Genomic DNA, 57671 nt, shown 5'->3' on the forward strand with positions numbered 1-57671 from the left:
AACTGTCGGCAAGCCGCTGTACAGTTTGAATGGCAGCGGAGCATCGTCCCAGTCCACTTCCAGATCAGGCTGCCTGACTTTCTCGGTGGCAAAATGCAGGTCGTGCAGGAAACGTTCAAGACTCATGGCTCTCCCCCCTTTGGGGCGCGGTTTTTACGGAAACGGATGCGGATGCGGATTCAGCTGCGTATAAGTGAGCGGCTGTTTGGCGTAGCCGAGCTTGACCGGGACGTGCAGAACGCGCTCCAGATTGGTCAGGCGGGTCAGATGGTGACCAAACGTCATCGGGAGCATTCCCGGAATCAGCACCCGCACGCAGGACAGCCCAAGGCGACTAACCTCTGGCGTCGTCTGATCGACGACAATCACGTCAAGCTGCAAGCGGCGGAATGCGTCCAGCAGCTCCTTCAGGTCGTCGGTCAAATCCGCATGTCTGCCCGGCTCCCCAAACGCCTCGGCAAAAGACTGCTTTCGCCCGTTGTTTTCGAGCAAAAAGCCAAGCCTGTCTTCTGCTTCCGGCAAGCCGTAGAGCATAGCGTGATCGTCCATTTTTTTCACGAGCGAGGCGTCGTGGTACATGCGCAAATAGTGATCGCGATTGGCTTCGAACTTGTCATGCAGGTTGTGCAGCATCGCTGCGATTTCGTGCAGTCCGCTTTTGACAGCCCGTACCGGGTCGGGATGGGCCCCGCCAGCGCAGACGAGATTCAGCCCTGTCTTTTTGCGTTTTTTCGCAATCATCCAGACGCTCGGGATGCCGTTTTCCATCGTCGCATTAAACATGTGCAGTTCGTAGTCGGTGACGGACTCAAGACGCGCGATCATCAAGTCCAGCTCGCGGTCGCCGGACGATGCCGGATCGAGCCTTGGCAGCGGCAGTTGGGCGTACCAGGTGAGCAAAAAGGCATCCCGCTCCACCACTTCCAGCATGCCGTAAAAAATCGCTTCCTCCAGACTGCCTCCAACCGCACAGCCATTGGACGTCTCAAAGACGAACCCGTCTCCAAAGCCCAGACTGTAGTAAGCCATCCGCTCGGGCACGAGGATCGGTCGCTCCTGCATGCAGGAATAGCCCCATACCCAGTTCATCGGTCGCTTCGCGTCAAACGGTTGAAAAGGAAAGTCGGGCAAAGCGTACTGCTCCCTGGAATGAACGCCGCACGTCAGAGGATCGAGCGCGTCTTCCGCCAGATTCGCGTAGCAGTCGTACACAACCGTTTTTTTGCCGCGCGGCGTCAAGCCGCAATAGCGCTCCAGCCCTTCCAGAATGGCCGTCCACTCGCTGTCGGCGTAGGAATTCGACCTCCCTGCCGTCGCTTCGTCGTGGGGAAACAGCGGAAGATTGACGCTCACATCCGAGTAAACCGAGACGAGATCGCGCATTTTTCCGTTCAAAAAGCCTGTCCTCGCATCCACATATTCCGTGCGCAGCGCAGGCTGCAAATCATCCATTGACTTTACACGATAGCTGTGCGGATTTCGCTTTGGATTCGGTTTCCAGGCAAAAGTCGCTCCCTCTGGCGTGTCCTCGGCCAACTGCCCGCAAACGCCGCAGTGCGGATCGGCGAGAAAAAAGTGGCGGGAACTCGCCAGCGTTTGCAAGTCAATCAACTGGAGATGGTCGCGCAGCCGGGCTTGTTTTCCCGCCGCGACCCGCTGGACTTCTGCCGCCACATAATGGCTCACCTGCAAAAGTCCCGAGCGCGAAGCCCAGGCATCTGTCGCCACCCCTCCCTCTTCTGTAAGCTGGAACTGATGCTCCCACATTTCCTTGCGATCACGGCCCGCCATGAGCCGCCGCATGTCCGCACATTGTGAGCAGCCCGGAACCCCCGGCTGCACGTACGGCCCAACCACTGCTTCGCCGAAGGAGACAAACGCCCGAAGCCACGGGATGCCGGATGCCTGAAACCACTTTTCCGCTTCCAGATGCTCATGGGGCCGCCAACCGTCTTGCAGCACTAGCGCCATGTCGGCACGTGCAGTTACACGTTCGACCGTCCGCTGTCTCGTCAGGCGAAAATCCGCATGCAACTGCGAGTAAACCAGATCAGCCAACAGCCCTTCGCCCACGATCAGAATCTCCTTACCCATGCGCTTCCTCCTCTCGCAGCGACAGAGCGATAACTCCCCCCAAATCTTCCTGTAAAAATGGCTCTACAGCGGCATCCAGCAACACTGGAACAAGTCGATTAAGGGCGAGCACGTCACGGGCCTGCCGCCAAAGCTCTATCTCGCTTTCCGGGCAAGGGCGAATCTGCACTTCTTTGGGATGGTCGGGCTGATCCAGCAAAACGGCCGATACCCTGACGATGGGAGCGAGCTGCTCATCCGGTATGCCCTGCTGTTTTTGCAGCGCCACTTGCAGCGCTTTTCGCAGTGCCGCCGCTTCATGCAAACCGACACTGCCAAACCAGTCTGGGCCAATCCCTACCCAATACACTGGGAAACCGCAAACATCCGCACCTTGGGCGATGCGAGGCTGCGCTTTCCCGATGGCCAGCGCGCGCAAGTAAAAACGACTCGGCTCATCTTGCAGCTCTGGCAGCTTCACGCAAGTTACCACAGGCGGCTGCAACTGCACCTGTTCAGCCAGCCTGGCTTGCAGGTAATGATGCAACGCGCGGCACAGCGCCTCCGCTTTCGACTCACCTGCGCCTATGCCCCAGGCGTTCTCCTGTGTCCGGTCAGGCTCGCCGCCAAACAGATGGGCATGAGCCGTCCGGATGCCACCCGCGCTGACAAGGCGGGACACGTACATTTCCGCCCCCAGCAAGCCCGCTTCCCTACGCGCTTCTTCATGGGTATACCCCGGACATATGCAGGCAGGCAGCAGCTCCGCTGGCCCGTCAGCTACAGGATCGACTGCCTGCACCTGACACTCTGCAAGCGGCAACTGCACCAGCTCCCCTTCGTCCCAGATGTGGAAAATGCCGATGTCAGGTGAAGTCCACGCCTGAAAGGAAGCAAACAGATCCTTCCTTGGCGGCACGGCTTCCGCAAGCAACTCCTGTTCCTCTACTGCGACGGGAGGCAGACTTCCTGTAACGAGCGGATGCGCCATCGTCATTTGCCAGCTTCCCGAAAGCGTCTCCAGATCGAGCATGAACAGCTTGCTGTCCGGCTCCGTTTCTGCTATTCCGGTCACATGCTTGAACCATTCAAAGACAGCGACATTTGCCAGCAGGGCGGCAGTTGTAGCCGTAAACGGATGGTCACGCGGGTCTTCGTTCAAGGAAACGCGGTGCAAGCGGCGCAGAGCCGACTCCAGACACACTTGCGAGCCCGGGTGAACCAGCGGGCCAGCGAATCCCTTTTGCAGCAGCCCAAAGGCGGGAACGAACGTTTTTCCCATCTCCCGGCAGAGGGAATGCACGAGCTGCAGCTCGCTTTGCTCCAACTGATCCGCGACGTACAATACCGCCGAAAACGGTGCAAGCACCTGCTCCCAGCCCGCTTTTCCCTGCTGCTTCCGCGAGATTTCCGTCAGTGTTGCCTCCGCATCCTTTTTCCTGGCATGTTCGTACAGCTCTGCCAGACGGCTGCGATTCACGTTCGCAGGATTGGTCAGCACGTAATGAACATGCGGGCAGCCCGACTCCCACAACGCGTGAATCAAGGCCAGTAAAAAAGGGCCTGCCCCTACGGCGAGCGGTTTTTGCTGCCGATACAGCTGAAAGGCATAACCGCCTGAGCCTGCCAGATGCTCGACCAAGCCGATCTGCGCGGAAAATTGCTCCACAACTTCAGCCGACAACTGGTGAGGCTTGCGCGCGCTGACGTCGCGGGCAAATCCGTTTTGCAGCAGACTGTTGGCGATTCGATAAATCTGGGTCTGGTATTCCTCCGGCAAGTCAGCGGTGATCTCAGCCAGCGTATATTCCCCGTTGAAGATCGGCAACAGCTTCTGGACCCATTGATCGATCATTTCTCCTTCCATGCGAAACGTCCCGACGTTATTGCGAAAGTACACGCTGCCGTCGGGACTCGGCAAAAAAAACGTATCCCGGTTCACTGCCAGACGCATCGATGGATTCAGTTTGACCATGCTCCTCCTCCTTGCTTGGCTGTAGTCGCCACTTCGCACTATGAGGGTGTCACGGTCATTTTATGTCGAACGATTTGTCCGAAATGCCCGCGGGAAAAAGCCGAAAAGCTCCTGCCAGGTCACAGCCTGACGGGAGCTTTTGTTGTGAACGGCTAGAAGCAACGGGCGCACGACGTGCAAGGGAAAAAGCACGGAAAGAAGCAGGTGCCAATACAACTGCAAAAGCAACTGCACGAACAACTGCATCGTGCGCATCGGGCACAGCGGCCGCAACGGCCACATCGGCTGCGAACCAGCATCGCTTCCTGTTCTTGTTCTTTATGCCAAGGAGTCACTTTCTCCGCCTTGAACTCCGAAGTCTTCAGCTTTCTGAGCTCTTTTTTAAAATCATCCATCTGATCTTCACCTCCGCCACTGCATGTAGCTACTCTACATGTATGAAGCAGCGATAGGTATTCGTTCCGGCTGCAAACGCCCATTTTTGGCGGGACAACACCGGAAGCGCTCCGCCGCCGCTTGCGTCAAGAAACGGACAAAGCGCGTAAAATCCGGGCTAGTGGCTATCATATGGTTGATCGCGCTATGCTCGTACGATAAAATGAAGCGTTGCAGGGATTGTCAGAGAGGATGAGCGCGTCCGCATGAAAAAATGGGTTCTGTTGTTCGGCTATGCCTTCGTCTTTTTGATCGGTTTTTGGCAAAAAGAGATGTTTTTGGACTGGATTGAAAGCGATTCCATTCAGCTTCTGCCGCTGATGTTTTTGGCGTCTGTTTTTCTTGGTTTGTTTCCGGTCATTCCGTTCGGCTTGTTCGCCGGAATGATGGGCGCGAAGTTCGGGCCGATTTGGGGTGCCTTCATCAACTGGACAGGCTCTGTCGGCTCCGCGTGGCTGTTTTTCCTGTTTGTGCGCTACGGGTATCAACAAACCGGACGCCATTACCTGGCAAAATACCCGCGCCTGGCGCTGTTGACCCGTGCCTTCGAGCAAAACGCCTTCGTGGCTGTCCTGTTCGCCCGCCTCATCCCGTTCATCCCTTCGCCCGTCATCAACATTTACGCGGCGATCAGCGCGGTTCGCTTCCCGACTTTCGCGCTCGCGACCGCAATCGGAAAAATCCCGACCATGCTGGTGTTTGCCCTTTTGGGCGATCAACTGTTCCACAATGCCCAGCGTTCCCTGCTCACGCTCCTGGCTTATGCAGGCTTTCTCGGCATCGCCATCCTGCTCTACCGCAGATGGCAGACCCGCGGCAAGGCGAAGACGTCCTCGTAGCTCGCTCTCGCTGCTTATGCCGGACTGTAGAAAAACCCATACGGTTTATTTTTCCGGGACTGCCCTGCACGAAAACAACTGGGCTGCGCCGCAATCGCTGGTACCAAAACCAATGCAGCAGACCGCGCTATTGGGAGTCCGTCCCGCGCGCAAAAGACAGCCCTTTCGCCGCCAAAGCATCCCGGAGCTGCTCCACCGCTTTCGGCCCCATGCCGTGTAGCTTGAGAAGCTCCGTCTCACTGACAGCCGTGAGCTGTTCCAGCCGCTCATACCCGGCCTGGGCAAGCGCCCGCAGCGCCGGCTTTGCCAGCTTGGGAAAATCAGTAGCCGTTTCGTTTTGCTTCCGATTCGTCAAGTCTGTCCCTCCTTCTGCTTTTTCGCCGTATTTGCCTGTCAACTCCGCCAAATACCTTTTCATGCTCGCCAAAAGCTCTGGTGAGCACAGCACTGTCACTTCCAGCCCCAACCCTATGAAGTATTTGGCAAAATAATCGAGGTCTCCCTCCGCGATGCTGCCTGCAAGCCAGCCCGTCCCATCCGGCCTTGTATGCAGGAGAGAAGCGGCCCACGCCTCCACTTCGCACATCTGCACCCCTGCCCTTGTCAGCTCTGCGTATACAGGGCTTCCCTCCTGCTCTGCGATCACGCGCTGCGACTTACGATTGGCCAGATGAACATCCCGCAAATCGAGCGGCTCCCACTCCGCCCCGGCAAACGCCGCAGCATGAATCCGGTCGCAACGGAATACACGATAATCTTCGTTTTGCCAGCAATAGGCCGGGCAGTACCACAGCCCGTTGCGCGTATAAATGCCGATCGGCTGAATGTGGCGGCTGGAGCGCCTTTCTCGTGATTCGTACTCGATGACCAGCACCTTCTGCTCAACGGCTGCTTCGAGCAGGATGGACAAATACGGCGATTCCGCCTGCCTTTTCGGCGTGACAAAATCTACCCGGTTCCTCATCTGGTCGATCCGCTCGCGCACGTCCGGCGGCATGCAGGCGTAAAATTTGCTCACGGCCGAAGCCGCTTCTGCCGCAAAGGGCAGCGAAGAATAATGGCGCAGCGCATGAATCGCAAAAAAGATGGCAACCGCTTCTTCTTCGGAAAAAGCAATCGGCGGGAGGATGCGCTCCTTCAGCACGCGGTAGCCGCCATGAGGCCCTACCTCGGAGTAGAGCGGCACTCCCCACTCGCTCAGTTCCTGCAAATCGCGCAGCATCGTCCGCTGCGAGACGCCAAACTCACGAGCCAGCTCTCCGACGGTAAACGAACGCTTGCGATTGACAGCCATCAGCAGTTCGAGCAGGCGTTGTGATTTGGACATTTGTCTCATTCCTTCTAACCATGACATGTTTTGTCACTATTATCTGCTACCATCAAGGTAAAGTCCAGTGAGGAGGAATGAACATGTCCCATGAACAACAGCCACAAACCCCAACGCGAAAATTTTTCCGCTCCGGCGAGATGCGCCTCTCGTATCTCGACTATGGCGGCGACAGCGAAAACGTACTGTTGCTGCTGCACGGGCATATGAACGATGCGCGAGTCTTCAGCACCTTTGCCGGACAGCTCACAGGCTGGCGTGTGCTCGCCCTGGACCAGCGCGGCCACGGCTGGAGCGATCATTCGCCGGAAAAAGATTACTCGCGAGCAGCCTATCTGCAAGACATCCTGGCTTTTGTCCAGTCCGAGCTTGGCGGACAGCCGGTCGTCATCCTCGGTCATTCTTTGGGCGGGCTCAATGCTTACCAGTTTGCCGCCCGCTATCCGCAATACGTGCGGGCTGCCATCATCGAAGACATCGGCGCCGAAATCCAGGCAGACTTGTCTTTTGCCGAACGGCTCCCCGAACGCTCCGCTTCGCTTGCCCAATTGAAAGAAGCATTGAGGCAGGTCGGTGTGCGCGCCGTGGACTACTTTGCGGAAAGTGTGTTTGAGGATGAACGCGGCTTTGGCTTTCGTTCGGATTGCCCGGGAATGCGCATCTCGCAAGAGCACTGCAACGGAGCGTGGTGGGAAGACTGGCTGTCCTCGACTTGTCCCGTGCTGCTGATTCACGGCAAGCACAGCTTCGTCATGGACGAAGCACATGCCCGGCTAATGGCCGCGCGCAGACCAAACACTGAGCTTGCCGTATTTGCCGAGTGCGGACACGATATTCATTCTGCGGACCCGGACGGCTTTTTTCAGGTCGTCAGCAAATTTCTCAAGACGGTGGATAGCTGTTTAGCGACAGATGAGAGGACCTAAAAAATTCCAGACCCTAAACCAGATCGAACTGCAAATCTGCGCGGTGGCAAGGGCGGGGAATATTAGATTGTTAACAGAATATTATTATGGTAAACAAACGCAACTGCAAATGGGAAGACATTGTTGCCAGACTGTGTGATTCCCCCGTATAGACAAGCCTTTCCTTTGCGAAACAGGCATGCTGTAACATTTTCACCGACAAAAAAGGCAGTGGCCTGCCTGGAGCGTGCTGCATCGCATGCATGCGGCATACGGCACACTACTCCTGGCCGACCACTGCCCTTTTGTTTTGGAGCCTGAAAAGAATGTTCGCCACCCGCTACCTGCCTCGCCTGACAAGCGTACTGCCCTTCCAGTCGAAGACGAGCGGTGCGCCTTTTGCTTCCGGCTCCCAGCCTTGCGCCACCGCTTCCGTGATGATCGCCTCCACATCAGATGGCTTGATGGCCCGGCGTTCGCGCGTTGGCAGGAAGCCGTCTGCACCTGCCAATCTCGCGTCATGCACGTCTGCCTTGGCATAGACGCGAATCAACTGTCCCGTTCCTTCCGCATGCTGAATCGTGGCGACAATCATCCCGTCCGCAGCGGGGCTGACCACCCAGCGATAATCGGTTTGCCCTACGGTCATTTTCCTCGTGCCTTTTTTGCTTAACGCCATGCCTTCCCCCTGTTTTTCCCTTTCTCTCACTTTTGTCGTTGTTCATGGTGCATCGGTTCGGCAGACCGCTCGTCTGACTCGGACGGCGCAAAGCTCATCGCCTGAAACCAGACAAACACAGCGAGCAGCAGCAAAGCCCCGACGACGGGATGCCGCAGCACAAGCAACGTTGCGGACGGTTCCGCCTTCTTCTGTTCAAGCAGTTGCCACCGCTCCATCAACAAAAGACACGCCGTGTACAGCATCACCAGAAAAAACAAAAGCGGTTCCGCCTGCTCCAACGTTATCATTTCCCCAAGCATGGCCCCCATCATGCCTGCCATCAGCCCGGACAACGTGCCTTCGATCACGGTCAGCGCCGATAAAGGCAAGCCCACGAAAAAGCCTGCCACTGCACCAGCCGACATCCCCCACAATGTGGAACGGGACAGACTCCCCTGAAAGGCAAGTCCAAACAGCATGCCCGCGATCAGCCCGATCAGCATCCCGACCGCCATGGCGCTTACCATCCCGTGCATTTGCTGTATATGCCCTCTCCTGCGCCAAACCAGCCAGGCAAACCAGACGTAGGCGATGATGACAAACACAAAAATCTGGGAAACGGCGCTCATGAAATCACCTCTGCCTATGAGTCCCTCTTTACACCGTATGAACGGACGGAGAAAAACAGGACAAGAACAGACGGCGGCTCCCTGGCGCTTGCGTGTTCTGCGCAGACGGTTGCATTGCTCTGGCTTTCGTCCCAGCCAGCATCCATGACCGAAGCGACCTCACGAGTGCAATCGAACAGCCAATGCCATCGTGATGCGAGCTGCCGTAACCAGCTTCCTGCTTACAGCTCGATAACCTTCGTCGCGATATTTTTGCAAAACTCGCTGTCATGCTCGACAAACAAAATCGTCGGTGCATGCTGCAAAAGCAGTTCCTCGATCTGCATGCGCGAAATGACGTCGATAAAGTTCAGCGGCTCATCCCATACGTACAGATGCGCCCGTTCGCACAAGCTTTTGGCGATCAGCACCTTTTTCTTCTGTCCCCCGCTGAACGCAGCCATATCTTTTTCAAATTGCACGCGGGAAAAATCAAGCTTGCGCAGTATCGCCTTGAACAAGCTTTCGTCCAGCCCGTTGCTTCTGGCGAAGTCGGTCAAATTGCCCTGCAAGTGCGACGTATCCTGGGAGACGTAGGAAATTTTCAGTTGGCTTCCTTTGCGGAACGTTCCCGTATAGCTCACGTCCTCGCCGCAGATCAGCTTGAGGATACTCGACTTGCCCGAGCCGTTTTTCCCTGCCAGCGCGATTCGCTCCCCTTGGGAAATCGAAAAACGGATACCGCTTGTTACCTGCTTGTCACCGTAAAAAATCCCGACGTCCACCAGCTCGACCAGGCGATCTTTATGGTACGCCAGCGGCGCAATTTTTAACGTATCGCTCTGCTCCACGTTTTTCAGCAGCCTGGACTTTTCCTCGATAGCTGCATGCTGCCGCTGCTCCAGTGATTTGGCGCGCTTCATCATTTTCGCTGCCTTGTGGCCGATGTACCCTTTGTCGACTTTGGAGCCGGAATTTCGCGTGCCGTTTTTCGTTTTTTCCACCGCATGCGACCAGTTGCTGGTGCGTTTGGCGGCTTCGGACAGCCGTTTGATGTCCTTTTTCAGCCGCTCGTTTTCGGCCAGCTCGTAGTTGTCCTGCCGCTCCTTGTTTTCCCACCACGTTGAAAAATTGCCTTTTTGAATCTCGATGTTCGTCTTGTTGATGGACAGAATGTGGTCGACGCAGTTGTCGAGAAAAGCTCTGTCGTGGGAGACGAGAATAAAGCCGCTTTTCGTCTGGAGATAGTCGCTCACGAGCTTTCTGCCAGCCATGTCCAGATGGTTCGTCGGCTCATCGATCAGCAAAAAGCTGTTTTCCTTCAAAAACAACGCCGCAAGCAGCACCTTCGTCTGCTCGCCGTTGGACAACGTCGCAAACGGCCGTTCCAACACTTCCTCGTCCATCTGCAAATAGGAAAACTCGCGCAAAAGCTCCCAATGCAGATAATCGGGAATCATTTCCTGGATGATCTCTGCGGTGATCCGCTCCTTGTTTTCGATTGGATACGGAAAATATTCGAACTGCACCTGCGCCGAGATCGTGCCGCTGTATTCATAGCGCCCGAGCAGCAGGTTCAGAAATGTCGTCTTCCCTCTGCCGTTCCTTCCGGTAAAGCCCAGCTTCCAATCGGTATCGATCTGGAAGCTCACGTTTTCAAATATGTTATCGAAACTGCCGTCGTAGGCAAAAGTCAGATTCGTCACTTTGATGGTCGACATTCCATCATCCCCCCTGGATAAAAATAGAAGAGCTGCAAGAAAGTTACTCTCTTGCAGCTCAAATACGCATAACAAAACCTACTCCATCCAGGAGCCGGATTCGGCTATATCGCTTGAGTGAACAGATGCAGTAACTTTCTTGCATACAAGGAAATAAGCATGCGAAAAAACGCAATTGTTTTCCTTCTCGTGCAAGAAAGCTTACTTCATCGGCTTCAACTCCAGTTCATCAAAGTACACTTATTTTACCACGCCGTATGGTTTCGATCAACGATCCGGCACGCTCCACAGCAAATGTCCCGGTGCTGCCAGTCTGCGCGCAAGAGCGACTGCCTCTTGCTCGCCTGACGAGCCGGACCGGGTGCTTTTCGTCATTTGTTGCTGCTTGCGGCTTCGTTTTCCTTCAGCTCCAGCGGATTTTTCTCCAGGAAGTTGGTCGCAAAATGACCCGAGACAAAATCAGGATGCTCCAACAGTTTTTCGTGGAACGGAATCGTCGTGTGCACGCCTTCGATCACGAATTCGGCAAGCGCCCGCTTCATGCGAGCAATCGCTTCTTCGCGCGTTGTGCCCCACGCAATCAGCTTCGCGACCATGGAATCGTAAAACGGCGAAATCTCGTAGCCCGGATATACAGCGCTGTCTACGCGCACGCCGTAGCCTCCTGGCGGCAGGTAGTTGCGAACCTTCCCGGGGGATGGCATGAAGTTTTTCACAGGATTTTCCGCATTGATCCGGCATTCGATTGCCCAGCCGTTGATTTTGACGTCTTCCTGGGAAAAAGACAGCCGATTGCCTGCCGCGACCGAAATTTGCTCTTTGATAAGGTCGATGCCCGTAATCATTTCCGTAACCGGATGCTCGACCTGGATGCGCGTGTTCATTTCCATGAAGTAAAACTGTCCATGCCGATCGAGCAAAAACTCGACGGTGCCCGCTCCATGGTACGAAACCGCCTTTGCGGCCGCGACAGCCGCTTGTCCCATCCGCTCGCGCAGCTCCGGATCGAGTGCAGGAGATGGCGCTTCCTCCACCAGCTTCTGATGGCGACGCTGGATCGAGCAGTCCCGCTCGCCCAGGTGGACGACGTTGCCGTGCTTGTCGCCCATTACCTGAATTTCCACATGGCGCGGTTCCTCGACGTATTTTTCCAGATACACGCCCGCGTTGCCAAAAGCTGTTTCCGCCTCTTTTTGCGCCTGGCGAATCGCTTTTTCCAGCTCTTCGGCGTCATAGGCGACGCGCATGCCTCTGCCGCCTCCGCCCGCTGTCGCCTTGACGATGACGGGATAGCCGATTTTCTCGGCCACCTGCAGCGCTTCGTCGATGTCGTCGATCAGCCCGTCCGTGCCTGGGACGAGCGGCACATTCGCCGCGCTCATCGTCGCTTTGGCGACCGCCTTGTCTCCCATTTTTGTGATCGATTCCGGATCAGGGCCGATGAACGTAATGGAGCAATCCTGGCACAGTTGGGCAAACGAAGCGTTCTCCGCCAAAAAGCCGTAGCCGGGATGAATCGCATCCACGCCTGTGAGCAAGGCAACCGTCATGATCCGGGCCATGTTCAGGTAGCTGTCCTTGGACTCCTTCGGGCCGATACAATACGCTTCGTCAGCCAGTTCGACGTGCAGCGCTTCGCGGTCTGCTTCCGAGTAGACAGCGACTGTGGCGATTCCCAGCTCCTGGCACGCCCGGATAATGCGCACGGCGATCTCGCCGCGATTGGCAATCAATACTTTCGTGAACATAGGAACGCTCCTTCTTACTGTGGTTTGACGACCAGCAACGCTCTGCCGTAATCGACGAGTTGACCGTCTGGTACAAGCACTTCTGTTACGATCCCGGCCACAGGCGACACAATGTCAGACGACAGTTGCAGCGCGTCCACGGTGCAGCGTCCGACTACCTCCTGTGCCTTGATCGCCTGGCCGACGGTTACTTCTGCGGAAAAGATGCCGACAGCCGTGGACAGGACAAGCTGTGTCCCTTCCTCTGGCGCTTTTTCCTCGGCGACGGCTTCGACCGGCTCTGCCGCAACCGTCGCCGCTGCTTCCTGAAAGCCTTGCTCGACTTCGCTTGCTTGCTCAGGGAGCACGCCTGCCGCTATTGCGACAGGCTCGCTTTTTTTGATGACGATCCGGGTTTTGCCCTTTTGCCATTCCAGTTCCTCAATGGAGGACTGGTTCACCAGCTTGATAAATTCACGCAGTTCATGCAGCTTCATTCCAAGACGCTCCCCTCTTACAATGGGATGTTCCCATGCTTTTTATATGGACGGTCTTCCTGCTTGTTTCGAAGCATCTCCAACGCTTGAGCGACCTTCAGGCGCGTCTCGCGCGGGTCGATCACATCGTCGACCATGCCCAGGCTGGCTGCGACGTACGGATTGGCGAACTTCTCGCGGTATAGCGCGATTTTTTCCGCACGCGTCGCCGCCGGGTTTTCGCTGCTCTCGATCTCCTTGGCAAAAATGACATTGGCTGCGCCTTCCGGTCCCATCACGGCGATTTCCGCATTCGGCCAGGCGTAGACGATGTCCGCGCCAATCGACTTGGAGTTGAGCGCCACGTAAGCGCCGCCGTACGCCTTGCGCAAAATGACGGTGATCTTCGGCACAGTCGCTTCCGAATAGGCGTACAAAATTTTCGCGCCGTGGCGAATGATACCCCCGTGCTCCTGGTTGACCCCTGGGAAAAAGCCGGATACGTCCTCGAAGGTCAAAAGCGGGATGTTGAAGCAATCGCAGAAGCGGATGAACCGCGCCAGCTTGTCGGAGGAATGAATGTCGAGTCCTCCTGCCATCACCTTCGGCTGGTTGGCGATAATCCCGACGCTGTGGCCGTCGATGCGGGCCAGTCCGATGACGATGTTGCGCGCGAAGTTTGGCTGCACCTCCATGAAATCGCCAAAGTCGACGATTTTTTCGATCACCTTGCGCACATCGTACACTTTGGTGCTCTCGGCAGGTACCAGATCAATCAGTTCTTCCTGCCAATCCTTGCCGGCTTCTCCTTCCACTACAGGGGCGCGATCGCGGTTGTTTTGCGGCAGGAAACTGAGCAGCCTGCGCACGCTTTCGAGTACCTCCTGCTCGGACTCGGCCGTGAAGTGGGCGTTGCCGCTGACAGTAGAATGCACACGTGCTCCGCCCAAATCTTCGGCGGAAATTTTCTCGCCTGTTACCGTTTCGATCACTTTCGGGCCAGTGATGAACATCTGGCTCGTCTTTTCCACCATGAACACGAAGTCGGTAATGGCCGGAGAGTAGACGGCGCCGCCAGCGCAAGGGCCGAGAATGACCGAAATTTGCGGGATGACGCCGGAGTAGATCGCATTGCGGTAAAAAATCGTACCGTAGCCGTCAAGCGAGCTGACGCCTTCCTGGATGCGCGCGCCGCCGGAGTCGTTCAGCCCGATGAACGGAGCGCCGTTTTTCGCCGCCAAATCCATCACCTTGGCGATTTTCATTGCGTGCATTTCACCGAGCGCGCCGCCAAACACGGTAAAATCTTGCGCGAACAAGTAGACAGGGCGTCCGTTGATTTTCCCGTAGCCCGTCACGACGCCTTCGCCGGGCGCTTCCATCTGGTCCAGCCCAAAGTGCGTGGCCCGGTGCTCGACAAACGGATTCAGCTCCACGAACGTGTCCGGGTCGAGCAGCAGCTCGATCCGCTCGCGGGCGGTCAGCTTGCCGCGGTTGTGCTGGGCATCAATGCGCGCATCGCCGCCGCCCAGCTGGATTTTAAATTTTCGTTCCATCAATTCGTCGATTTTTTCGTACATATCGCTCATCGTCCGACCTTCTTCCTGTTCCTCTATTTCATGATCGCTTTTTCGTAGATCGCTACCAGCTGCTGAACTGCGCTCGTCGGTGACAGCTCCCCGCTGGCGACAGACTGCTCAATCGCCGGAAGCATTTGCGCGACCTGCGGATTGCCGAAAAAGGTGGTGCGCAAATAGTCCTGCACCATGCTGTGCATCCAGTCGCGCAGCTGCGCCTTGCGCCTGGCCGCGAAGCTGCCTGTTTTCATTGTCTTCTCGCGAAACTGTCCGATGACGTCCCAAATATCGGCAATGCCTTCGCCAGTAAGCGCCGAGCACATGTAAGCCTTCGTCTCCCAGCCGGATGTCGCAGGCTGCAAATAGTGCAAGACCCGGTTGTATTCGCCCTTGGCGATCAGCGCGCGGGTGCGGTTTTCCCCGTCTGCCTTGTTTATCACCAGCGCATCGGCGATTTCCATGATGCCTTTTTTGATGCCTTGCAGTTCGTCGCCTGCTCCCGTCAGCACGAGCAGCAAAAAGAAGTCGACCATCGACCTGACCGTTGTCTCGCTTTGCCCGACGCCGACTGTCTCGACCAAAATGACGTCGTAGCCTGCCGCTTCACAAATCAGCATCGTCTCCCGCGTCTTGCGGTTGACGCCGCCCAGCGTGCCGCCCGTCGCCGACGGCCGGATGAACGCCTGCGGATTGCGCGACAACAGCTCCATCCGCGTCTTGTCCCCGAGAATGCTGCCGCCCGTCACCGTGCTGCTCGGATCGACCGCCAGCACAGCGACGCGGTGGCCTTTTTCGCACAGCATCGTGCCAAATGCCTCGATAAACGTACTCTTGCCCGCTCCCGGCACACCAGACACGCCAATGCGAATGGAATTTCCCGTGTGCGGCAAAAGCTGGCGGATAACCTCCTGGGCCATCTCCATATGGGCGGCGGAGTTGCTTTCGACAAGCGTAATCGCCTGCGCAAGCACGGTCCGGTTGTTTTCGCGCACGCCCTGGACATACTGCTCGACGGAAAGGCGCGGGAGGCGAGCTTTGGAGGAAAAGTTCAGCGAAGCTTTGCCGTCTCCCCCTGCGCTCATGAGCCAGCAGCCTCCAGACGTTTTACAACCTCTTGCAAAACGTGCTGCGCCGCTACCGGAATGACCGTACCCGGACCGAAGATGGCGGCAGCGCCATGCTCGCGCAAGAAATCGTAGTCCTGCGGCGGAATAACCCCTCCGACGACGACGACGATGTCCTCGCGCCCCAGCTTTTTCAGTTCCTCGACGAGCTGCGGCAGCAGCGTCTTGTGCCCTGCGGCGAGCGAACTGAACCCGATTACGTGTACGTCGTTTTCCACCGCTTGCTTGGCGGTTTCCTCCGGTGTCTGGAACAGCGGCCCGATGTCGACGTCAAAGCCGAGGTCGGCAAAAGCAGTCGCGATCACTTTGGCGCCCCGGTCGTGCCCGTCCTGGCCCATTTTGGCGATCATGATGCGCGGGCGTCGGCCTTCCCACTGCTCGAACTCATCCGCCATCTTGCGCACCGCCGCCACTTCTTCGGCATCGGCGTATTCCGAACTGTAGATGCCGCTGACCGAGCGAATCACCGCTTTGTGGCGGCCGACCACTTTTTCGTAGGCATCCGAAATTTCTCCGAGCGAAGCCCGTGCCCGCGCCGCTTCAATCGCCAGCGCAAGCAGGTTGCCTTCGCCTGTGCGCGCGCACTCCGTAATCGCCGCCAGAGCCGCCTGCACTCTCGCCTCGTCGCGGTTTTGGCGCAGCTCCTGCAAACGCCGGATTTGCGCCTCGCGCACCGCTGTATTGTCGACTTCGAGAATTTCCAGCGGGTCTTCCTTGTCCAGACGGTATTTGTTTACACCGATAATCGCTTCCTTCGCCGAATCGATGTGCGCCTGGCGTCTCGCTGCCGCTTCCTCGATCTTCATTTTCGGCAGGCCTGTCTCAATTGCCTTGGCCATGCCGCCCAACGCTTCGATCTCTTCGATGTGCGCCCAAGCTCTTTCCACGAGCTGCTTCGTCAGCGATTCGACGTAGTACGAGCCTGCCCATGGATCGACGACCTTCGTAATCTGTGTCTCATCCTGCAAGAAAAGCTGTGTATTGCGCGCGATTCGCGCCGAAAAGTCCGTCGGCAGCGCGATGGCCTCGTCGAGTGCGTTCGTATGCAGGGACTGGGTATGCCCGAGCGCCGCTGCCATCGCTTCGATGCACGTCCGCACGACGTTGTTGTACGGGTCTTGCTCCGTCAGGCTCCAGCCGGATGTCTGCGAGTGGGTACGAAGCGCCATCGACTTTTCGTTCTTCGGATTGAACTGCTTGATGAGGTTCGCCCAGATCAGGCGGGCTGCCCGCATTTTCGCGACTTCCATGAAGTAGTTCATGCCGATTGCCCAGAAAAACGACAGGCGCGGTGCGAATGCGTCAATGTCAATTCCGGCGGCAAGTCCTGTGCGCACGTACTCCAGACCGTCTGCCAGCGTGTACGCCAGCTCGATGTCCGCCGTCGCTCCCGCCTCCTGCATATGGTAGCCGGAAATACTGATGCTGTTGAATTTCGGCATATGCTTTGAGGTGTAGGCGAAAATATCGGAAATGATTTTCATCGACGCTTCCGGCGGATAAATGTACGTATTGCGCACCATGTATTCCTTCAAAATGTCGTTTTGGATCGTTCCGGTCAACTGTTCCTGCGAGACGCCCTGTTCCTCCGCCGCCACGATGTAGAACGCCATGATCGGCAGCACCGCTCCGTTCATCGTCATCGAAACCGACATTTTGTCCAGCGGAATCCCGTCGAACAAAATTTTCATGTCGAGAATCGAGTCTACCGCTACCCCGGCCTTTCCGACATCGCCTACGACCCGCGGATGGTCGGAATCGTAGCCGCGGTGCGTCGCGAGGTCAAAAGCAATCGACAGCCCTTTTTGTCCCGCTGCCAAATTGCGGCGGTAAAAGGCGTTGCTCTCCTCGGCTGTGGAGAAACCGGCATATTGGCGCACCGTCCACGGCTGCGTCACGTACATCGTCGGATACGGCCCGCGAAAATACGGCGGCAGGCCCGGCATGTAGCCCAGATGCGTCATGCCTTGCACGTCTTCTTTTGTATAGAGAGGCTTGACGGGAATTTGCTCCAGCGTCTGCCAAATTTGCTCATCCAAAAGCTTTTTCGCTTCGGCGGATGCCACCTGGCTTGGAAACAGGTCGGAAATGTCCCGGCTGCCCCGATACGGCACTTTGGAAAAATCAGGTCTGTTCATCGTGAACTCACTCCTGTCCGCTCCTGAAGTTCTCGCAGCATCTCATAGCAATTCGTCCGCAGATGGATGCAGTCATCTACGCCAGCCGCCTTGTACGCGGCCAACTGCTCGGCGTCAGGCAACCCGGCAAGCAGCACGGTCATGTCGGCTGCTTCCTGCTTGAGCGCCTGGGCCAGTGTCGGCACCAGCTCGGGATAGCTCGCATCGTCGGAGCAGATGACGGTAATTTTCGCTCCGGAGGCGAGTGCCGCTTCCTTGGCTTCTGCGGCAGTGCCGTATGCTTGCGGACGCAAAACCGCAAAGCCACCGACGGCGAAAAACTCGGCGGCAAAATCCGCCCTCGCCTTATGCTTCGCCACAGGGCCGACTGCCGCGAGAAAGACGCTCGGGCGCTGTCCGGTTTTGTGCGTATATTCGTCCGCCTGCTTGCGGAGCGCTTCAAACGCCTCGGCCGCGCGGTGCGGACGCAGCGGGGCGATGACGGTCGCTGTTTGTCCGGAGCGGATCAGTGCTTTTGTGAGATCGCCCACGGTCGCTCCGGCGAGCGCTGCCTGTACAGCCTGGCCGACCCAATCTTCTGTGTCATTCGCCAGCTTTGCCAACGCTTCGGTAAGCGCAGATGGTGCATTTTTCGCCCGATGCGCGCGCAGTTCGGCGATGCGCTGTTCATGCAGGAGAGGTGCTTCCTGCTGCGGCAACGGCTGCTCGGCCGGATTCGGATACATGTTCGTGCCGACGATGCGGCTTTTGCGCTCGGCGATGTCTTTTGCCTTGCGTGCAGCGCTCTCGGCAATCAAGTCTTGCGGGAAGCCTGTCGCAAGCGCACGGATCATGCCGCCCTTTTCCTCCACCTGCAAAAACAGCTCCCACGCTTTTTTGGCCAGCTCATCCGTGAGCCATTCCACGTACCACGAGCCGCCGGCAGGGTCTGCCACCTTCGCCAGGTGCGCCTCCTGCTCCAAAATAATTTGCGTGTTGCGGGCGATGCGCCGGGAAAATTCGTTTGCCGGGCGAATCGCTTCGTCGAACGCCGACACGTGCAGACTGTCTACCCCGCCGACGATTGCTGAAAACGCTTCCGTTGTCGCGCGCAGCATGTTGACGTACGGATCGTACACGGTTTTCGTCCAGGCGGCTGTCCGTGCGTGAATCTTCATCTTTTGCGCCTCAACCGAGCCTCCGTACGATGCGACGATGTTCGCCCACAGCAGCTTCGCGGCACGCAGCTTCGCGATTTCCATGAACACATCAGAGCCGACGGCAAAAGAAAACTGCATCCGGCCCGCCGCTTCCTCAATCGTCAGCCCGCGCTCCAGCATGGCCTGAATGTAATCAACACCCGTCGCAAGCGTAAACGCAAGCTCGGCAACGGCATGACCGCCGCTTTCGTAGTAGGCGTTGCCTTGGACGAGAATCGTCCTCAGCTGCGGCGCATGCTCGCTCGCCCAGTGCGTTACTTTCGCCATGGCGTCAAACGCCGTGTCCAGCGAGTACGCAACCTCGCCTTCTGCAAGCAGCGCTGCCACCGGATCTTGGCCAATACAGCCGCGCAGCTTCTCTGCTTTTTGACCGTTTGCTTCCAGATGGGCCAACAACAGGGCAAATACCGGCAAGCCGAGCGGCCCGGTTTGAATGAACAGCGGCAGTTCCTCCAGATTCATGCCGCGCAGCGCTTCGCCCAGTTCCTCTGCAGAAAACAGGGAAACGCCCCCCGCTCCAATGTCCTCCGGCAGTGCTTCATCCGGGTCCAGTCCCGCCCGCGCTGCCCGGTCGAGGACGAGGTTCAGCATCGTTTGTCCGCGAGCCAGATCCGCGAGAGCCGTTTCGTTAAACGACCTGGCGTCCGGGGCCGTTATTTCCTGACAGACTTCCCAGCGCTGTGCGCCGCTTTCGTACGGATTTTTCGTTCCCCTGACAAATGGCGCCTGGCCCGGCTCTGCGTCCAGGTGTGGCAACCCTGCGACATCTTCCGTCCGGTAAATCGGTTGGCGGACGATACCTTCATAGGTCTTGGTCAACAGTTTGGCGTCGAATGACGCGCCCTTCAACGATTTTTCTGCCGCTTCCCGCCACTGTTCGTACGTTGGCACGGGAAACTGCGTAAACAGTGTGTCTTTGTTCACTTGTTCAGACCTCCCTTCCATAGCATTTTCCTTCTAGGTGAGTTTTACCAGAAACAGCGGCTGACCATGCTCAACCAGCTGACCGTTTTCCACCAATACTTGAACGATTTCTCCTTTTACCTCTGCTTCAATCTCGTTAAACAGCTTCATCGCTTCGACAATACAAACGATGCTCGACGGCTCGACGCGGTCGCCCACCGAAACGTACGGCGGAGCATCCTCGGCCGGAGCGGCATAAAAGGTCCCGACCATCGGGGAGGTAATTTTGTGCAAACTTTCTGTCTGTTCAGCGCCTGGGGCAGGAGCTGGTTTTTCTGCTACAGCTGCAGGCTGAGGCTTCGGTTGCTGGACGGGTGCTTTTTCAGGTTGGGGCAAGGCAACGACCGTAGCCGCTTTTTTGACTGGCTCTTTCTTTTGCACGTAAGCGGTTTTGTCGGCTGTCGCCATTTCGTTTGCGCGTCGTTTGATGAGCAGGCGGGATTCCTCGTCAGTTACTTCGAGTGATTCTATGTCGGTCTGTTCCAACAGTTTAACAAGTTCTCTCAGTTCATAGATCGTCAGCACAACTATTCCTCCCGAGTTCCGAGTCTGTATGTCACGAACCGACTGGTTGGTCTGTAAAGTGTCTGCTAGACCGACCAGTTGGTCTTTTGTTGATTATAACAAATATCTGAATAATAGTACAGACCAACCAGTCAGTCTGCACGATACAATTTTTAACGGACCGTGAAGCGACTATGCCCCTGCTCTCCAGTCAGCAAACAGCAACTAGCCGCCTGATCCTTCTGTTTTCCCTTTATTTAAAACAGCTTGAACGACGTTTCGCCAGACGTCAGGAAAAAACGGTTGAACGCCGGATTTTCCATCGCCTCGGGCTTCAAAACGGAATGCAGCACCATGTCGGCGTAAATGTCCGCGATCTGCTCGATCGAATACGTCCCGGTTTTTTGATACCATTTGTAAATCCAGTTGACCATGCCGAAAATCGCCATGGAGACGATTGGCACTGGCAACTCCGGCCGAAATTCGCCTGACTTGATCCCGTCCGAGATGACGGTAAACATGATCTCTTTGTAGCGATCCCGCTTTTTTTCAATATCCGAAAAATATTCTGGGGTCAAAAAGAGGCTTTCCTGATAAAAAATCGTTACCTGTGAGCGGTACAGATCAATCATCATGACAAACGATTTTACGATAGCCTGCAGGCGTTCCGTCGGCGTATCCCATTTCTCGTAAGCTTCCTCTGCTTTTTCCAGAACGTACGTAATGAATTGATCGTGAATGATGTAGAGGAGTTCATCCTTGGATTTGAAGTTGTGATAAAATCCTCCCTTCGAGGTTCCGCTTTCCTTGACGATTTGGTCGACGGTCACCCGGTGGTAGCCATGTGCTTCGAACAGGCGCATGGATGTTTCGATGATTCGTTCTCTGATTGATTTTTCGCTCATGATCTTCACCCGAGTTCATTATAGCATAGAAATTCATTTCTCAATGGCTGATTGCACGAGCCGCAGCCAGGCAGGGAAAACGCCGATTTTTCATCGGGCGAAAAATCGGCGTCCCTTTTAGAGGATGGCTATTCGCTTGTGGAAGCTGGAACTGCGCCCAAATACTCTTCCAGGGTAATGCCCTGCGCTTTGATTTCCTTGGCGATTTCTGTTCCGACGTAGCGCAAATGCCACGGTTCGTACATGTAGCCGGTAATCGCCTCTTTGCCTTCCGGATAGCGGATGATAAAGCCGTATTCCTGGGCGTGCTCGGCAAGCCACTTCGCTTCTTTTGTCCCGGCAAAGCAGCTCGTTGCCGCACACTTCCCGTCAATGCCGGAGACGTCAATCGCAAGTCCTGTCTCATGCTCGCTCGTGCCGGGCACGGCGCTGTACGTGCGCGCTTTTTCCAGACCGTCTTGTTGCACGTAGCGGTTGAACAGCGCTTTTTGATACGCGTGGGAACGGTAGGCGGATACGCCCGCAAGCGAGATGCCGTCTGCTTTCGCCGCTGCAAACAGCGCTTCCAGTGCCGTTGCTGCCTCTTTGCGCAGCTTGCGCTTTTCGCTCTTTTCCGGGAGCAAATAAGGCACATTCGGGAAAACAAGATCCGTTGGCGAGTAGTTTTCCGGGAGCTTGCGCTGCTTGTTGACGAGAACGGCCATGCTCGCTGGCTCGGCGACTACCTCGATGTCGGCAAGCATCGCCTCCGTATCGGCGGCTGCTTTGGCAGGCTGTTTTTTCGGCGGTTGGGCTTCGGCTTGCTGCGTCTCATCCGGCTTGGCCTCTGCAGGCGACGCGGCTTCCGCAGGAGGTGCCTGCTGCGTATCCGCAGGTATGCTTTCCTTTGGCTCTGCGCTCTCCTGCTTCGTCTGTTCCGGCGCTGTCACGGTCGGAGCCGCATTTTCCTGCTCGGCAGGCATGGCCAATCCGCTGCACCCCGACAGCGCGAGCAGCGCTGCCGTTACCAGTATGATCGGATGGTTTGTACAATTGGCAAAACGTTTCATCTTGGCGTCCTTTCGAATCGGGCCCGGCTGCAATTCCTGCCCTGAAGGTGGTAGGTACGTCCTGCAAAGTGGAAGTACATACCCATTATGACATAATTCGGACCCGTTTCGTTACAGGAACGTTGGCTGGATCGGCAAAAAATCATTCTGCCCGTTTCGACGATTTTGCCTTAGTTCAGCGCAACGCCAAGCGCCACGTCGCTTTTTGACAAATAGGTCATGTCGTTGGACGCCGTTCCACAACAAAAAGACCGCCATTCCCCCATATCCATAGAGAATGGCGGCCAGACCTCACGTTGCGATATGAACTGCAACTCGCGTTATTTGTTTTCGAACAGCTTTTTGTACTCGCCGAAGCCTTCTTCTTCCAGCCTGTCTTTTGGAATGAAGCGCAGCGCCGCAGAGTTGATGCAGTAGCGCAAGCCGTTTTCCCCCGGACCGTCCTCGAACACGTGTCCGAGATGGGAATCCGCGTGCTTGCTGCGCACCTCTGTGCGAATCATGTTGTGACTCAAGTCGAGGTGCTCGGTTACGTTGTCATTTTCCAGCGGTTTGGTAAAGGACGGCCAGCCGCAGCCCGAATCGAATTTGTCCAACGAAGAAAACAGCGGCTCGTTGGAGACGATGTCGACGTAGATCCCCTCTTCCTTGTGGTTCCAGAACTCGTTGGCAAACGGGGGCTCAGTGCCGTTGTTTTGCGTCACTTCATACTGAAGCGGCGTCAGTTTCTTTTTCAATTCTTCCTGCTTCTGTTTGTCGCGCCACGCTTCCTTGATGAACTTCGCCCTGCCGGACGCTACCTTGTAATATTGATAGCGCAGCGGATTTTTCTTGTAGTAATCCTGGTGATACTCTTCTGCCGGGTAAAACGGCTTGGCAGGCAAAATCAAGGTCGCAATCGGCTTTTGAAAACGGCCGCTTTGCGCAAGCTCCTCGCGCGACTGGATCGCCAGCCGTTCCTGTTCGGGGGTGTGATAGAAAATGGCCGGGGCGTACGATTGTCCGCGATCTCCGAACTGGCCGCCCGCATCTGTCGGGTCGATCTGTCTCCAGAACATTTGCAGCAGCTCCTCGTAGGAGATGAGCGCAGGATCATACGTGATCTGTACCGCTTCATAGTGTCCAGTCGTGCCGGAGCATACCTGTTCATAGGTCGGGTTTTCCACATGTCCGCCTGTATAGCCGGATACAACCTTTTGAATACCTGGCAGCTTGTCAAACGGGCTGACCATGCACCAGAAGCAGCCACCCGCAAAGGTCGCCGTTTCAAACCGGGAATGTTCGCTGTTCATGCCTTTCGCCTCCTGAAATTTACAGCAGCTTCGCTACCACCGATTGTACATGGTTTGCAAAATGAAAGTCCACTCTGCAACTGTCGCCAAAAAGCAACGGGAAAAGACGACCAGGATGCTCGAAAATCGCAAATACCGCAAATACGATCATAGGCGAGCTGTGCCGGGTCATTTTTTCCCGTTTGCGTCCATTGTTCTAAACGTTGCATCGATTCGGACGATCGGCAAGCTGGTGTGCAGTCTGCTTCCTTTGTACGCTGGCGACGATCACGCCTGCGACGATCAGCAGCGAGCCGCCGACCTGAATCGCCGTCACCTGCGAGCCGAGCAGCAAAAAGCCGACGAGCATCGCGACAAACGGCTGCAGGTTGAGAAAAATCGCCGCTTTTCCTGTGCCGACAATTTTCAGTTGCGAGTTCCAGACGATCCCGCAAACTCCCTGCATAAGGATCGCTGTAACGATCAGCATCCCCCAGGCCCACGCTTCATGACTGATATGCGCTGAGGAATCAAGCGTCAGCATCGCCGCAGGTGTCAAAAACAGCGTGCCGACCGTCGTCGAGTACACGGTCGTAATGAACGGCTGCATCGTCTGCGTCAGCTTGCGGATGATAATCATCGACGCCGAGAACGTCACCATCGCAATCACGATCAATAGCACGCCTTTGGAGATGGAGAGACCTGCTCCAATCCCGACGACGAAAAACGTGCCGAGCAAGGCGATGCCCGAACCGATTTTCATGCGCAGCGTAAATTGCTCCTTCAAAAACAGCGAAGCCAAAACGGCTGTCACAATCGGCGCGAGCGACAGGATCAGCGAGGCCGTCGTGGCATCTGTCGTCAGCAGTCCGTTGAAATACGCCGTCTGGTTGGCCAGTGTGCCGACGAGTCCGAGCAAGACGAGCAGCCCCAGCTCGCGCAGCGTAATTTTTACAAATTTTTTCGTCAGCCAGGCGTACAAAATCAAGAACAGCGACGTGAAAATCAGCCGGACATCGGCGAGAAACAGCGGCGGAAACTCTTTGACCAGCATGCTCCCGAACACAAAGTTGCTTCCCCACAGCGTCACACAAAAAAGCAGCAGCAAGTATGAGCGAATCATCGTTTTTTCCTTCTTTCACCGTACATGATACAATCCCGTATGCAATCGTACATGAGAAGGCCAAAAAAGTCCATGTGCGGATGCGCAATGGCTGGCATGAGATTGTATCATGCGGATCGCTGGAGAGCAGAGAAACTTTACTGGGAGGAATCGTGTTCTTCATCATTCTCACCCTTTTTGACATCCTGGCCATTTCCAGAAGGCTCAACCCGTAGAAGTCTTGTTGGTAGCCGCCAACAAAAAACCTCGATTTCCTGTTCGCCAAGGAAATCGAGGTTTTGCTGTGTATCCGGGTCTTGCCATTTTTTGCTTCAGGATTGCGCTTCTTCCGCTTCCTGCGGTTCTTTTTGCGCATGCTCCTGCGTACTGTCCTCCTGCGTCGCTGGCTGTTGCGGTTTTTGCTCATTCGGCTGCGGCGCTTCCGCCTCGTTTTCCATCTCGGCTTTCGCCGGAGCAAGCGCACTGGCTACGAGCAACGCGTACGCCCGTGCGCCCTCGGAGTTGAGATGCACGCCGTCTTTGTAAAAGTACGAATTTTTCCCGGCGCTTGCCGCGTGCCAGTCGATCAGCTTGATGTTCGGATGGGCAGCGGCTACCTCTGCCAACGTCTGGTTGACAACACTCTCCCACGGCTTCGGAACCCGCGTGTTGATGACGATGATCTGCTCAACGCCATCCAATGCCTGTAACAGCTTGTCGAGCTGGCCTTTGCTAAAGGAGCCATTCGTTCCCAGCTCGATGATGACCCGATTGCCCAGCCGCCCTTGCGCTTTCAGTGCTGCAATCGCCTCAGGCGCTTGCGACATTTGCCGACCGACTTTGCCGTCGATCACGATTCCGGGCAAAAGCTTTTCCAGGTACGGCTGCACATCGAGCATCACCGAGTCGCCAATGGCGGTAATTCCTTTGCCGGAATGGATGGCAACGACTGGGGCATCCGAAGCTTTCGGCTGTTTGGAATCGGCGGAATTGTCCTGATTTTGCATGGGCTTTGTACTGCCTGCAGCAGGTTTGGTTGGGTTTGGCTTTGTTTCGTTTTTTGGCTTTGCCGCCGTCTGGTTGTCTGGCTTCGCTGTCGGGTCCGGCTTTTTCACAGCGACTGGCACTTGTGGGCCGTGCAGCTTTCCGGCACTTTCGGCAGCTTGCTGCTTTTTCCCTGCGTCTTCTGCGGCAGAGGACGACTCCACCGGCTTTGGCTGCGGGAAGCTGTCGCCTGCGGAAGCGCCGGACGTCAAGGTCGCGACGCCAAAGTAAATGACGCACAGCCCAAAGGCGCATCCTGTGGCCAATATGCGAGTGGAGCGCCTGGAAGCCCCCTGCTTTTTCGCTGAACCAAGCTTCGTCCACAGTCTGCCCAGCGCACCATGGCGAATCGGTTCCTCCACATATTTCCAGGAAAGAGCGGCCAGCACAATGCAAACGGTTAGCTGCAAGAGCGCGCGCAGGACAGCGGACCATCCTCCGTCCTCCACAACCGTCGGGCTTGTGAGCACAATCACGGGATAGTGCCACAAATAAATCCCGTATGAGCGCACACCAAGCCATCTGAGCGGCTTGCAGCCCATCCATCTCGCCAGGACGCTTGCCGGATGGGCGAGGACGGCTACCAAAACCGCACTTGCTACCGACAGCAGCACCAGGCCGCCCTGATACAAAAAGTCATCGTACTGGTTCGTCTTCCAGATCGACAAAAGCAAAATCGCAAGACTCGCGCCACCGACCGAGTCCAGCACAAGACGCGCCTTGCCGGAGAGGTTCGCGGTCAGCTTGCGACTCGGCCAGACCATCGCCAGCGCCGCTCCGATCAACAGGGCGAACACCCGTGTATCGGTTCCGTAGTAAATCCGGCTCGGGTCTTCTCCCGGCACGTAAAGCACAGCCATCAGGATTGCCGAGCCTGCCGCAAGAGCAAGCGTCAGCATCACGAGCGGACCGCGGCGTCTGAGCATGGACAGCCCGAACGCGACCAACAGCGGCCAGATCAGGTAAAACTGCTCCTCGACCGCAAGCGACCAGAGATGGCCGAGCGGCGAAGGCGGGCCAAACTTTTCAAAATACGACACTTCGGAAAAGACCAGCCACCAGTTGCTGACATAGAAAATGGCGGCCCACACATCCCCGCGCAAGCGTCCCATCTGCTCCGGGACAAACAGCGCAACGCTGACCGAGACGACAGCCAGCAGCAGCAACAGCGCTGGCAAAAGCCGTCTGGCCCTGCGCAGCCAGAAGTCTTTCATATCCAAGCGCCCGTGTCTGCTCCACTGGGCGATCAGCAAATCGGTAATCAGGTAGCCGGAGAGGACGAAAAAAATACCGACTCCGAGCAGTCCTCCCGGTGCCCAATTGTAATTGACGTGATAAATGATGACTGCGAGTACCGCCAGTGCCCTCAGCCCGTCGATTCCGGGCATGTAACGGCTGTTGGAACCCTTGATCGGTTCAGGCATGCTGGCGGCCTCCTCTGCTGTTTGTTTGGCGAGTCCGTACTTCCACTTGCTTGTGCGTCAGATCCTTGCCATTCGAAAAAATCAATGCTATGTTCTTTCTTGCCGTGCTCGCCATGCAGTTCATCGGCACTCTCCCCTTTTGATTCCGTTCTGTTTCGTTCGTTTGTCGACGGGGGCAGTCATTACACATCGGGAATTGCGTGCTATATGAATGCAAAAACCCCAGGTTTCCGTCGTATTTGCAGAAGAAAACGGGGTTGGTTTCGTTCATTATCAGCAGTGGAAAATGAATCCTCCCATCATCATTGCCCGTATTCAGGATGTGGTGCCCTACGTTCTGTCTGTAAATGTGTGCGCCTTTTTCTTATGTATGGCTGCTTCCCTCCTTCCCTTCCATATTTTCGTGGGCAAATCAGTCTTTTCCCGTCGCGATGCCGAAGCTTTCGCTGCATCGGTCTCAACCGGACTTTTCAAGAAATGCTGATCGCCCCCATACAATTGCCCGGTCACATTATTCACCTGTCTCCTTTGTGCCCGGCAACCTTTTGTAACCTGATTATAAGACGCATCAGGGGAAAAACGCGTTACAAATTGTTTACATTCTCTGCCGATTTTTTCCGGGCAATTTCCGGGGCAAATTGCTGTGGCAAAAAACAGGCGAGCCGCATGAGCTGAAAGGCAAAGCTGCGTGCATGCCAAAAAAGCTGACGGCGAATTTCTGCCGTCAGCTCCACTATGTACTGCTATTGAAAAAGGATGTCCGCTATACATCAGGTCCGCATGGGAAGACTTGCAATTTGGCGCATCCGCGTTTTCCTAGTTAAATGTGATGCGTAAACAAATAATGGAGGAAAAATCCCCCGCTAATGACCGCGATGACCATGCAGACGATACCGCTTTTCACCCGCTGGGAAACAAGACGCATGAAGCCAATACAGAAGAAAGCACCCGTTATCAAAAAATAGGCGACTCCAACCCAGAACAAATTCCAAGGCAAGCTTGCAAAATCCACGTTACCCAAAAGTGAACACCATCCCTGTCCCAATCTACTTTCCTTTTTGCATGGAGGATACTCCATTATAACATGTGTCTCGGTGCGCTTCGTCCGTTTCATCCTGATCGTAACAGAAGTGTCATACATATGCAAAAACAACCGTCGCTTTTCGGAGCAACATTGGCTTTTTGCGCGCAACCGAAAACAGCCGCGTCGATGCTTGTCAGACGAGCCTGCTACACAAGCTCGCCCGCAAGCGCATCACACCACTGTACGCCTTCTGGAAGGACGCTCTGCACGTGTTTTCGCAGTTGCTCGTCGCTCGACAGCTCCGGGCTCAGGATCGAGACGATGCCCCTGTCCTCGCGGGTGCGAATCAGGCGGCCGATCCCTTGCCGCAGCCGCAGCAGCATGTACGGCAAATCGACCTCTGCGAATGGCGACGCTGCGCTTTTTCGCTTGGCGGCAAACACCGGATCGTTTGGCGGAAACGGCAGCGACCAAATGATGACGTTCGATAGAGACGGCCCCGGCACATCCAGCCCTTCCCACAGCGATACGGCACACAGAATGCTTTCCTCGTCGTTTTGAAAACGGGAGATCAGGTGGCTGATTTCCGCATCGCCCTCGTACCAGAAGCGCATGGAGGCACATTCAGGATACGTTCCCACGGCATTTTTGAACGCCCGCATTTCTTCCATCGAAGAAAACAGCAGCAGCGCACGTCCCCCGGTTTTTTGCAGCAGCGCGACAGCCAGCTTCATTTTTTCCGCAAACGGCTGCGTACTGGACAGCGGCGGTGCAAAAACTTCCATCTGCTTCGCATAGTCGTACGGGGAGGCAACGGAAAACGACAAGTAGTCGGCAATGCCCAGGCTGTCCGCCATGTAGGCAAACGAATTTTCCACCGACAAGGTAGCCGACGAGAAGACAATCGGCATGTTTTGCGAGAAAACGCGCTCCCGAAGAACTTCCTGCACCATCTTGGGCATGACGACCAAGGTCGGGCCTGTCCATTCTTCGCTCATCCAGGAAATGACGTGCTCGGGCTGCTGGAACAGGCCAAGAGCGAGCTGCATCATTTCCAGATGTTCCTCGACAATCCGCAGTTGAAAGTCGTCCAGCGTGTACAGACCGCTCTCCAGCGCCAGCTCTTCTTCAATCGAGCCGATCAGGCTCGTAAAGCGGTGAATCGCCGCAATCAGCTCGGGGTGAAACGCGATTTCCTTGCGCGTGGAGCCTGCGACTGGCTTGCTCTCGGCATTCAAGCGCGAAAACAGCTCCTCGCTCTGCGTGATCGCTTCTTCGATGGCGACAGCCAGCGACTCCCGGATTTCTCCCTGCAAAAGCCGCGTGATGATTTCTTCAAAGACAGCGTGGTTCAGCTTGTAGGTCAACGCCTTTTGCGCGGCAGGCTCCAGCAAATGTCCTTCGTCAAAAATGACCGAGCTGTGGCTCGGCAAAAGCGGCAGTTGTCCTCCCCGCTTTCTCGCCTCGTACGTCCAGACGTGCTCCATGTAAAAATCGTGCGAACAGATGATGAGATCGGCAGACTTGCGGTAGTGGTCACGCGACAGCGTCTGTCCGCACCGATGCTGCCTGTCGCAGACGAAACAGTCCTGGAACGCATCCCAGTTTATCTGGGCCCACTGCTGGTCGTTCAGTGCCGAATAAGCGCTGCGATCCCCGTACGGATAAAACGACTGGAGCGCTTCATGCGTGTGGACAAAGGACGGAAGCTCCTCGTAGATTTGCTGGAAAACGTCATGGCCATCCAGTTGGTGCCGGGCCTCGTCAAGCTTTCGCAAGCAAATGTACTGGTCCGGCGATTTTCCCAGCCTGGCGTCAATCGTCAGGTTGAGATGCTTGGCCAGCTTGGCAATGTCCCCTTCCGGCTTCACCAGCTGCTCGATCAGCGATTCGTTGGCACAGGCGATAATCGCCGGCTTTCCCGTATAGCGGGCATAGCAGATCGCGTACAGCAGGTAGGCGAGCGTTTTGCCCGTCCCGACGCCTGCCTCGGCAAAAATGGTTCGCCTTTCCTGAAAAGCCCGTTCGAGCTGAAACGCCATGTAAATTTGCTCATCGCGCACCTCGAAGCCCGCCTCTGGCAAAATATCGTAAAAAACGTCCGCTACCCAGTCGCTCACCTGCGGGATGAACGGCTGGGCCGGATCGTAGGCAAAAGGATACCGTTCCACTTCAAACCTGCCTCCAATATGGGAAAAAATGATCGTGCAATGATGCCAAAGTGTAATGATGACATGACTTGCCGTGAAACACAAGACGTCAGGAGGGAAAACATCATCATTCGTGGTAAGATGAGAAAGGAGCAACGAAGGAAAATATAGGAGGGAATGCAACAATGGACAAGGTTATGTTTATTGAAATCGGCATGGGAGTTGATCTCCACGGACAAAACGTCACGAAGGCAGCCGTTCGCGCTGTGCAAAACGCCATCCATCACAATTCGATGCCAGGACTGCGCTCCGTGCTGCCCGGCAACGATATTCACAATATGAAAGTCAACGTCCGCCTGGCAGTGCCAGCCGACCGCGACAAGCTCGATCTGGACACCGTTCGCGCCGAGCTGCCGTACGGAGAAGTGTCGTTTGAAGTCGTAGACGGCGGCATGCTGACGTCAAGCGGCGTCGTGATCGCGGAAAAGGAGGACAAAAACGATCTGGCTTACGTCGTCATTGCTTCTGTGGAAGTCGGCTACTAGGCCGAGTCGGGTTGGGTTGCAGCGACCGAAAAGGCAGTCAAGCTAGGCTTCTTACAGCAAATCCGGGTGGTGCTGGTAGCGTTCAAGGTCGATCTCCCCTGCTTCGGAGACGGCTACACCTTCGCCTTCCAGCAGCATTTTTTGCAACAGGATGGAATCGCGGTCGCGAAATCCGATTTTGCCTTTGGCATTGATGACCCTGTGCCACGGAAGCTTGTATTTTTGCGATAGGGAGCGGAGAATCCGCACAATTTGTCTGGCTCCGCGCGGACTTCCCGCCAAGGCGGCGATCTGTCCGTACGTCATGACGCTGCCCTCTGGGATGCTGGCGATGATTTTTACGGCTCGCTCGGTAAATTCGGTCATGTCTTCGCTCCTATCTCTTTTCGAAAAAAGATGACGATGAAAAAGGCTTGTGACAGTTTCGCCAGCACAAGCCTTTTTTCCTGTCTGCCGTGTGTTGCTTCTGCACTTCAAAGCGCGTAAGATGCCGCAATCTGTCTGTTTCTGCGCTTTCCAAGGAAATTCTTTGGAAAAATAACCTGTACAGCAGAGCCACGATACAGCATGTCTTGCATGGCAAAGGACGACAGCACCAATGTGTCGCGTTGTTTGCCAAGTCTCAGAGCCGCGCAGTGCCGTGTCACGAACGTACGCTGCGAATGGACACTCCTGCCGCATTAAGCGCCTGACGAATGCTTTGCGCAAATGCGAGCGCGTGGGCGCCGTCCCCGTGAATGCAGATCGTATCTGCGCGAATCGGCACGTCCACACCTTGCAGCGACTGCACCTTGCCTTCCGTTACCATGCGTACAACCTGCGCAAGAGATTTTGCTTCCTCCGCGATCAGCGCGTCTGGCTGCGTCCGTGGCGTCAGCGTCCCATCCGCCTGATACGTCCGGTCCGCGAATACTTCGTGTGCGGTGCGCAGCCCGATTTTTTCCCCGGCCCGCGTCAATTCGCTGCCAGCCAATCCGAACAAAACAAGCTCCGGGTTGACCCGGTAGACCGCCTCGGCAATCGCCTCCGCCAGTGCAGGGCGCACAGCAGCCATGTTGTACAAGGCGCCGTGCGGTTTGACGTGCTGCATGACGCCTCCTTCCGCCTGGACGAACGCTTGCAGAGCGCCAATCTGGTAGACGACCAGGTCGTAGGTGTCCTGGGCGGAAATGTCCATGTTGCGACGGCCGAACCCGACCAGATCGGGCAGGCCGGGATGCGCCCCGATTGCCACTCGACTTTCCAGGGCCAGTTTCACCGTTTTGCGCATCGTGGAAGGATCGCCCGCATGAAAGCCGCAGGCAATGTTCGCGGAGCTTATATACTGCAGGATCTCCTGATCGTTGCCCAGCTTATACGCGCCAAAGCTCTCCCCCATGTCACAGTTCAAATCGACTACTTTCATTTGCTCTGCCTCCATCCCGCATTGATTTCGATTCCCAGCCTGATTTGTTGCAGCGCGGTTTCTTGCTCGTACAGCGCCTGCTGGGCTTCGCGCAAGGACACCTCCTGAAACTGCACGCGATCACCCGGCCGCAGCTGCGCCAAAATCGGCAAATCGACCGTTGCTACGTGGCCGATTTTCGGATAGCCGCCGACCGTTTGCCTGTCCGCGAGCAAAATGATCGGCTGACCGTTGGGCGGCACCTGGATGGTACCCGTAGAGACGGCAGCGGAAATCAGCTCCAGCGGCGACTCCAGCGCAAGCTCCGGTCCTTCCAGGCGATAGCCCATTCTGTCGGACTGCGTGGCGAGCTGATAAGACTGCGCGAAAAAATGCTGGCGGCTCTCCTTCGTAAAGTGATCGAACTCCGCTCCCCGCATGACCCGGATAACGGCTTCCTTTTGGTACGGAAAAACATGTGGCGGGACAAACCAGCCCATCTCGGAGCATCCGGCATGTTGTGTCATGCTTCTCGCTCTCAACTGCTCAGCGAAAAGCCTCCCCAATTCGCTCGGCTTGCCCGGCTGCAGCCGATCTTTTTCCCGCAGCGTCCTGCCCCAGGCACCGCCGAAGCCTGCCCGGACATTCGTGCTTCGACTTCCCATGACGGGTGGAACGTCCCAGCCGCCTGCGACAGCGAGGTAAGCGCGGCAGCCTTTTTTCGCATGGGCAAATTTCAGCGTGCTGCCCTTTTTCACCCAGACAGGACGGTTGCTGCGGATGCGCTTGCCGTCTACGGCAGGCTGCATGTCCGCCCCGCACACGGCGAGCAGCATATCCTCATGCAACAGCAGCACAGGCCCTTTTAGCGTCAGCTCCAATACGGCGGCGTTCGGATCGTTGCCGACGAGCAGATTTGCCATGCGCATCGCCAGCGTATCCATGGCCCCGCCGACGATGATGCCGTGCCGCTGGTAGCCGTATCGCCCCAAATCCTGGACCGTCGTGTACAAGCCTGGCGAGATGACTTCCATACTCATCGAGCCGTTCGCCCCCTTTTTTCAAATTCTTCCTGCGAAATCGGGCAAAAGCGGACGCGATCACCTGCGCGAAGCAGGCTCGGCGGCTGTTCTTCCGGGCGAAACAAACGCTCCGGTGTCCGGCCGATAATGTGCCAGCCACCCGGACTCTCAATCGGGTACACGCCTGTCTGCTCTCCCCCGATGCCGACGCTTCCCGGCGCAATCGCGGTGCGCGGCGACTGCCTGCGCGGAGTGGCAATTCTTTTGTCCAGTCCACCCAGATAAGGAAAGCCCGGAGCAAAGCCGATCATGTGCACGAGATATTCCTGTTCGGAGTGAATGCGGATTACTTCTTCCGGGGTGATGCCGTGATAAGCAGCCACATCCGGCAGGTCAGGGCCGAAATCGCCACCGTAGCAGACGGGAATCTCCACCAGCCGCGGCGGCGTCTGTTCATCCGGGCGAATGTGCAGAAGCTTTCCTGCAAGCAGTGCCTTGAACCGTTCGTACGGCTTGTCCGCTGCGCGCGGATCGTACCACGCCACTGGATCGTAATAGACCGTGACAGTTGTGTAGCCCGGTACGTATTCGACCATTCCCGGCAGCGGATGCTCCTCCAAATAGTCGGCGATCGCCATTACTTTTTGCTGTGTCGCCTGGTCAATGGCGTCTCCGAGCTTGATGACAATCCCCGAGTCACCAAGTGGAGAAAAGTCAACGTGCTCCAATTTGCTCCCCCTCATATTCCGATAATCGGTACAATCATTCCGTATTTTGGAGTAAAGGAAAAGAGGAGTCGCCCTCCTCTTCGTATTAGCTGATTTGTCCGCCGCCTTCGACGATGTCTTGCTCCTGGTGCAGCGCTGTTTCGATGGCGACTTGCAGTGCTTTGACGATTGTCTCTACCGACATGCTCGGCTGGCCAGGATGCATCGCCGCCTGCTCGGGCAAGTATGGAATGTGGATGAAACCGCCGCGGATCGTTGCCTTCTGCTGTGCGAGCGTATGCATCAATCCGTAAAAAAGGTGGTTGCACACAAACGTTCCTGCTGTTTGCGAAACAGAAGCAGGAATGCCGTTCGCCCTCAGTTCCTTGACTATGGCTTTGATCGGCAGCGTGGACCAGTATGCGGCTGGTCCGCCTTCCACAATCGGAGTGTCAATAGGCTGGTTTCCTGCATTGTCCGGAATCCGCGCATCGTCAACATTGATCGCCACACGCTCGACAGTGATGTCCGGTCGGCCGCCTGCCTGTCCAATGCAGAACACGAGATCAGGGTCCGTCTCGCGAATCGCTTGCTGCAAAAGCGCGATGGACTTGCCAAACACGGTTGGCACTTGTCTTGTCTCGATGCGATACTGTTCCGACCGGACCTCCGCCAGTCGCTTGACCGATTCCCACGCCGGGTTGACCGGCTCACCGCCAAATGGGTCAAAGCCTGTTACCAAAATGGTTTTCAATGTCGCTCTCCCCTGTTTCTACTATTTCTTTTTTGCATCAGCTACGCTTCGCCCGTCTCCAGCCGAGCGCCCTGGAAATGCGCTCAGCAGCGGCCGTCAGTTGAGCGATCAGCGCTGGCAGTCGCTCTTCGGTAAACCGTTCCTGCGGTCCGGCAATGCTGATGCCCGCATGCAAACGGCCCATGTGATCGAAAATGGGGGCCGCAACCGCGACCGTATCGTTTTCCAGCTCCGAATAGCTGATCGTGTACCCTTTTTCCCGCGCATCTGCCACTGTTTTTCGCAGCTCGTTCCTGTCCGTGATCGTTCCGCGGCCAATCGGCACAAGCTCCACCTCGCGCAAATACTGCTCTCTTTCCTTTTCTTCCAGAAAAGACAAAATAATTCGCGAACAGGCCCCCGCATACAGCGGCGATCTGCGCCCGATCTTCGTATAGAGCCGTACCGGGTGCGGCGTATCGAGCTTTTCGATATAGATCGCTTCTTTTCCGTCCCGGACGATGAGATTGACCGCCTCTTCCACTTTGTCCCGCAAGGCGCTCATCTCAGGCAAAGCGATCTGGCGAATATCCAGTCGCTCGGATACCAACTGGCCGAACTGCAAAAACAACAGTCCGAGTGAAAATTTGCCGTCCTCGCCCCTCTGCAAAAAGCCCATTCCTTCGAGCGAGCCGAGCATGCGATGGATCGACGTTTTCGGCATTTTGGTCAGTTCGACCATCTCGTTCAAACTCAGTCTTTCGTGATCGATGAACAGATTGAGCAGCTCCATCGACTTCACGACTGTTTTGTTCTGGTTTTGTATCATGGACTTCTCTATCCCCGCGATCTCATTGTTTTTGTCCATTTTATCATTGATGCCTGGAAGAAAAAACAGCCGATGGCTTGCCTACAGCGAGATGAAGTATAGAAGGAGAATGTTGAACGCAAGCAAAATCAGGGCTGTCGGGAACTGCACACGGATGACGTGGTTTTTGTCCTTCAAGTCAAGCAATGCGGCGGGCACGATGTTGAAATTCGCCGCCATCGGCGTCATCAGCGTGCCACAGTAGCCTGCAAACATCCCGATTGCCGCCAGGTGGTTCGCATCGACACCGAACTGGCCGATCAGCAGTGGAATGGCGATTCCGGCTGTCATGACCGGGAAGGCCGCGAACGCATTGCCCATAATCATCGTGAACAACGCCATGCCTATGCAGTAAGCGAAGACGACCCAGAACAAGGAATGCGTCGGGATAATTTGCGCAACCAGATCAGAGACGACCGTTCCAACACCTGCACTGGTGAAGATCGTTCCGAGCGTAGCCAGCATCTGCGGCAGTACAGCCGCCCAGCTGATCGCCTCCAGCAAGCGCCGCGATTCTTTGACAGGTGTCAACGGGCTGCTTTTGGTGAGCGCCATCCCGATGAGCAGCGCGATCAATGTCGCAAGGCCCAAAGAGACGAGCGTAATGTTTTTCTGGTCGAGCACGAACAGCTCACCGATTTTCACTTCCTTGAAACCGAGACTGCCGACAATCGTCAACAGCGGAATCAGCAGCGCTGGCACGAACAGCCAGTTGCCCAGCCGCTGGCGATTCTGCTGGCGTTCCTCGGCGGTGGCTTCGCCGTAGCTTCCCAGCTTCAAACCGCCCATCCCTGCGATCAGCACCATCACAATTACGATAAGTCCCATCGCAAAAGGCGGGATGATACTGCCGAACAGCAAGGAAATCCCATAGAGCGCAAAAAACAGGCCAGAGGTGAAGCGGCGCGGATTTTTCCTGTCCACAAAGGTGTACAAGCTGCCGCCAAGCGCAATCAAACCGAGAAATACATAGATCCATTCCATCGAAATCCACATCGGTTATTCCTCCTTGCCTGTCGCTGTGTGCTTGCTGTTGCTCTGTCCCAGCCGTCTGTCCAGCTTGCGGTCGAGCAAAATCAGGCGGATGCTTTGCACGACGAACGCGGCAATCGCGGTCGGAATGGCCCACATCGCCATTTGCAGCGGATCGGCCGGAATGTTGTTCTGGTCGAAAAAGCCTTTCATCAATAAAATCGCGCCAATCGCGATAAAGACGTCCTCGCCGAAAAACAGGCCGATGTTGTCGGCTGCCGCAGAGTGCGCACGTATATTTTGCCGCAAGTCGGCAGGGAGGTCTTTGCCGTACTTCGCCTCCGCCGCTCCTTCTGCCATCGGTGCGACGAGCGGCCGCACCATTTGCGCATGGCCGCCAAGCGAGGTCATGCCACACACGGCAGCGATCTCGCGGATAAACAAGTAGACGTTAATGATGCGGCCTGCCGTGGCGGCCTTGATTTTGGAAACAAGCGCTTCTGCCTGTTCACGCAGCCCGTAGCGCTCCAATAGACCGATGACGGGCAAGGTGGCGATAAAAATTGCCATATAGCGGTTCGTCGTAAACGCACTGCCGAATTGTTCGATGATTTCATAAAGCGGCTGCTTGGCGAGCAGTCCCGTGGCAAGCCCTGCGACCGTCACCACCAGAAGCGGATTGAGCCGCACGATGAAACCGATAATGACAATGACAACACCGATTAATACCATGTTTGCAGTCTCCTTTCAAATAAGTGCGAATGGAAAGCGAAGCGTTTGGGTTCCACAGCTTGTCCAACCTCACTCGTTTTCCTTTCTGTTCCGAATTTCGGAACAATCGTTTCATATTCGGATTAATCAAATCATAAATTCACAATGTCAAAAAAGCAAGGAAATTTCTGAAAACATAATCAGTTGCGTATGACAGGCACGCAAAAAAAAGCAAGCAACTGCTGCTTGCCTGTCCTGTTTGCGCCAGACGGGCCGATCCGGCCTCGCTCGCCGCTAGTGAATATTCTTTTTCTTGAACCGCCCTCCTGATACATCGTGAATATGGCCGATGGCGAGAAAAGCGTTTGGGTCAATCTCTTCCACGATGGATTTGAGCTTGGCTTCTTCCAGCCGGGTGATGACACAGAAAATGACTTTTTTATCATCCCCGGTGTAGCCGCCCTCTCCGCTCAAGTACGTGATACCCCGCCCCAGTCTGGCGGCCAGGGCGTCCCCGATTTCGTCCGGAGCGTCGCTTATTATCCAGACCGAGCGCGATTGATCGAGACCGACCATGGTCAAATCAATCATTTTGTACGCGATATAGTAGGCAATCAAAGAGTACATCGCCCGATCCCAGCCAAAGATGAAGCCTGCGCTGCCCAGGATGAAAATATTGAAAAACATGACGACTTCCCCGACGGAAAACGGACTTTTGCGCGTCAGCAAAATCGCCACGATCTCGGTTCCGTCCAACGATCCGCCAGCGCGAATGACCAGCCCGACGCCAATCCCGATAATGATACCGCCAAAGACGGCAGACAGCAGCAAATCGTCGGTCAGGCTGGGCACGTGGTGCAAATAATTCGTCCCGAGCGACATGACCGCTACTCCAAACAGCGTGGAGATCGCGAATGTTTTCCCGATCTGCTTGTAGCCGATCAACAGAAACGGCAGGTTGAACAGGAAGAGGAAAATCCCCAGCTTGATTCCGGTCAGGTGGGACATCATGATCGACAGACCTGTAACCCCGCCGTCGATAATATTGTTTGGCACGAGAAAAATTTCCAGACCGACGGCCACCATAAACGCTCCGATGATAATCGCAAGCGCCCTTGTGATGATTCTGCGCTTTTTGGCCCGCTTGTGGATAATCGGAGCTGTTTTTTCGACATCCATGAAAATCATCCTTGCCCATTTTTTTCTTTCCTGCATTCAGCTTTCCCCTCTTGCTCGCAAAATAGCCAGCCTGATTTCAGCTTTAAGCCAGTCCTGCGCCGACTACTGGTTGTGTCGGTGAAGCCCCGCGCCAAAACCGCTGTAGCGAGAGCATCCTCTGCCCTGCCCCCGCGGTCATCTTCCAGCTGTTCCGCGATTTTTTTGCTGGCTGTATATACGCCCGCTTTCTGACATACGTGTTAGCGAAGGAATCTTTTCGCGATCAATCTGTTGGAGAAGAGGTGAGTTGGCATGGCTCCCTACCCTTCGCTCGGAAAAAGCCCGATTGACCAGCTGTTTCTCGCGTACACAGGCTACAGCATCGGCACGGACGGCACTCCGCATTATCAGTTTTGGGAATGTACGGACTTTTTGCCCTTGCTCGTCCATATCGACCCTGCTACCGGGTTGGCAGACGGCGGCATGTTCACCGATTTTCTGTTTTTGGCTCTCGGGATTTTGAATCAGTCGGGGGAAGGGCGCTTTCTGGCCCGCAGCGACAAGGCTCCGGCTGGCTGGAACGAATGGCTGCGGTACATGGATGAGCTTTTCCTCGGCGACCGGAATCTCGACGCGCTCTGTCAGGCCGTTCGTTGCTCGCCGTTGTCGCGCACGAACGTCTGGGTGGCCTTGCCATATCCGAATCCGCAACCGTTTGGCGACGATGCTTGCCGTATCCAGGCTGTCGTCGACTGGATGTGCCTGTTTTTGGACAGATGGGCGAAAAAGCCGTGGGGCGATTGCCTTTGCCTGAAAGGCTTTTACTGGCTGCAGGAAAGTCTGTACTTTCAAGGGCCTGCGCACGACGACCGCCAAGTCATCCGGGCGGTCAACGATGCGATTCACGCCTGCAGACACGCGGGACAGACGCTTCAAAGCATCTGGATTCCGTATCAGCAGGCAGTTGGCTGGAACGAGTGGGCACAGCTTGGCTTCGACCTCGCTTTTTTGCAGCCAAACTACTACTTCAACCCGAAAAAAAGCGTGGAAGCTTCCGCTGCCGCAAGCGAAGCAGCCGGAATGGGCGTTGAGATCGAGTTTGACCTTGGCGTCACCTACGATCAGGAAAAGCGCGAGCGGCTGCTTTCGTACTTGCGGGCCGGAGCTTCCGGCGGGACAGACGGGCAAGGAAACACCTTCGGACCTTTTCAGTACGATGCACCGCTCGCCTGGTACACGGGTGGCTGGTTTTTCGGGAAAAACGGACGCAAACAGGCGCTCGTCAGCTTGTACCAGTCCGGGGACCCGCTTTATCACGAGCTTTTCTGCTTTATAAACGGAATCACGCCGCCGTAACCGTGCTTGCTTTTTCCATTCGCCGATTTTTTGCGTTATAATGGAGGGATGATACTTCGTTCGGAGGACCAGAGCACATGTTGCAGAGAGAGTTGACACGGGAACAGGCGATAGCGGCTGGAGAGCAAGTCCTGCAAGGGATGGAGAGTACGATCATCGAACGCGGCTATTCGTACTTTTCGAGTGGAGTTGTTTTCAATACGCGCGTCGAAAACAACCGCTTCCTGTACAGTGATGTGCAAGGGACCCAGGTGTACCACGTCCGCCTCGATCTGGAGAATGTGCAAAACAGCACCTGTACCTGTCCGTATACCCGTCTTTGCAAGCATATCGCCGCCACTTTTTTTCAGATGTACAGCGTCTTTGAAAACCCGCGCCACTTTTTAGCCCGAGCGCAAAAGCCGCGCCGGGTGAACTTCTCTTCTGCCATGCTCATGCCGCGCTATCGTCCGGTAGCAAGCGAAGGGCACGGGAACGAGACGGCCCCTGTTTCCTCCCCGTTGACGGCAACCAGCTCCGTCCACGACTGGTGGACATTTTTCGAAAGCTGGACGCGCAATTTGCTATCCGCGATGGAATCGTACCGCGCTTCCTCCGAGATATTTTCCAGCTATCAAAACGTCCTGTCCGTCGCCTGGGGCTGGCCGCGGGAACGGGCCCAGTTGTTCCACATCCACGCCAATCTGTTTCATCTGCAAAAATTGCAGCAATACGTCAAAAGCTACCGCCAGTCCTGCTGGTATCCCGATTTGGCGAAAACGGCGGAACAACTGCTGGAGCAACTGGAGGGAGCGATCTACTTTGCTGATCGCCAGGCATTGCGGGCCGATCATCGTCCGGCGCTGGCCGAGACGGTGACGATCATGCAGAAATGGAAGGAAAACGACACTTCCTCCCTCTACTGGGTGTACGCCTACCGCATGTTGTGGTGGTCGCTGCTCACCGATCCGGATTGGGTCAAGCAAGAGGTGGAGACACTGGAGCAGGCAATGCAAACACCGAATGCTCCTGCTGCCGAGATTGAAAAATATCGGCTGCTGCGCGCCCACTTTTCTGTCATGGAAAACGAGGACGCGCTCGCCCTGCAAGTGTGGAAGCAGATTGGCTGCCTGCCATTGGCTTTTTACTTGCCGTACCTAAAAGCTTTCGCCCGCAACCAGGAATGGCAGCGCTTTCTCAACTGGACGGAGGCCCTGACCGATTTGATCGGATCGGCGGAAGACCAGCAATATCGCCTGATAATTGCCATCTGGCAAGAAGCGATGAAACAGGTCGGCCGCTCCGACGAGTGTGGACACATGTTAAAAAACTTCCTGCCGGGCAGCTTTTCCGAGTATGCGCTGCATTTGTACGAGGCAAAGCAGTTCAAACCATGGATCGATTTGCACATGTCCTATCAGGTGCCGCTTGCCGATGTTTCCTCCGTGCACCTGAAAGAAATCGAGGAAGCCGCGCCGTCCCTGTTGTATCCGTACTATATCCGCGAAATCAACCGCCTGATCCGCGAGCGCAACCGCACCGCCTATAAAGAGGCGATCAAGCTGTTGAAAAAAGTGCGCGCAATTTTCGCCAAAGCGAAGCAGGAGTCCGACTGGGAGCGCTTCGTGGACAAACTGTCCGCCAAGCACAACCGCCTGCGGGCTTTTCAGGAGGAGCTAAGGAGAGGAAATCTGTACCTATGAACACTGTTACAACCATGGTGCTATCAGCAGAGCTTCGCTCAGACGGTCGATTCCTCATTGCGGGAACGAACCCGAGCGGACATGCAATCGATCCGGAAGAGCTTGCCGCCGTGCTTTTTGCCTGGGATGAAGCCTCCAGCTACGGCACGTTCGTGGAAAAAAACGAGCAAGGATTGCTGCTCGGCCCGACAGAGGCGCTGTCGTTTTTCACCGCGCCGCCATGGCTGTTGCACCGGAATTACTCGGTTGACAGACGTTTTTCCGAATACCGGGACACCGCCGTTTTCCTGCAAAACACGCTGGCCGCAGGTGCGATCATCCCGGACTTTGCCGAGTGGAAGCAAGGGCGGTTTGGCTGGAGGGCGGAGCATGCGCCCGCCTGGTTTTCCCCCTGCGGCAACAAGTGGCTGTCGCACGTGCTGGAGGAAGCCGTCCACGCTCCCGGTGAGATCGGCCGCGCCTGGGATCAGCTCACCGCACAGTTTCCGGCGCTGCACGTCATGGGTGACGAGCTGTCTGTCCATTTGCAGGAGACAGAATGGCTGCAATCGATTGGCTGGCTTCCGGATGTGACGCCGTTTCGCACTTGCTTGCAAATTGTCGAGCCCGTGCACGATGCTGGCGAATGGCAGCTCCAGGTTTATTTGCAGGATCGGGAAGAACCGGATCGGCTGTTTGTAATCGAGCCGCATCAGCTCGGCGCACAAGACGGGCACACCGCGCGAATCCCGGTGGCATGGAAGGAGCACTGGCGACGTTTTCAAAGCGACCTGGCCAAATGCCGCAGCATTTTTCCCAGGCAACAAGCATCCGGCGCTGATGCACCTGGCGCGCTGCGCACCCGGCTGACCAACGAGGAAGCCTGGATTTTTCTTGCGTCCTGCAGCTTGCAGCTCGTTCAGTCGGGCATTCACGTCTTTTTGCCGGCGTGGTGGGAGCAAGTTCGCAAAGTCAGACCAAAGCTCAAGGCGAAGCTCTCCCCTAACGCCGGTGCGAGCAGACAGTCTTTTTTGGGCATCTCGCAGGTCATGGACTTTGAATGGAAGCTCGCGCTCGGCCCTGTCGAGCTCGACGAGAAAGAGTTTGCGGAGCTGGTTCGGCAAAAGCAGCGGCTGCTAAAAATCAGGGGGCATTGGGTACAGCTCACTCCTGCCCTGTTCGCTGAACTGCAGGAAGCGTTGAAAAAGACAAACGCAAAAAATGGCTTGACCTTGCGCGACGTCATGACCATGCACTTGATCGCAAATGTCGAGGGCGAAGAGCAGGATGGCGTCGACGATCCCGATGAGCCTTACCCGCTGACCGTGGAAGTCCAGCTCAACGCGCATTTGCAGGAGTTGATGCACCGCCTGCAGGAAACCAGAAAAATCCCGATTTTGCCGCAGCCGGACAGTTTTTGCGGCACGCTGCGCAAATACCAGCTCGAAGGAAGCTCGTGGCTGCTGTTTTTGCGCCAGTTCGGTCTGGGAGCGTGTCTCGCCGATGACATGGGCCTTGGGAAAACCGTGCAGTTTATCACCTATTTGCTGCATGTCAAAGCAGCGGAAACCGCTCAGCCGCCTTCGCTGCTCATCTGTCCGACCTCAGTCATCGGCAACTGGCAAAAGGAGCTGCAACGGTTCGCGCCTTCCTTGAAGGTGTTCATCCACTACGGAAACGCGCGGCCAAAAAAAGCAGACTTTGCCGCTGCCATCGCGGGCGTGGATCTGGTCATTACGTCCTATGCACTCTCCCACCTCGATGTTCAGGAGCTGTCCTCCATCACCTGGAATACGGTTTGTCTGGACGAGGCACAAAACATTAAAAACGCCTATACAAAGCAGGCGTCTGCCGTCCGGGACTTGAAGGCATGGCACCGGATCGCGCTCACCGGAACACCGATTGAAAACCGTCTGAGCGAGCTTTGGTCGATCTTTGATTTCCTCAACCCCGGCTATTTGGGCAGTCTCGGTGAATTTACCCAGCGCTTTGTCCAGCCGATTGAGCGCGACCGCGACCAGACACTGATCCAGACGGTGCAGCGGCTCATCCAGCCGTTCCTGCTGCGCCGCACCAAGACAGACCCGGCGATTCAACTGGACTTGCCGGAGAAAAACGAAAGCAAGGTGTACGTGCCGTTGACCCCGGAGCAAAGCGCTCTCTATGAAACCGCGATCCAGGACATGTTTGCCCGGATGGAAAACGTCTCCGCCATGGAACGGCGCGGCCTCATTCTGACGACATTGACGCGGCTCAAGCAGCTTTGCGACCATCCGGCGCTGATCCTGAACGAGATCACGACGGCGGATGAAGCAAGCCGCTCCCACAAGCTGGAGCGATTGCTGGAGCTGGTCGAGGAAATTCGGCACAAAAAGGAACGCTGCCTGATCTTTACGCAATACATTGAAATGGGCAACCTGCTCCAGCGCGTGTTGACGCGTGAAGGCTACGGCCCTGTTTACTTTTTGAACGGCGCCACCAAAAAAGAAAAACGGGACGAGATGATCGCCCGTTTTCAGGATGCCTCCCTCCCGGATGAGGAACGCGGCGCTATTTTCATTCTGTCCCTGCGCGCAGGCGGCACAGGCTTGAACCTGACGGAAGCGAACCACGTCATTCACGTCGACCGCTGGTGGAACCCCGCCGTGGAAAACCAGGCAACCGACCGGGCGTACCGCATCGGCCAGCGGCGGAATGTCCAGGTGTACAAATTCATTTCGCTCGGGACCATCGAGGAACGGATTGACGAAATGATGGAGCGCAAACTCTCGCTCAGCCAGCAGATTGTCGGCAGCGGGGAAAGCTGGATCACCGAGTTGTCGACGGCTGAACTTCGCGAGCTGTTCGCCCTGCGCCATGACTGGAACCATACGAAAGGATAGTGTCAGATGGAGTCTGTAAAAGAAACTACCCCCTCTTCTCCCCAAGCCAGAGAACACGAGAGAAAAGACCTGCCCGAAGCGTGGAAACGCTTTTTACAGGCAGTCCAAAGCCAGTTCTCCGGGCAAAAGCCGCCATCTGCCAAATAAACCACGCCAAAAAGTCCGATCCGCCTCGCCAGCCGATCGGACTTTTTGGCGTGGTTGCCGCCGCAGCAGCTGTTGACCACCATTCGACCTGTTGACATGACCTGGCTCGCTCATGTTTTTCTGCGTTTGTAAGCGCGCGCAAGCCGTTTGATATTGCGGTAGGCCGTTTTGTCCTTCAAGCGCAGAAACAGCGCATGCGAAGGCACTTCGTGGTTGACTTCGATCAGGTAGATGCGGCCCGAGCGGTCGACGGCGAAGTCGATTCCCAACTGCGAACGGCGCTTGAACCGGCCGAAATAGGCACTGACCGCATAGCCAAGCTGGACGAGCCGCTTCTTGACCTGTGCAATTTGCTGTTTGGACAAACTCGGGGCCAAAGCCGTTCCCACTTTTAGCGCATAGCCGCCGCCCCGCCGTACATTCGTGATAATGCTCCCTTTTCCGGCGACCTTTGCCAGCATTCCGGCAAACTCCCATTTGCCCGCGCCGTTGCGCATCATCATGACGCGAATGTCAAAGCGCCTGCCCCGCACCTTGGCGAGCGGGATCGTTTTCTGGATAATGTGCCGGGTGCTGCCGCTTTTTTGGCGAATCTTTTTGTACAGCCGATCAAGCGAGCTTGCGTACCTCTTTTTGCCTTTTTCCTTGACAAACGTGTAGCGTCCTTTTTCCTTCCACGCTTTGATGACGCCTTTGCCCATGTGCTCCCTGTCCGGCTTGATGAAGACGGAGGAATAGCGGGACATGTAGGCACGCAGTGTCTTGCGGGAAAAAATGGACGTCGGCGGCAAGTAACGCGCAAGCCTTGCCGAGCGGGAATAATACTTGTGCAACGCCCACTTCGATGAGTTGAACGGCATTCGCCAAAACCCCTTTCTGTCTGGGAAAGATCATCGCCTCTTTTGCCAATATACTTTTTTGTCTGAAAAGGGGGCACGGCGAATTTGCCATGGACAGAACAATCGCTTTTTCCATCATCGCCGGGTCGATCCGCTGGTCGGCTTGTACGCCTCCTTTTGCATCGCCGTAAAAATCGGACGTCCGAGCATGCTCTTAGCGGCAACAGGCGCGATGGCTCTGCTGATGATAACGCTTTTGTCGTCATGGTTGCGCCCGTCAAGTTTTTCCTTATGCTATTTTTGTAATAGAACGATCACATTTCTTTATTAGTCAGCGCCAAAAACCAGTGCTAGAATAATCAATATCAAATTTCCTGCTTGTTAACGGCAAAGGTTGTGACAGAAAGATGGATTTTCCATGGAAGCGTAATTTGTTTGTGTTATGGGTCGGCGTCTTTTTCTGCAGCACAGCCTACTCGATCTCCATACCGTTCTTGCCCATCTTCCTCCACACGTCTTTGGGTGTTCACGATCATTTGGAAGCCTGGTCAGGAATCTCGTTTGGCATCTCCTTTTTGGCAAGCGCCCTGATCTCGCCGTACTGGGGCTCGCTCGCGGACAAATACGGGCGGAAACCGATGTTGATCCGCTCCGGTTTTAGCCTGGCTTTGTTGTACTTCCTCACTTACTTTATTACAGACCCTTACCTTTTCCTGGTACTACGCGTGTTTCAAGGGCTGCTCGCTGGCTACGTGCCTGCCGCAATCGCGCTGGTCGCGACAAATACACCGGAAAAAAACGTCGGGTACGCTCTCGGGGTGATGGCAACCGCTGGAGCTACGGGCGGGATTGTCGGGCCGCTCGTCGGCGGAGTAGTCAGTCACCTCTGGGGAAACGCTGAGGCTTTTCTTTTCTCCGGCTGTGTCGTGCTCGTATCCGCGCTGATCGCGACCTTCCTCGTCAAGGAGACGAACATGAACCGTTCCGGCAGCCGCTCCAACGTGCGCGAAGACTTGCGGGCTGCCATCGCCAACCGTTCGCTCATGACGATTCTCGGCCTCAGTCTGATGGTCACGATCTCCGTCATGCTGCTGGAGCCGCTGTTGACCGTCTACGTGCTGCAGCTCGGGGCCTCGCAGCAGGAAGCCTCGCTCAGCGCCGGGATTATTTTCGCTGCCGTCGGGATAGCGACCGTAATCGCCGCCCCGCAATGGGGAAAACTTGGCGGCAAGGTCGGCTACACGAAAATTTTGTTCATCGGCTTGCTGGGCGGTGCTGTCGGCAACCTGCTGCAAGTTTTTTTCACCAACCTGTACGGATTCGGGGTTTTGCGCTTCGCCTACGGTCTGTTTTTCGCTGCGGTCTACCCTTCGATCAACGCGCTGATCGTCAAAGTAACCGAACCCGAGTTTCGCGGCAGAGCCTTCAGTCTGAACCAGTCCGCCAACCAGCTCGCGACGATGCTCGGCCCTGTGCTCGGCGGCGTGCTCGGTGGCGCCATCCCGATCCGCTACGTGTTCATTATCAACGGAATCGCCCTGCTCGCTACCGCCATCCTGATTCGCGCAAAAAAACCGGGCCTGTCCGGGAAGCAACCCCAAAAACAGTCCTCCGATCCACAACTGACTGCGAAATAGCGGGTTGCACGCCCCGACATAAAAACTCCCTTTCGCCTTGTCAGACAACACTTGCCTGACGATGGCAAAAGGGAGTTTTACGTTTGGACGATGCTGCATTTTCCATGATCTCATAGCCGCCGCTTTGATCGACTCCAGGTCACGGTAGACGGTGCGCAGCGATACCTTACTTGTCAAGTAGACTAGACGCCCATACGTCTGCGCTGGTTGTTCGGCTTTTTGGTCAACTGGCTTTTCATCGTCTGATTTTTCGCCTTCTGGTTCACCGGGTTGTTCGCTTTGGCCTGAGCCTGCTTTTTTTCCGCCAATTTGCGTCTGATCGCTTCCTGCAGGCTGATTTTGGGCTTTTCCGCTTGTGTGTCTAGTTCGTTTTGGTTAGGCTCCGTCATGCGTAGCATCTCCTCATAGAAAATGATTCTCTTCTATGTATTCTAGTGCAAGACAGAAGGTTGTGTCAGCAAAAATCTAGCTGTTTTGGGCGCGCAGCTGCATGTATTTGACCCCACTTGCCTGGTACTTCAAAATGTCCGCAAGAAGTTCTGCGAGATAGGCTCCCGCTTCAATCGGCTGCGTCCCGCCGCGATGAATATTCGAAACAACCGTTCGATCTGATTCTACGGTATTCGCGTCCGGTTTGTAGATCATGTACGCACTGAGACTTTCTGCCGTCGCAAGACCCGGTCTTTCCCCGATCAGGGAGAGGACAACTTTGCAGTTCACGATTTTGGCAACCTGATCCTGAATCCATACCCGTCCTTTGTGGATGAACACCGGCTTGCCCACGCTAATGTTGCGCATCGCAAGTCCTTGCAGCAGGGCGGGCAGCAAATCGGGAATCGTCGCTTCACAGGCAGACGTGCTCAGTCCGTCGGAGATAACGATCTGCACGTCCTTGTCTTTGTCGCCGTACTGTTCCAGCCATCTCACGGACTCATCGGACAAAAGCCGCCCCGATTCGAGGTCCATCAAATATTCCTGCATGCTCGTCGCCCGCGAATGCAACTCTGGAAGCTGCAGCTGCTGAAGCCACTCCGGGCTGATCGTTTTCATGACGGCATCCTGTGCCGCCGCCTGGTCGATGCGAAACTGCAAATAGCTGACCGTCTTCATTCTCGTGCCTGCACGGCCAATCCCGATGCGCGCCGGCGTTCTGGCCATTGCCCGCTCCAACGCTTCCGGGTTGTGCGGATTGTCTACGCCGCACACCTTTTGCTCGGGAAAGTGAATCACTTCCCCTGTCTTTTTGGCAAGCTCAGCCATGACCCGCTGGATCAGATCATCCATGTTGATCTGCTTCATCATGTGTGCCCTCCCCCCTCGTTAATCGAACACCGATAAATCGCCCGCCCGCTCTGTCAGCCGTCCGTTTTCCATCAGCCCCATCTTTTCCAGCCATTTCTCAAATTCGCGCAGAGGACGCAGGCCCAGAAGCTCGCGGTAGCTGGCATCATCGTGGTAACTCGTATCCTGATAGCTGAGCATAACGTCGTCGCCGCCGGGCACGCCCATGTAAAAATTCGCTCCGGCGAGCACGGTCAGCATCCCGGCAATTTCCTGGTCGTTCTGGTCTGCGTGCATGTGATTGGTGTAGGTCGGGGCAATTCCCATCGGCAGGCCGTGCAGCTTGCCCATGAACAAATCCTCCAGATCGGCACGGATCATCTGTCTGCCGTCATACAGCGTCTCCGGCCCGATAAACCCGGAGACATTATTGACCATAAACGGTTTCCAGTGGCGGCAAAAGCCGTATGTGCGCGCCTCCAGCGTCTGCATGTCCACGCCCTCGTGCGCGTCCAGCGACACCTCCGAGCCTTGCCCGGTTTCAAAATACATCACGTTCGATCCAGCGGCCGTGCCTTTTCGCAGCATCAGCTCAAGTGCTTCATCCAGCAAATCCTTGGAAACGCCAAACGCGTCATTCGCCCGCTGCGACCCGGCCAGACTCTGGAACATCAAGGAGATCGGCGCGCCGCTGCGCAGTGCCTGCATCTGGGTAGTGATGTGGGCGAGTACACAGTTTTGCGTTGGTATTTCCCATTCCAGCATGAACTCGTAGGTCATTTTCAGCAGTTTGGTAACGCTTTCAACTGAGTCGTTGTTCGGATTGATCCCGATGACAGCATCGCCAGAGCCGTAGGACAGCCCTTCCTTGATCGAGGCGAGAATGCCCTCCGGATCGTCAGTCGGATGGTTCGGCTGGCAGCGAAACGCCAGTCTGCCCGGTTCGCCGATAAGCGTGTTGCAGTACGCCTGGTGCCTCATTTTTTGCGAAGCCATCACCAGGTCGATGCTCGACATCAGCTTGGCTGTTGCCGCAATCATTTCACTGGTCAGCCCGCGGCTGATCCGGGTTAGCTCCGGCATGCCTGTTGAAAAGGACAAAATGTACTCGCGCAGCTCACCGACCGTCCAGTTTTTGATTTCGTTGTAGATCGACAAGTTCAAATCGTCGTAAATGACGCGGGTGACTTCGTCTTTTTCGTACGGAATCACCGGATTTTCGTAGATGTCTTTCAGTTGCAGCTCGCTCAGGACGACTTTGGCCGCCATCCGCTCCAGTGCGGAATTGGCTCCGATTTTACTCATGCGGTCGCCGGACTTCTCTTCGCTCGCTTTCGCCAGTACATCGCGAACGGATGTAAACTGGTAATGCTGTTTCCGGATGACACATGCCAATTTCATCTCGCTTCACTCGCTTTCTTTGGTAGGACTTCTTTCCTCACCGCCTGGCACAATGAGCGCGACATCAAAAAGGCGCTTGAAAAAGGAGACGACACCTCGTCTCATTCAAGCGCCATTGCTTTTGTTGCGATTCACTTTTTTACCGTATTCTGTTTTTCCAATAAAATCGTTTCCACTGCGGGCAGCAGCTCTTCCTCCATGACGGGCTTGACCAGATAGCCGCAGACGCCTTTTGTCTTCGCTTTTTCGATCATGTCTTTTTGGCTGTACGCCGTTAAAAACAAAATCGAGGCATCCGATTGCCCTCTGATAATCCCGGTAGCCGTCAATCCATCCATGACGGGCATTTTCACATCCATGATGATGAGGTGCGGGTCCCAAAGTTGCGTCAGAGAAACGGCTTCTTCGCCGTTTTTCCCGTCAGCCACAACGTTGTAGCCTTCTTCCTGCAACATCTCGACCAGGTCCATTCGCGTGATGGGGTCGTCATCTATAATGATGATTCGAAAACGATGACGCAAAGCTCCACCTCCCATGAAAGAGAATGGAAGTGCCAACTGCTCACCAAAAATGTCAAGCCTGCAACCGACGCCGTTGTCGGCTTTCTTGCAGCTGTTTGAATACTTTTATTATATCCATTATTTTGCGGCTTTTCCAGCCTGAATCCTGTCCGCTGCTTGCTCCGTTATTTTTTCCCGCAAGTCCGTGACCAGCTCGTGCATCGTGATGCTCTGCAAAATCGCTTCCATCGCATGCTGCGCACGATGCAAAACCAGCTCCAGAACGGACTGAATATTCGCTCCGACCGGACAGTCAGGATTCGGCTGCTCGTGAATATGAAAGAGCTGGCCTTCCTCCACGACCTCGACAGCGCGGTATACGTCGAGCAGTGTGATTTGCTCCAGCTCTTTGGCAAGCGTTGCGCCGCCCGCTCCGGCCCGGACGTGCACCAGTCCCGCTTTTTTCAGTTGGCCAAGCACCCGGCGGATAATGACCGGATTCGTGTTTACGCTGCCGGCAATCCATTCCGATGTATGGTGGGCATTGGCATCAATCGAAAGCAGGGATAAAATATGCACCGCAATCGAAAAACGGCTGCTGATTTTCATGGCGTTCACCCTTTCGTTGTGATGATTATAGTTACAACTACTTTGCGAAGTCAAGCTACGTCCCCTCATCTATCGCTGCATGTCCGGCGTTCGGCTGCTGTTTGGCTATTCCCGCAAGCCCCCATGCAAAAACTTCCGTCTCCCAAAAAGGTAAAGCCCGCTTCCATGCCGAAGTAGGCTATATACCTTAGAATGTTTGAGAAAGGATGACAAAACAAATGGACTGCATTTTTTGCAAAATCGTAAACGGGGATATTCCTTCCAAAAAAGTATACGAGGACGAGCATGTGCTGGCTTTTCACGACATTAACCCTGTCGCCCCCGTACATGTCCTGATGATCCCGAAAAAGCATATCCAGTCGGTCATGGCAATCGAGCCTGAGGACAAGGAGTTGATCGGCTACCTGCACCTGGCCTTGCAAAAGGTAGCCGAAATCATGGAAGTGAAAGACGAAGGCTTCCGCGTCGTGACCAACATCGGTCAGCACGGGCAGCAAACCGTTTTCCACCTGCACTATCACCTGATTGGCGGCAGACAGTTGGAGTGGAAGTTCTAGCGCTAGAAAAAACCTAAACGTTTTCTTGTGAGACGATGTGGCGGGCAATTCTTTCGCCGTGAAATCTGCCGTTTTCGATGAAGATGGCATTGGCGTGGTGGCCCGCCGCAATCACTCCCGCAATGTAGAGGCCGGGAATGTTCGTCTCCATCGTTTCCGGATCATGCACCGGAACCCCCGATTCCTCGTCCGTGTGCACCCCGAGCGAATGCAGGAACGTCCGGTCAGGGCGATAGCCGATCAGGGCGAAGACGTGGTCGTTTTCCAATGTAATCTGCCCCTCCGCTGTGTTGACGTGGATGACGCGCTCTTCAATCGAAGCGACAGTGGCTCCGAAGAACATCTGGATGCGCCCTTTTTTGACCAGGCTCTCGAAGACAGGCCGGGTCCACGCCTTCACCTTATCGGACAGCTCGGTTCTGCGGCAAATAACCGTCACCTGCGCTCCTGCGCGTTCCAGCTCCATTGCCGCATCGACAGCAGAGTTGTTGCCGCCCACGATGGCGACCTTCAAGCCGGCATACGGGTGTGCTTCCTTGTAAAAGGATGAAACTTTCGGCAAGTCCTCGCCCGGCACGTTCAAGCGGTTCGGATTGTCAAAGTAGCCGGTGGCAATGACCAGCTTCCGCGTCTGATACAGATGTGTCTGGGAAAAGCGGTCTGTCGTCGCAACCTGAAAGCCTTCCTCTGTCTTTTTCGCTTCGGTGACTGTCTCGTATACATGAACCCGCAGCTTTTCTCGGGAAGCTACCAGCCGATAGTAATTGAGCGCTTCCTGTCTCGTCGGCTTTTCGTTGGCAGTGGCAAAAGGAATGCCGCCAATCTCCAGCAAATCCGGTGTGCTGTGGAACACCATGTACGTCGGATAGCGATATATCGAATGCACGAGTGATCCTTTTTCGATGATAAGCGGATGGAGCCCTGCTCTTTTGCAGGCAATCGCTGCCGCCAGTCCACAAGGACCTCCGCCGATAATCAGTACGTCTTCCATTTCTCTTCCGCCTCGCTTTTTGTTTCTGTTGCGTTTCAATTTTATCATACCATATCGGAATTCCCCCTAAATCATTTTTCATCGCTCCTCCCCCACGATTACCAAAAAATGAGCAATGAAAGATTGGTTCTGTCTCCTTATACTGGATGTATGATGAAAAAACAAAACATACATATTTGGTTGGTTTCTCTGGCATTTCTGACATACTGCCTGACGCTGGCCGTCGGGGTTCCGGCGTCTACGGCATCCACGAACAGTCTGAAGGATATTGCCAACAGCTACGCCAAAGAGCAAATTCGCTCCTTGCACGAGGCTGGCGTGATCGCAGGGGATGAAAACGGCTACTTCCATCCGACGCGACCAGTCACGCGCGCCGAGTTTGTCGCGATGCTCACGCGGACGCTTGGCATCCAGCCAGTGACAGGCCAAATCGCAGCTTACGCCGATGTCCCGAAACATTCGTGGGCGTACGGGTCTGTCCAGGCAGCAGCTTCGCTTGGCATTGCCAACGGGATCAGTGCCACGGCGTTTGGGCCGCAGCGCACAATTTCCCGCGAGGAAGCCGCCGCGTTTCTGGTGCGCGCCCTGGGGCAAGACGCTTCGGCACAAACGACTGTCGCTGTGACAGATGCCGCTTCCATCTCCAACTGGGCAAAAGCTTCGGTAGCCAAAGCGATCCAGAAAAAATGGCTCGTCGGCTACCAAGGCAGCTTCCGCCCGCAAGCAGCGCTGTCGCGGGAAGAGACGGCTGTCATTTTGCAGCGCATTTTGGATGAGCTGAAAACAAAAAGCGCTGCCGACAAGCCGCTCGTTTCGCTCGGCTGGCAATACCAGGCCACGACGGACGAGTTTATCGCGCAGGTCAAGAAAAGCGGCGTCAACACGCTGTCGCCGCGCTGGTACTTCCTGCAAAAAGACGGCACGGTCAGCGACTTTTCCGACGCCGCCCTGATCCACTGGGCACATGCAAACGGCAAGCAGGTCTGGCCCCTGTTCGGAAACCGCTTCGACTCCGCTGCCACCCATGCCGCGCTCTCGAATGCGGACAAGCGGAAGGCCATCGTCGCGAAGCTGTCCGACTACGTGGACAAGTATCAGTTGGACGGGATCAACGTCGATTTTGAAGCATTTTCCCCGACAGATCGCAACAACTTCACCCTGTTCATCCAGGAGCTGTCGGCGGCGCTGCACGCAAAAGGCGCTGTCGTCTCCGTCGATATTCCACCCGATACCAAAACGGATTGGAGTGAACCTTACGATTTTGCCAAACTGGCAAAATATGCGGACTATTTGGTCGTCATGGCCTATGAGGAACATTGGGTGGGTGGCCCGAATGCAGGCTCAGTAGCCTCGCTGCCATGGCTGAAAAAAGTGATTGCCGACCTTTTGGACAAGATGCCGGCACAGAAGCTGATTGTCGGCCAGCCGCTCTATACACGCGACTGGTACCAGGCAAAAGGCAGCCTGCAATCGACTGACCTTACGATACCAGCCTCCTACCAGTTGCTCTCCCAGTACAGGGCAAGCACCGTCTGGGATGGGAGCATTGGACAATACCGCTCGACCTACCAGAAGCAAGGTGTAACCCACACGATCTGGCTGGAAGAAAGCCGCTCCATGGGCCTCAAGGTTCAGGCGAGTTTGCAGTGGCAGATCGCGGGACTGGCGTATTGGTACGTCGGCTCCGAGTCTACCGACATGTGGACCGCAATCGCCAACGCGATCAAGCTCAAGCAGGTGCGCTCCAAACTGTCCTGAACGATTGCTGCCGGAACGGATACAAAATGGAACGAAACGCCTCCGCTGTCCATAGACGCTGCGGAGGCGTTTTTTTTAGTCTGGCTGTACTCGCGAAAATGACTTCCAAACCGCGCTGCACACCAAATGCAAACGCCAAATCCCCCCTGTCCCTCCGGAAGAAAGTAGGCTTTTGCCTAGCGCAATTTTCGTTCCATATACATAGCGCCGTCGAGCGGATTGAAGATGTACGGCTCGATTTCATAAAAGCCGAAAGCGCGGTACAATGCCTGGGCGCTCGTCATCGTTGCCAGCGTATCGAGCCGCATGTAGTCGTAGGAAAGCTGCTCCGCTTTTTCAATAATCATCTGAACCAGCGTTTTCCCGATCTTCAACCCGCGATACCGATCCCGGACGTACAGCCGCTTCATCTCGCAAATCCGCTCGGCGCTTTTGCGAACGGCAATGCAGCCAGCCGCCTCCCCGTCCACGAGAGCGAGGAGCAGAGCGCCATCGGGTGCTGCGTACTTGCCGGGCAGTGCCTTGCACTCTTCCTCAAAATCCTGAAAGCCAAGGTCGAGGCCGAGCGATTCCGTATATTCGCGAAACAGCTGCTTGACTGCCTCCAGCTCTTCCCTGTTTTCTTCTGTCAAAAAGCGATACTCCACCATGCTTCTTCACCCTTTCCTCTCTGTCTTGTCGTGTTGCTCTTTTTTGATGTTGTGAACGATGTACGTCAGCAAATCGTCGCCTTGCCACATGGAATCCAGCGTTTCGTTGCCCAGCTTGGCGCTCACGACCTTGAGCATCATGTCGTGGCGAATGTATTCCTTTGCCAGCAAAACCAGCATCGGGTCAGTGGTCTGGATGGCCTGCGGCACCTGCCCGTCCATAAAGCTGCCGATCAGCACCTGTTTGTCGTCCGATATGACAATCGTCAGCCTTTGGCCCATCCGCTGCCGTTCTATCGAGGACGAGTTCTGGCGGTGATAGAAGGCGTGTCCAAAAGAACTCGTTTCCTGATCGGCAAACAGGAGCGAAAACATGGTGACACCCTGGGCAGCCGCTGCCTCGGCAGCGTCGCGCAATTCGTCCAGTTCCTCATCCCACGCTGACAGCCACACCTCTTTTTTTGCCGAACGCAGCAAGCTCTGCATGGCAGCCAGGATGTTTGCCCGCTCCTCCATATGCTGGATCACATGAACCTCGACCGGCTTTTCCATGGCCGCAAGCTCTTGCTCCAGGTAGTCAATCGTCTCTTCGTGCTGCTTTTTCAGGTTGGCCATCAGCTCCTTGATCGGCACGGGACGATAAGTAGGCGGCTCCGTCCGCAGCTCGACAATCGCCTGCTTGCTCACCAGCTTGGCGATGACGGCATACACCATCGAGCGCGGCACTGCACTTTTTTTGCTGATCTCGTATCCGTTTAGCAGCGGCTCCTTCAGCAGCGTCACGTATACCTTCGCTTCATTTTTGGAAAAACCGATTTGCTCAAACTTGTCCAGTAACGCTTCCATGGCAACTCCCTTTAGTAGTAATAGATATTACAACTATAAAATAACGTGCGCTGCAATGCAATATCGTTTTGCTGCTGGACGACCCGCTGCCGCACCATTGGCCTTTTCATAAAAAAAAACCGCCGCTTTGCCCTTTTTCGCAAAGCGACGGTTTCGTCCCGTTATGGATGCTTTTTGTTTAGCCGACTTGCTGCAGCAACTTTCCCCGCAACTTGGTCAGCATGTCTTCGGTCATTTTGTCCAGATCGTACTCCGCTTTGAAGCCCCATTCGTTCATGGCAGCGGTTGCGTCAATCGAGTTTGGCCAGCTATCCGCAATCGCCTGACGCACCGGGTCTACCTCGTAGGAGAGAGTAAACTCCGGAATGTGCTTGCGAATCGCAGCCGCTACATCTTCTGGCTCGATGCTCATGGCCGTTACGTTGAACGCGTTGCGGTGGATCAGTTTGGAAGGGTCCGCTTCCATCAGGGTGATAATCGCGTTCAAGGCGTCAGGCATGTACATCATGTCCATGTACGTGCCTTTGGCGATGTAGGAAGTATAAGCGCCATCCAGGATCGCCTTGTAGTAGATGTCTACCGCATAGTCCGTCGTTCCCCCGCCCGGAGGAGCCACATAGGAAATCAGGCCGGGAAAACGGACGCCACGGGTGTCTACGCCGAATTTGTGATAGTAGTAATCGCACAGCAGCTCGCCGGACACCTTGTTTACTCCGTACATGGTTGTAGGGCGTTGAATCGTGTCCTGCGGCGTGTTGTCTTTTGGCGTGGAAGGTCCGAAAGCGCCGATGGAGCTTGGCGTGAAAAACTGGCAGTTCAGCTCGCGCGCCACCTCCAGCGCATTGATCAGTCCGCCCATGTTCAGGTTCCAGGCGAGCAGCGGCTTCGCTTCGGCTGTAGCGGACAGCAGCGCGGCAAGGTGCATGATCGTATCTACATTGTGTGCTTTTGCCAGCTCAAACATGCGCTTGTCATCCGTGACATCCAAAATTTCAAACGGCCCGGACTGTACCACTGGGTCGTCTTCTTTTTTGCGGATATCGGTCGCGACAACCTGGTCGGCTCCGTATACTTCGCGCAGTTTCATGATGAGCTCGGAACCGATTTGTCCCAATGCTCCCGTTACCAATATCTTTTTCATGACAGGATCCCCACTTCTTTTCCAACTTTTTCATAGATGCCAAGGGCGCGATCCAGCATTTCCTTGGTGTGGGCGGCAGTCGGCATGTTGCGCACGCGACCGGTTCCTTTTGGCACGGTCGGGAAAACAATTGCCTTGGCGTACACACCTTCTTCGTAGAGGCGTTTGCTGAATTCCTGCGTCTTTTGCTCGTCACCGATGATGCAAGGCGTGATTGGTGTTTCGCTCTCCCCAATATCGAAACCAAGCTCCTTCAGGCCTTTTTTCAGGTAGTTGCCGTTTTCCCACAGCTTGTCGTGCAGTTCAGTGCTGTTTTGCAAAATGTCGATGGCGGTAATGCAAGCCGCCACGTCTGCTGGCGTCAGTGCCGTCGAGAACAGGAACGGTCTGCTGCGCACCTTGAGCCAGTCGATCAGTTCCTTGCGTCCAGCGACGTAACCGCCAACTACGCCAATTGCCTTGGAAAGTGTACCGATCTGGAAGTCGATTTTGTCGGACAAGCCAAAATGCTTGACGGTACCCGCACCTTTTCCAAGCACACCCGAGCCGTGGGCATCGTCGACATAGGTGATGAGGTCAAATTCTTCGGCAACCTCGACGATTTCCGGCAGCTTGGCAATATCGCCGTCCATCGAAAAGACGCCATCGGTGATGACCATCAGCTTTTTATATTTACCGGACTCTTTTGCTTCCTTCGCTTTGGCGCGAAGATCGTCAATATCCGAGTGGTTGAAGCGAATGATTTGCGCACGGGAGAGACGGCAGCCGTCGATAATCGAAGCGTGGTTCAGCTCGTCTGACAAAATTGCATCGTTTTTGTCCATGACAGCAGAGATGGCGGCCATGTTGCAGTTAAAGCCGGACTGATAAGCGATTGCTGCTTCTGTATGTTTGAAGGCAGCAAGTTTTTCTTCCAGCTTCACGTGCAGATCGAGCGTACCGTTGATGGTGCGAACCGCTCCGGCCCCTACCCCGTATTTTTGAGCGGCAGCAATCGCTGCATCCACCAGACGCTGGTCTGTCGCCAGTCCCAGGTAGTTGTTCGAGGACAGGTTAATCAGTTCTTTTCCCGCAATTGTGATGACAGGGCCGTT

At 55.6% G+C, this 57671-nt stretch carries 51 protein-coding genes and 1 pseudogene (2 of these 52 only partly in view); 10 read left to right on the top strand and 42 right to left on the bottom strand.

Annotated elements, in window-relative coordinates; all coding sequences use genetic code 11:
* The 4 genes from EDM57_RS06025 to EDM57_RS24030 all read right to left on the bottom strand — a co-directional run.
* Positions 1-126: the start of a SagB family peptide dehydrogenase gene (locus tag EDM57_RS06025; protein WP_122903866.1), read on the bottom strand. 1470 nt of this gene lie to the left of the window's left edge; the window shows 126 of its 1596 coding nt (coding positions 1-126); the start codon lies at positions 124-126; its stop codon lies beyond the left edge, outside the window.
* Between the two features lie 27 nt (positions 127-153).
* Complete coding sequence (locus EDM57_RS06030) at positions 154-2094, bottom strand: TOMM precursor leader peptide-binding protein (RefSeq protein ID WP_122903867.1); 1941 nt, start codon at positions 2092-2094, stop codon at positions 154-156.
* Positions 2087-4048, bottom strand: a complete 1962-nt coding sequence (locus tag EDM57_RS06035) for a putative thiazole-containing bacteriocin maturation protein (RefSeq protein ID WP_122903868.1) — start codon at positions 4046-4048, stop codon at positions 2087-2089. Before EDM57_RS06035 ends, EDM57_RS06030 begins: the two co-directional genes overlap by 8 nt.
* Positions 4049-4200: 152 nt before the next feature.
* The gene (locus EDM57_RS24030; RefSeq protein ID WP_122903869.1) at positions 4201-4527 is read right to left on the bottom strand and encodes a heterocycloanthracin/sonorensin family bacteriocin; all 327 of its coding nucleotides are present in this window, start codon (positions 4525-4527) and stop codon (positions 4201-4203) included.
* Between the two features lie 162 nt (positions 4528-4689).
* On the opposite strand from EDM57_RS24030, the gene EDM57_RS06045 reads away from it, so the two are divergent.
* Positions 4690-5322, top strand: a complete 633-nt coding sequence (locus EDM57_RS06045) for a TVP38/TMEM64 family protein (RefSeq protein ID WP_122903870.1) — start codon at positions 4690-4692, stop codon at positions 5320-5322.
* 382 nt (positions 5323-5704) lie between these two features.
* On the opposite strand, the pseudogene EDM57_RS06050 reads toward EDM57_RS06045, so the two are convergent.
* Positions 5705-6649 (bottom strand): annotated as a pseudogene (locus EDM57_RS06050) (helix-turn-helix transcriptional regulator); the annotation flags it as partial.
* An 83-nt stretch (positions 6650-6732) separates the two neighbouring features.
* On the opposite strand from EDM57_RS06050, the gene EDM57_RS06055 reads away from it, so the two are divergent.
* Entirely contained in the window at positions 6733-7575 is an 843-nt protein-coding gene (locus EDM57_RS06055; protein WP_122903872.1) for an alpha/beta fold hydrolase, read from the top strand.
* A gap of 319 nt (positions 7576-7894) precedes the next feature.
* On the opposite strand, the gene EDM57_RS06060 is transcribed toward EDM57_RS06055, so the two are convergent.
* From EDM57_RS06060 to EDM57_RS06130, 15 genes are all read right to left on the bottom strand, one after another.
* The gene (locus tag EDM57_RS06060; RefSeq protein WP_122903873.1) at positions 7895-8233 is read right to left on the bottom strand and encodes a hypothetical protein; all 339 of its coding nucleotides are present in this window, start codon (positions 8231-8233) and stop codon (positions 7895-7897) included.
* Positions 8234-8259: 26 nt separating this feature from the next.
* Positions 8260-8844, bottom strand: coding sequence for a hypothetical protein (locus EDM57_RS06065; protein WP_122903874.1), 585 nt, complete (start codon positions 8842-8844; stop codon positions 8260-8262).
* A 221-nt stretch (positions 8845-9065) separates the two neighbouring features.
* Positions 9066-10544 carry an Lsa family ABC-F type ribosomal protection protein gene (locus EDM57_RS06070; RefSeq protein ID WP_122903875.1) on the bottom strand — a complete coding sequence of 493 codons (1479 nt, stop codon included), beginning with the start codon at positions 10542-10544 and terminating at the stop codon, positions 9066-9068.
* Positions 10545-10915: 371 nt separating this feature from the next.
* The gene (gene accC / locus EDM57_RS06075; protein ID WP_122903876.1) at positions 10916-12292 is read right to left on the bottom strand and encodes an acetyl-CoA carboxylase biotin carboxylase subunit; all 1377 of its coding nucleotides are present in this window, start codon (positions 12290-12292) and stop codon (positions 10916-10918) included.
* Positions 12293-12306: 14 nt separating this feature from the next.
* A complete protein-coding gene (locus tag EDM57_RS06080) occupies positions 12307-12768 on the bottom strand; it encodes an acetyl-CoA carboxylase biotin carboxyl carrier protein (protein ID WP_122903877.1) in 462 nt (153 codons plus the stop codon).
* Positions 12769-12785: 17 nt separating this feature from the next.
* The gene (locus tag EDM57_RS06085; protein WP_122903878.1) at positions 12786-14336 is read right to left on the bottom strand and encodes an acyl-CoA carboxylase subunit beta; all 1551 of its coding nucleotides are present in this window, start codon (positions 14334-14336) and stop codon (positions 12786-12788) included.
* Between the two features lie 23 nt (positions 14337-14359).
* The gene (gene meaB / locus EDM57_RS06090) at positions 14360-15406 is read right to left on the bottom strand and encodes a methylmalonyl Co-A mutase-associated GTPase MeaB (protein WP_122903879.1); all 1047 of its coding nucleotides are present in this window, start codon (positions 15404-15406) and stop codon (positions 14360-14362) included.
* The gene (gene scpA, locus EDM57_RS06095; RefSeq protein WP_122903880.1) at positions 15403-17586 is read right to left on the bottom strand and encodes a methylmalonyl-CoA mutase; all 2184 of its coding nucleotides are present in this window, start codon (positions 17584-17586) and stop codon (positions 15403-15405) included. The genes meaB and scpA overlap by 4 nt, the downstream gene beginning before the upstream one ends.
* Complete coding sequence (locus EDM57_RS06100) at positions 17583-19709, bottom strand: methylmalonyl-CoA mutase family protein (RefSeq protein ID WP_122903881.1); 2127 nt, start codon at positions 19707-19709, stop codon at positions 17583-17585. Before EDM57_RS06100 ends, scpA begins: the two co-directional genes overlap by 4 nt.
* A 33-nt stretch (positions 19710-19742) precedes the next feature.
* A complete protein-coding gene (gene accB, locus EDM57_RS06105; RefSeq protein WP_122903882.1) occupies positions 19743-20273 on the bottom strand; it encodes an acetyl-CoA carboxylase biotin carboxyl carrier protein in 531 nt (176 codons plus the stop codon).
* Positions 20274-20509: 236 nt separating this feature from the next.
* The gene (locus EDM57_RS06110; RefSeq protein ID WP_170163403.1) at positions 20510-21157 is read right to left on the bottom strand and encodes a TetR/AcrR family transcriptional regulator; all 648 of its coding nucleotides are present in this window, start codon (positions 21155-21157) and stop codon (positions 20510-20512) included.
* Positions 21158-21285: 128 nt separating this feature from the next.
* The gene (locus EDM57_RS06115; RefSeq protein WP_122903884.1) at positions 21286-22206 is read right to left on the bottom strand and encodes a M15 family metallopeptidase; all 921 of its coding nucleotides are present in this window, start codon (positions 22204-22206) and stop codon (positions 21286-21288) included.
* 320 nt (positions 22207-22526) lie between these two features.
* On the bottom strand, positions 22527-23498 hold the full coding sequence (gene msrA, locus EDM57_RS06120; protein ID WP_122903885.1) for a peptide-methionine (S)-S-oxide reductase MsrA: 972 nt from the start codon (positions 23496-23498) through the stop codon (positions 22527-22529).
* Between the two features lie 196 nt (positions 23499-23694).
* Complete coding sequence (locus EDM57_RS06125) at positions 23695-24600, bottom strand: DMT family transporter (RefSeq protein ID WP_122903886.1); 906 nt, start codon at positions 24598-24600, stop codon at positions 23695-23697.
* A 311-nt stretch (positions 24601-24911) separates the two neighbouring features.
* Complete coding sequence (locus tag EDM57_RS06130) at positions 24912-27047, bottom strand: acyltransferase family protein (RefSeq protein ID WP_122903887.1); 2136 nt, start codon at positions 27045-27047, stop codon at positions 24912-24914.
* Between the two features lie 211 nt (positions 27048-27258).
* Between EDM57_RS06130 and EDM57_RS22965 the strand changes: the two genes are divergently transcribed.
* A complete protein-coding gene (locus EDM57_RS22965; protein WP_148039097.1) occupies positions 27259-27531 on the top strand; it encodes a hypothetical protein in 273 nt (90 codons plus the stop codon).
* Positions 27532-27867: 336 nt separating this feature from the next.
* Here the strand turns inward: EDM57_RS22965 and EDM57_RS06140 are convergent, their stop codons facing one another.
* Together EDM57_RS06140 and EDM57_RS06145 are read right to left on the bottom strand one after the other, a co-directional pair.
* On the bottom strand, positions 27868-28059 hold the full coding sequence (locus EDM57_RS06140; protein ID WP_246005757.1) for a hypothetical protein: 192 nt from the start codon (positions 28057-28059) through the stop codon (positions 27868-27870).
* Between the two features lie 218 nt (positions 28060-28277).
* Positions 28278-30242, bottom strand: coding sequence for an ATP-dependent DNA helicase (locus EDM57_RS06145; RefSeq protein WP_122903890.1), 1965 nt, complete (start codon positions 30240-30242; stop codon positions 28278-28280).
* A gap of 164 nt (positions 30243-30406) precedes the next feature.
* Between EDM57_RS06145 and EDM57_RS06150 the strand changes: the two genes are divergently transcribed.
* Positions 30407-30766, top strand: a complete 360-nt coding sequence (locus EDM57_RS06150) for a Lin0512 family protein (protein WP_122903891.1) — start codon at positions 30407-30409, stop codon at positions 30764-30766.
* Between the two features lie 51 nt (positions 30767-30817).
* On the opposite strand, the gene EDM57_RS06155 is transcribed toward EDM57_RS06150, so the two are convergent.
* From EDM57_RS06155 to EDM57_RS06195, 9 genes are all read right to left on the bottom strand, one after another.
* Entirely contained in the window at positions 30818-31132 is a 315-nt protein-coding gene (locus EDM57_RS06155) for an MGMT family protein (protein ID WP_122903892.1), read from the bottom strand.
* Between the two features lie 277 nt (positions 31133-31409).
* Positions 31410-32171, bottom strand: a complete 762-nt coding sequence (locus EDM57_RS06160; RefSeq protein ID WP_122903893.1) for a LamB/YcsF family protein — start codon at positions 32169-32171, stop codon at positions 31410-31412.
* Positions 32168-33190, bottom strand: a complete 1023-nt coding sequence (locus EDM57_RS06165; protein ID WP_122903894.1) for a 5-oxoprolinase subunit C family protein — start codon at positions 33188-33190, stop codon at positions 32168-32170. Before EDM57_RS06165 ends, EDM57_RS06160 begins: the two co-directional genes overlap by 4 nt.
* Positions 33187-33900 carry a 5-oxoprolinase subunit PxpB gene (gene pxpB / locus EDM57_RS06170; RefSeq protein WP_122903895.1) on the bottom strand — a complete coding sequence of 238 codons (714 nt, stop codon included), beginning with the start codon at positions 33898-33900 and terminating at the stop codon, positions 33187-33189. The genes EDM57_RS06165 and pxpB overlap by 4 nt, the downstream gene beginning before the upstream one ends.
* An 85-nt stretch (positions 33901-33985) precedes the next feature.
* Positions 33986-34633, bottom strand: coding sequence for a pyroglutamyl-peptidase I (gene pcp / locus EDM57_RS06175; RefSeq protein ID WP_122903896.1), 648 nt, complete (start codon positions 34631-34633; stop codon positions 33986-33988).
* Between the two features lie 37 nt (positions 34634-34670).
* Positions 34671-35441, bottom strand: coding sequence for an IclR family transcriptional regulator (locus EDM57_RS06180; protein ID WP_122903897.1), 771 nt, complete (start codon positions 35439-35441; stop codon positions 34671-34673).
* Between the two features lie 81 nt (positions 35442-35522).
* A complete protein-coding gene (locus EDM57_RS06185) occupies positions 35523-36476 on the bottom strand; it encodes a DUF979 domain-containing protein (protein WP_122903898.1) in 954 nt (317 codons plus the stop codon).
* A gap of 3 nt (positions 36477-36479) precedes the next feature.
* Positions 36480-37184, bottom strand: a complete 705-nt coding sequence (locus EDM57_RS06190) for a DUF969 domain-containing protein (RefSeq protein WP_122903899.1) — start codon at positions 37182-37184, stop codon at positions 36480-36482.
* 273 nt (positions 37185-37457) lie between these two features.
* On the bottom strand, positions 37458-38342 hold the full coding sequence (locus EDM57_RS06195) for a YitT family protein (protein WP_122903932.1): 885 nt from the start codon (positions 38340-38342) through the stop codon (positions 37458-37460).
* A 291-nt stretch (positions 38343-38633) separates the two neighbouring features.
* On the opposite strand from EDM57_RS06195, the gene EDM57_RS06200 reads away from it, so the two are divergent.
* The 3 genes from EDM57_RS06200 to EDM57_RS06210 all read left to right on the top strand — a co-directional run bounded on the left by EDM57_RS06200 (position 38634) and on the right by EDM57_RS06210 (position 44220).
* Positions 38634-39677 (top strand): DUF4855 domain-containing protein, encoded by a 1044-nt coding sequence (locus tag EDM57_RS06200; RefSeq protein WP_122903900.1) that lies wholly within the window; start codon positions 38634-38636, stop codon positions 39675-39677.
* A gap of 77 nt (positions 39678-39754) precedes the next feature.
* The gene (locus EDM57_RS06205) at positions 39755-41359 is read left to right on the top strand and encodes an SWIM zinc finger family protein (RefSeq protein ID WP_122903901.1); all 1605 of its coding nucleotides are present in this window, start codon (positions 39755-39757) and stop codon (positions 41357-41359) included.
* Positions 41356-44220 (top strand): DEAD/DEAH box helicase, encoded by a 2865-nt coding sequence (locus EDM57_RS06210; RefSeq protein WP_122903902.1) that lies wholly within the window; start codon positions 41356-41358, stop codon positions 44218-44220. The genes EDM57_RS06205 and EDM57_RS06210 overlap by 4 nt, the downstream gene beginning before the upstream one ends.
* 257 nt (positions 44221-44477) lie before the next feature.
* Here EDM57_RS06210 and EDM57_RS06215 read toward each other — a convergent pair whose 3' ends face one another.
* The gene (locus EDM57_RS06215; protein WP_122903903.1) at positions 44478-45227 is read right to left on the bottom strand and encodes a YheC/YheD family protein; all 750 of its coding nucleotides are present in this window, start codon (positions 45225-45227) and stop codon (positions 44478-44480) included.
* Positions 45228-45613: 386 nt separating this feature from the next.
* Between EDM57_RS06215 and EDM57_RS06220 the strand changes: the two genes are divergently transcribed.
* The gene (locus EDM57_RS06220; RefSeq protein WP_122903904.1) at positions 45614-46843 is read left to right on the top strand and encodes an MFS transporter; all 1230 of its coding nucleotides are present in this window, start codon (positions 45614-45616) and stop codon (positions 46841-46843) included.
* 182 nt (positions 46844-47025) lie between these two features.
* On the opposite strand, the gene EDM57_RS06225 is transcribed toward EDM57_RS06220, so the two are convergent.
* From EDM57_RS06225 to EDM57_RS06245, 5 genes are all read right to left on the bottom strand, one after another.
* Entirely contained in the window at positions 47026-47232 is a 207-nt protein-coding gene (locus EDM57_RS06225; RefSeq protein WP_122903905.1) for a hypothetical protein, read from the bottom strand.
* A gap of 76 nt (positions 47233-47308) precedes the next feature.
* Entirely contained in the window at positions 47309-48142 is an 834-nt protein-coding gene (eutC, locus tag EDM57_RS06230) for an ethanolamine ammonia-lyase subunit EutC (RefSeq protein ID WP_122903906.1), read from the bottom strand.
* Between the two features lie 21 nt (positions 48143-48163).
* Positions 48164-49525 carry an ethanolamine ammonia-lyase subunit EutB gene (locus tag EDM57_RS06235; RefSeq protein ID WP_122903907.1) on the bottom strand — a complete coding sequence of 454 codons (1362 nt, stop codon included), beginning with the start codon at positions 49523-49525 and terminating at the stop codon, positions 48164-48166.
* Positions 49526-49656: 131 nt separating this feature from the next.
* Positions 49657-50046, bottom strand: a complete 390-nt coding sequence (locus EDM57_RS06240; protein ID WP_122903908.1) for a response regulator — start codon at positions 50044-50046, stop codon at positions 49657-49659.
* A gap of 117 nt (positions 50047-50163) precedes the next feature.
* Entirely contained in the window at positions 50164-50634 is a 471-nt protein-coding gene (locus EDM57_RS06245) for an Rrf2 family transcriptional regulator (RefSeq protein ID WP_122903909.1), read from the bottom strand.
* 218 nt (positions 50635-50852) lie between these two features.
* Here EDM57_RS06245 and EDM57_RS06250 point away from each other — a divergent pair, with 218 nt between their 5' ends.
* Positions 50853-51191, top strand: a complete 339-nt coding sequence (locus EDM57_RS06250) for a histidine triad nucleotide-binding protein (protein ID WP_122903910.1) — start codon at positions 50853-50855, stop codon at positions 51189-51191.
* Between the two features lie 13 nt (positions 51192-51204).
* Here EDM57_RS06250 and EDM57_RS06255 read toward each other — a convergent pair whose 3' ends face one another.
* On the bottom strand, positions 51205-52182 hold the full coding sequence (locus tag EDM57_RS06255) for a YpdA family putative bacillithiol disulfide reductase (protein WP_122903933.1): 978 nt from the start codon (positions 52180-52182) through the stop codon (positions 51205-51207).
* Positions 52183-52335: 153 nt separating this feature from the next.
* On the opposite strand from EDM57_RS06255, the gene EDM57_RS06260 reads away from it, so the two are divergent.
* On the top strand, positions 52336-53940 hold the full coding sequence (locus EDM57_RS06260) for an S-layer homology domain-containing protein (RefSeq protein ID WP_246005754.1): 1605 nt from the start codon (positions 52336-52338) through the stop codon (positions 53938-53940).
* A gap of 176 nt (positions 53941-54116) precedes the next feature.
* On the opposite strand, the gene EDM57_RS06265 is transcribed toward EDM57_RS06260, so the two are convergent.
* The 4 genes from EDM57_RS06265 to EDM57_RS06280 all read right to left on the bottom strand — a co-directional run.
* Positions 54117-54590 (bottom strand): GNAT family N-acetyltransferase, encoded by a 474-nt coding sequence (locus tag EDM57_RS06265; protein ID WP_122903912.1) that lies wholly within the window; start codon positions 54588-54590, stop codon positions 54117-54119.
* A gap of 6 nt (positions 54591-54596) precedes the next feature.
* Positions 54597-55436 carry a TrmB family transcriptional regulator gene (locus EDM57_RS06270; RefSeq protein ID WP_122903913.1) on the bottom strand — a complete coding sequence of 280 codons (840 nt, stop codon included), beginning with the start codon at positions 55434-55436 and terminating at the stop codon, positions 54597-54599.
* 178 nt (positions 55437-55614) lie between these two features.
* Positions 55615-56577, bottom strand: a complete 963-nt coding sequence (locus EDM57_RS06275; protein WP_122903914.1) for an L-threonine 3-dehydrogenase — start codon at positions 56575-56577, stop codon at positions 55615-55617.
* Positions 56574-57671 carry the 3' portion of a glycine C-acetyltransferase gene (locus EDM57_RS06280; RefSeq protein WP_122903915.1) on the bottom strand. It continues 96 nt past the right edge of the window, so the window shows 1098 of its 1194 coding nt (coding positions 97-1194); its start codon lies off the right edge, out of view — the gene reads right to left on this strand; it ends in the stop codon at positions 56574-56576. The genes EDM57_RS06275 and EDM57_RS06280 overlap by 4 nt, the downstream gene beginning before the upstream one ends.

The sequence above is a fragment of the Brevibacillus gelatini genome (assembly GCF_003710935.1).
GTDB lineage: Bacteria > Bacillota > Bacilli > Brevibacillales > Brevibacillaceae > Brevibacillus > Brevibacillus gelatini.

Coding starts and splice junctions, on each gene's coding strand:
- EDM57_RS06055 (WP_122903872.1), top strand. CDS start 6,733: ATGTCCCATGAACAACAGCCACAAACCCCAACGCGAAAATTTTTCCGC.
- EDM57_RS06150 (WP_122903891.1), top strand. CDS start 30,407: ATGGACAAGGTTATGTTTATTGAAATCGGCATGGGAGTTGATCTCCAC.
- EDM57_RS06185 (WP_122903898.1), bottom strand. CDS start 36,476: ATGTGGATTTCGATGGAATGGATCTATGTATTTCTCGGTTTGATTGCG.
- EDM57_RS06070 (WP_122903875.1), bottom strand. CDS start 10,544: ATGTCGACCATCAAAGTGACGAATCTGACTTTTGCCTACGACGGCAGT.
- EDM57_RS06225 (WP_122903905.1), bottom strand. CDS start 47,232: ATGACGGAGCCTAACCAAAACGAACTAGACACACAAGCGGAAAAGCCC.
- EDM57_RS06085 (WP_122903878.1), bottom strand. CDS start 14,336: ATGAGCGATATGTACGAAAAAATCGACGAATTGATGGAACGAAAATTT.
- EDM57_RS06210 (WP_122903902.1), top strand. CDS start 41,356: ATGAACACTGTTACAACCATGGTGCTATCAGCAGAGCTTCGCTCAGAC.
- EDM57_RS22965 (WP_148039097.1), top strand. CDS start 27,259: ATGCAAAAACCCCAGGTTTCCGTCGTATTTGCAGAAGAAAACGGGGTT.
- EDM57_RS06165 (WP_122903894.1), bottom strand. CDS start 33,190: ATGAGTATGGAAGTCATCTCGCCAGGCTTGTACACGACGGTCCAGGAT.
- msrA (WP_122903885.1), bottom strand. CDS start 23,498: ATGAACAGCGAACATTCCCGGTTTGAAACGGCGACCTTTGCGGGTGGC.
- EDM57_RS06115 (WP_122903884.1), bottom strand. CDS start 22,206: ATGAAACGTTTTGCCAATTGTACAAACCATCCGATCATACTGGTAACG.
- EDM57_RS06275 (WP_122903914.1), bottom strand. CDS start 56,577: ATGAAAAAGATATTGGTAACGGGAGCATTGGGACAAATCGGTTCCGAG.
- EDM57_RS06220 (WP_122903904.1), top strand. CDS start 45,614: ATGGATTTTCCATGGAAGCGTAATTTGTTTGTGTTATGGGTCGGCGTC.
- EDM57_RS06035 (WP_122903868.1), bottom strand. CDS start 4,048: ATGGTCAAACTGAATCCATCGATGCGTCTGGCAGTGAACCGGGATACG.
- EDM57_RS24030 (WP_122903869.1), bottom strand. CDS start 4,527: ATGGGCGTTTGCAGCCGGAACGAATACCTATCGCTGCTTCATACATGT.
- EDM57_RS06200 (WP_122903900.1), top strand. CDS start 38,634: ATGGCTCCCTACCCTTCGCTCGGAAAAAGCCCGATTGACCAGCTGTTT.
- EDM57_RS06130 (WP_122903887.1), bottom strand. CDS start 27,047: ATGCCTGAACCGATCAAGGGTTCCAACAGCCGTTACATGCCCGGAATC.
- EDM57_RS06110 (WP_170163403.1), bottom strand. CDS start 21,157: ATGAGCGAAAAATCAATCAGAGAACGAATCATCGAAACATCCATGCGC.
- EDM57_RS06270 (WP_122903913.1), bottom strand. CDS start 55,436: ATGGAAGCGTTACTGGACAAGTTTGAGCAAATCGGTTTTTCCAAAAAT.
- EDM57_RS06205 (WP_122903901.1), top strand. CDS start 39,755: ATGTTGCAGAGAGAGTTGACACGGGAACAGGCGATAGCGGCTGGAGAG.
- EDM57_RS06065 (WP_122903874.1), bottom strand. CDS start 8,844: ATGAGCGCCGTTTCCCAGATTTTTGTGTTTGTCATCATCGCCTACGTC.
- eutC (WP_122903906.1), bottom strand. CDS start 48,142: ATGAAGCAGATCAACATGGATGATCTGATCCAGCGGGTCATGGCTGAG.
- EDM57_RS06215 (WP_122903903.1), bottom strand. CDS start 45,227: ATGCCGTTCAACTCATCGAAGTGGGCGTTGCACAAGTATTATTCCCGC.
- EDM57_RS06180 (WP_122903897.1), bottom strand. CDS start 35,441: ATGATACAAAACCAGAACAAAACAGTCGTGAAGTCGATGGAGCTGCTC.
- meaB (WP_122903879.1), bottom strand. CDS start 15,406: ATGAGCGCAGGGGGAGACGGCAAAGCTTCGCTGAACTTTTCCTCCAAA.
- EDM57_RS06045 (WP_122903870.1), top strand. CDS start 4,690: ATGAAAAAATGGGTTCTGTTGTTCGGCTATGCCTTCGTCTTTTTGATC.
- EDM57_RS06125 (WP_122903886.1), bottom strand. CDS start 24,600: ATGATTCGCTCATACTTGCTGCTGCTTTTTTGTGTGACGCTGTGGGGA.
- EDM57_RS06250 (WP_122903910.1), top strand. CDS start 50,853: ATGGACTGCATTTTTTGCAAAATCGTAAACGGGGATATTCCTTCCAAA.
- EDM57_RS06155 (WP_122903892.1), bottom strand. CDS start 31,132: ATGACCGAATTTACCGAGCGAGCCGTAAAAATCATCGCCAGCATCCCA.
- EDM57_RS06245 (WP_122903909.1), bottom strand. CDS start 50,634: ATGAAAATCAGCAGCCGTTTTTCGATTGCGGTGCATATTTTATCCCTG.
- EDM57_RS06235 (WP_122903907.1), bottom strand. CDS start 49,525: ATGAAATTGGCATGTGTCATCCGGAAACAGCATTACCAGTTTACATCC.
- EDM57_RS06080 (WP_122903877.1), bottom strand. CDS start 12,768: ATGAAGCTGCATGAACTGCGTGAATTTATCAAGCTGGTGAACCAGTCC.
- EDM57_RS06160 (WP_122903893.1), bottom strand. CDS start 32,171: ATGAAAGTAGTCGATTTGAACTGTGACATGGGGGAGAGCTTTGGCGCG.
- EDM57_RS06255 (WP_122903933.1), bottom strand. CDS start 52,182: ATGGAAGACGTACTGATTATCGGCGGAGGTCCTTGTGGACTGGCGGCA.
- EDM57_RS06190 (WP_122903899.1), bottom strand. CDS start 37,184: ATGGTATTAATCGGTGTTGTCATTGTCATTATCGGTTTCATCGTGCGG.
- EDM57_RS06060 (WP_122903873.1), bottom strand. CDS start 8,233: ATGGCGTTAAGCAAAAAAGGCACGAGGAAAATGACCGTAGGGCAAACC.
- accC (WP_122903876.1), bottom strand. CDS start 12,292: ATGTTCACGAAAGTATTGATTGCCAATCGCGGCGAGATCGCCGTGCGC.
- EDM57_RS06030 (WP_122903867.1), bottom strand. CDS start 2,094: ATGGGTAAGGAGATTCTGATCGTGGGCGAAGGGCTGTTGGCTGATCTG.
- EDM57_RS06265 (WP_122903912.1), bottom strand. CDS start 54,590: ATGGTGGAGTATCGCTTTTTGACAGAAGAAAACAGGGAAGAGCTGGAG.
- scpA (WP_122903880.1), bottom strand. CDS start 17,586: ATGAACAGACCTGATTTTTCCAAAGTGCCGTATCGGGGCAGCCGGGAC.
- EDM57_RS06260 (WP_246005754.1), top strand. CDS start 52,336: ATGAAAAAACAAAACATACATATTTGGTTGGTTTCTCTGGCATTTCTG.
- EDM57_RS06195 (WP_122903932.1), bottom strand. CDS start 38,342: ATGGATGTCGAAAAAACAGCTCCGATTATCCACAAGCGGGCCAAAAAG.